General features: G+C 37.3%; 54 protein-coding genes and 5 pseudogenes (1 of these 59 cut by a window edge). 46 read left to right on the top strand and 13 right to left on the bottom strand.

From position 1 onward, the window contains the following. Positions 1-695: 695 nt before the first annotated feature. The 4 genes from AC3A54_RS05170 to AC3A54_RS05185 all read left to right on the top strand — a co-directional run bounded on the left by AC3A54_RS05170 (position 696) and on the right by AC3A54_RS05185 (position 2,575). Complete coding sequence (locus AC3A54_RS05170; RefSeq protein WP_487653588.1) at positions 696-818, top strand: hypothetical protein; 123 nt, start codon at positions 696-698, stop codon at positions 816-818. Further along, a complete protein-coding gene (locus AC3A54_RS05175) occupies positions 815-1,150 on the top strand; it encodes an alpha/beta fold hydrolase (RefSeq protein ID WP_487653589.1) in 336 nt (111 codons plus the stop codon). The genes AC3A54_RS05170 and AC3A54_RS05175 overlap by 4 nt, the downstream gene beginning before the upstream one ends. 94 nt (positions 1,151-1,244) lie before the next feature. Continuing rightward, positions 1,245-1,634, top strand: a complete 390-nt coding sequence (locus AC3A54_RS05180; protein ID WP_487653590.1) for a VOC family protein — start codon at positions 1,245-1,247, stop codon at positions 1,632-1,634. Between the two features lie 119 nt (positions 1,635-1,753). Next, positions 1,754-2,575, top strand: a complete 822-nt coding sequence (locus AC3A54_RS05185; RefSeq protein ID WP_487653591.1) for an STAS domain-containing protein — start codon at positions 1,754-1,756, stop codon at positions 2,573-2,575. 263 nt (positions 2,576-2,838) lie between these two features. On the opposite strand, the gene AC3A54_RS05190 is transcribed toward AC3A54_RS05185, so the two are convergent. After that, positions 2,839-3,384, bottom strand: a complete 546-nt coding sequence (locus AC3A54_RS05190; protein ID WP_487653592.1) for a hypothetical protein — start codon at positions 3,382-3,384, stop codon at positions 2,839-2,841. Positions 3,385-4,069: 685 nt separating this feature from the next. Here AC3A54_RS05190 and AC3A54_RS05195 point away from each other — a divergent pair. After that, positions 4,070-4,201, top strand: coding sequence for a hypothetical protein (locus AC3A54_RS05195; protein WP_487653593.1), 132 nt, complete (start codon positions 4,070-4,072; stop codon positions 4,199-4,201). An 87-nt stretch (positions 4,202-4,288) separates the two neighbouring features. Here the strand turns inward: AC3A54_RS05195 and AC3A54_RS05200 are convergent, their stop codons facing one another. Further along, positions 4,289-4,729 (bottom strand): Rrf2 family transcriptional regulator, encoded by a 441-nt coding sequence (locus AC3A54_RS05200; protein ID WP_487653594.1) that lies wholly within the window; start codon positions 4,727-4,729, stop codon positions 4,289-4,291. 209 nt (positions 4,730-4,938) lie between these two features. On the opposite strand from AC3A54_RS05200, the gene AC3A54_RS05205 reads away from it, so the two are divergent. The 5 genes and pseudogenes from AC3A54_RS05205 (at position 4,939) to AC3A54_RS05225 (ending at position 9,356) form a co-directional block, all read left to right on the top strand. Continuing rightward, entirely contained in the window at positions 4,939-5,808 is an 870-nt protein-coding gene (locus tag AC3A54_RS05205; protein WP_487653595.1) for an SDR family oxidoreductase, read from the top strand. Positions 5,809-6,233: 425 nt separating this feature from the next. Then, a complete protein-coding gene (locus tag AC3A54_RS05210) occupies positions 6,234-7,223 on the top strand; it encodes an aldo/keto reductase (RefSeq protein ID WP_487653596.1) in 990 nt (329 codons plus the stop codon). Between the two features lie 372 nt (positions 7,224-7,595). Continuing rightward, complete coding sequence (locus AC3A54_RS05215) at positions 7,596-8,042, top strand: YfmQ family protein (protein ID WP_487653597.1); 447 nt, start codon at positions 7,596-7,598, stop codon at positions 8,040-8,042. Between the two features lie 228 nt (positions 8,043-8,270). Continuing rightward, a pseudogene (locus AC3A54_RS05220) lies at positions 8,271-8,691 on the top strand (GNAT family N-acetyltransferase). A 224-nt stretch (positions 8,692-8,915) separates the two neighbouring features. Next, the gene (locus AC3A54_RS05225; RefSeq protein WP_487653598.1) at positions 8,916-9,356 is read left to right on the top strand and encodes a cell wall hydrolase; all 441 of its coding nucleotides are present in this window, start codon (positions 8,916-8,918) and stop codon (positions 9,354-9,356) included. Positions 9,357-9,780: 424 nt separating this feature from the next. On the opposite strand, the gene AC3A54_RS05230 is transcribed toward AC3A54_RS05225, so the two are convergent. Beyond that, a complete protein-coding gene (locus tag AC3A54_RS05230) occupies positions 9,781-10,227 on the bottom strand; it encodes a hypothetical protein (RefSeq protein ID WP_487653599.1) in 447 nt (148 codons plus the stop codon). 403 nt (positions 10,228-10,630) lie between these two features. Beyond that, positions 10,631-12,067, bottom strand: coding sequence for a MocR-like pyridoxine biosynthesis transcription factor PdxR (gene pdxR, locus AC3A54_RS05235; RefSeq protein ID WP_487653600.1), 1,437 nt, complete (start codon positions 12,065-12,067; stop codon positions 10,631-10,633). Between the two features lie 155 nt (positions 12,068-12,222). On the opposite strand from pdxR, the pseudogene AC3A54_RS05240 reads away from it, so the two are divergent. Beyond that, positions 12,223-12,606 (top strand): annotated as a pseudogene (locus AC3A54_RS05240) (YybH family protein). Positions 12,607-12,711: 105 nt separating this feature from the next. On the opposite strand, the gene AC3A54_RS05245 reads toward AC3A54_RS05240, so the two are convergent. Both AC3A54_RS05245 and AC3A54_RS05250 read right to left on the bottom strand, forming a co-directional pair. After that, positions 12,712-13,281: a dihydrofolate reductase family protein gene (locus tag AC3A54_RS05245; protein WP_487653601.1), complete on the bottom strand. Its 570-nt coding sequence runs from the start codon at positions 13,279-13,281 to the stop codon at positions 12,712-12,714. Positions 13,282-13,336: 55 nt separating this feature from the next. Further along, positions 13,337-14,062, bottom strand: a complete 726-nt coding sequence (locus tag AC3A54_RS05250) for a MurR/RpiR family transcriptional regulator (RefSeq protein WP_487653602.1) — start codon at positions 14,060-14,062, stop codon at positions 13,337-13,339. A 229-nt stretch (positions 14,063-14,291) separates the two neighbouring features. Here AC3A54_RS05250 and AC3A54_RS05255 point away from each other — a divergent pair, with 229 nt between their 5' ends. Both AC3A54_RS05255 and AC3A54_RS05260 read left to right on the top strand, forming a co-directional pair. Continuing rightward, the gene (locus AC3A54_RS05255) at positions 14,292-15,728 is read left to right on the top strand and encodes a glycoside hydrolase family 1 protein (protein WP_487653603.1); all 1,437 of its coding nucleotides are present in this window, start codon (positions 14,292-14,294) and stop codon (positions 15,726-15,728) included. 885 nt (positions 15,729-16,613) lie between these two features. Continuing rightward, complete coding sequence (locus tag AC3A54_RS05260; protein ID WP_487653604.1) at positions 16,614-17,168, top strand: GNAT family N-acetyltransferase; 555 nt, start codon at positions 16,614-16,616, stop codon at positions 17,166-17,168. 56 nt (positions 17,169-17,224) lie between these two features. On the opposite strand, the gene AC3A54_RS05265 is transcribed toward AC3A54_RS05260, so the two are convergent. Further along, positions 17,225-17,398 (bottom strand): hypothetical protein, encoded by a 174-nt coding sequence (locus AC3A54_RS05265; RefSeq protein ID WP_487653605.1) that lies wholly within the window; start codon positions 17,396-17,398, stop codon positions 17,225-17,227. A gap of 163 nt (positions 17,399-17,561) precedes the next feature. Here AC3A54_RS05265 and AC3A54_RS05270 point away from each other — a divergent pair. Continuing rightward, positions 17,562-17,745, top strand: a pseudogene (locus AC3A54_RS05270) (class I SAM-dependent methyltransferase); the annotation flags it as partial. On the opposite strand, the pseudogene AC3A54_RS05275 reads toward AC3A54_RS05270, so the two are convergent. Beyond that, a pseudogene (locus tag AC3A54_RS05275) lies at positions 17,745-17,876 on the bottom strand (class I SAM-dependent methyltransferase); the annotation flags it as partial. The pseudogenes AC3A54_RS05270 and AC3A54_RS05275 sit on opposite strands and share 1 nt — an antisense overlap. On the opposite strand from AC3A54_RS05275, the pseudogene AC3A54_RS05280 reads away from it, so the two are divergent. From AC3A54_RS05280 to AC3A54_RS05305, 6 genes and pseudogenes are all read left to right on the top strand, one after another. Next, positions 17,876-18,121 (top strand): annotated as a pseudogene (locus AC3A54_RS05280) (class I SAM-dependent methyltransferase); the annotation flags it as partial. The pseudogenes AC3A54_RS05275 and AC3A54_RS05280 sit on opposite strands and share 1 nt — an antisense overlap. Before the next feature lie 127 nt (positions 18,122-18,248). Next, positions 18,249-19,094 (top strand): D-alanyl-D-alanine carboxypeptidase family protein, encoded by an 846-nt coding sequence (locus AC3A54_RS05285; protein WP_487653606.1) that lies wholly within the window; start codon positions 18,249-18,251, stop codon positions 19,092-19,094. A 182-nt stretch (positions 19,095-19,276) separates the two neighbouring features. Further along, the gene (locus AC3A54_RS05290) at positions 19,277-20,101 is read left to right on the top strand and encodes a pentapeptide repeat-containing protein (RefSeq protein WP_487653785.1); all 825 of its coding nucleotides are present in this window, start codon (positions 19,277-19,279) and stop codon (positions 20,099-20,101) included. 195 nt (positions 20,102-20,296) lie between these two features. After that, positions 20,297-20,494: a DUF2281 domain-containing protein gene (locus AC3A54_RS05295; protein ID WP_487653607.1), complete on the top strand. Its 198-nt coding sequence runs from the start codon at positions 20,297-20,299 to the stop codon at positions 20,492-20,494. Next, a complete protein-coding gene (locus AC3A54_RS05300; protein WP_487653608.1) occupies positions 20,469-20,819 on the top strand; it encodes a type II toxin-antitoxin system PemK/MazF family toxin in 351 nt (116 codons plus the stop codon). Before AC3A54_RS05295 ends, AC3A54_RS05300 begins: the two co-directional genes overlap by 26 nt. A gap of 142 nt (positions 20,820-20,961) precedes the next feature. Next, the gene (locus AC3A54_RS05305; RefSeq protein WP_487653609.1) at positions 20,962-21,231 is read left to right on the top strand and encodes a DUF3949 domain-containing protein; all 270 of its coding nucleotides are present in this window, start codon (positions 20,962-20,964) and stop codon (positions 21,229-21,231) included. A 37-nt stretch (positions 21,232-21,268) separates the two neighbouring features. Here AC3A54_RS05305 and AC3A54_RS05310 read toward each other — a convergent pair whose 3' ends face one another. Then, complete coding sequence (locus AC3A54_RS05310) at positions 21,269-22,237, bottom strand: NAD(P)-dependent alcohol dehydrogenase (RefSeq protein ID WP_487653610.1); 969 nt, start codon at positions 22,235-22,237, stop codon at positions 21,269-21,271. A gap of 197 nt (positions 22,238-22,434) precedes the next feature. Here AC3A54_RS05310 and AC3A54_RS05315 point away from each other — a divergent pair, with 197 nt between their 5' ends. The 9 genes from AC3A54_RS05315 to AC3A54_RS05355 all read left to right on the top strand — a co-directional run bounded on the left by AC3A54_RS05315 (position 22,435) and on the right by AC3A54_RS05355 (position 31,690). Continuing rightward, positions 22,435-23,040 (top strand): GNAT family N-acetyltransferase, encoded by a 606-nt coding sequence (locus AC3A54_RS05315; RefSeq protein WP_487653611.1) that lies wholly within the window; start codon positions 22,435-22,437, stop codon positions 23,038-23,040. Between the two features lie 175 nt (positions 23,041-23,215). After that, the gene (locus AC3A54_RS05320; RefSeq protein ID WP_487653612.1) at positions 23,216-24,247 is read left to right on the top strand and encodes a threonine aldolase family protein; all 1,032 of its coding nucleotides are present in this window, start codon (positions 23,216-23,218) and stop codon (positions 24,245-24,247) included. Positions 24,248-24,606: 359 nt separating this feature from the next. Next, the gene (locus AC3A54_RS05325) at positions 24,607-26,679 is read left to right on the top strand and encodes a GAF domain-containing protein (protein WP_487653613.1); all 2,073 of its coding nucleotides are present in this window, start codon (positions 24,607-24,609) and stop codon (positions 26,677-26,679) included. Next, positions 26,660-26,950, top strand: a complete 291-nt coding sequence (locus AC3A54_RS05330; RefSeq protein WP_487653614.1) for a hypothetical protein — start codon at positions 26,660-26,662, stop codon at positions 26,948-26,950. Before AC3A54_RS05325 ends, AC3A54_RS05330 begins: the two co-directional genes overlap by 20 nt. Positions 26,951-27,765: 815 nt before the next feature. Continuing rightward, complete coding sequence (locus AC3A54_RS05335) at positions 27,766-28,254, top strand: hypothetical protein (protein ID WP_487653615.1); 489 nt, start codon at positions 27,766-27,768, stop codon at positions 28,252-28,254. A 264-nt stretch (positions 28,255-28,518) separates the two neighbouring features. Then, positions 28,519-28,905: a GNAT family N-acetyltransferase gene (locus AC3A54_RS05340; RefSeq protein WP_487653786.1), complete on the top strand. Its 387-nt coding sequence runs from the start codon at positions 28,519-28,521 to the stop codon at positions 28,903-28,905. Positions 28,906-29,255: 350 nt separating this feature from the next. Beyond that, the gene (locus AC3A54_RS05345; RefSeq protein WP_487653616.1) at positions 29,256-30,206 is read left to right on the top strand and encodes a DNA/RNA non-specific endonuclease; all 951 of its coding nucleotides are present in this window, start codon (positions 29,256-29,258) and stop codon (positions 30,204-30,206) included. A 313-nt stretch (positions 30,207-30,519) separates the two neighbouring features. Then, positions 30,520-31,293, top strand: a complete 774-nt coding sequence (locus AC3A54_RS05350; RefSeq protein WP_487653617.1) for a Cof-type HAD-IIB family hydrolase — start codon at positions 30,520-30,522, stop codon at positions 31,291-31,293. Between the two features lie 181 nt (positions 31,294-31,474). Continuing rightward, positions 31,475-31,690 (top strand): hypothetical protein, encoded by a 216-nt coding sequence (locus AC3A54_RS05355; RefSeq protein ID WP_487653618.1) that lies wholly within the window; start codon positions 31,475-31,477, stop codon positions 31,688-31,690. 158 nt (positions 31,691-31,848) lie between these two features. Here the strand turns inward: AC3A54_RS05355 and AC3A54_RS05360 are convergent, their stop codons facing one another. The 3 genes from AC3A54_RS05360 to AC3A54_RS05370 form a co-directional block, all read right to left on the bottom strand. After that, entirely contained in the window at positions 31,849-32,301 is a 453-nt protein-coding gene (locus AC3A54_RS05360) for a hypothetical protein (RefSeq protein ID WP_487653619.1), read from the bottom strand. 26 nt (positions 32,302-32,327) lie between these two features. Continuing rightward, positions 32,328-32,603, bottom strand: a complete 276-nt coding sequence (locus AC3A54_RS05365; protein ID WP_487653620.1) for a hypothetical protein — start codon at positions 32,601-32,603, stop codon at positions 32,328-32,330. A gap of 1,153 nt (positions 32,604-33,756) precedes the next feature. Further along, positions 33,757-34,692, bottom strand: a complete 936-nt coding sequence (locus tag AC3A54_RS05370; RefSeq protein WP_487653621.1) for an acetamidase/formamidase family protein — start codon at positions 34,690-34,692, stop codon at positions 33,757-33,759. Between the two features lie 213 nt (positions 34,693-34,905). On the opposite strand from AC3A54_RS05370, the gene AC3A54_RS05375 reads away from it, so the two are divergent. Beyond that, positions 34,906-36,543 carry an Ig domain protein group 2 domain protein gene (locus AC3A54_RS05375; protein WP_487653622.1) on the top strand — a complete coding sequence of 546 codons (1,638 nt, stop codon included), beginning with the start codon at positions 34,906-34,908 and terminating at the stop codon, positions 36,541-36,543. A gap of 125 nt (positions 36,544-36,668) precedes the next feature. Here AC3A54_RS05375 and AC3A54_RS05380 read toward each other — a convergent pair whose 3' ends face one another. After that, complete coding sequence (locus AC3A54_RS05380) at positions 36,669-37,496, bottom strand: GNAT family N-acetyltransferase (protein WP_487653623.1); 828 nt, start codon at positions 37,494-37,496, stop codon at positions 36,669-36,671. 216 nt (positions 37,497-37,712) lie between these two features. Here AC3A54_RS05380 and AC3A54_RS05385 point away from each other — a divergent pair, with 216 nt between their 5' ends. The 16 genes from AC3A54_RS05385 to fdhF all read left to right on the top strand — a co-directional run. Next, the gene (locus AC3A54_RS05385) at positions 37,713-39,557 is read left to right on the top strand and encodes a sigma-54 interaction domain-containing protein (protein WP_487653624.1); all 1,845 of its coding nucleotides are present in this window, start codon (positions 37,713-37,715) and stop codon (positions 39,555-39,557) included. A gap of 233 nt (positions 39,558-39,790) precedes the next feature. Next, a complete protein-coding gene (locus AC3A54_RS05390) occupies positions 39,791-41,239 on the top strand; it encodes an aldehyde dehydrogenase family protein (RefSeq protein ID WP_487653625.1) in 1,449 nt (482 codons plus the stop codon). 71 nt (positions 41,240-41,310) lie between these two features. After that, complete coding sequence (locus AC3A54_RS05395; protein WP_487653626.1) at positions 41,311-42,399, top strand: tartrate dehydrogenase; 1,089 nt, start codon at positions 41,311-41,313, stop codon at positions 42,397-42,399. 69 nt (positions 42,400-42,468) lie between these two features. Next, on the top strand, positions 42,469-43,233 hold the full coding sequence (locus AC3A54_RS05400) for an SDR family NAD(P)-dependent oxidoreductase (protein ID WP_487653627.1): 765 nt from the start codon (positions 42,469-42,471) through the stop codon (positions 43,231-43,233). A gap of 28 nt (positions 43,234-43,261) precedes the next feature. Then, positions 43,262-44,113, top strand: a complete 852-nt coding sequence (locus AC3A54_RS05405; protein WP_487653628.1) for an energy-coupling factor transporter ATPase — start codon at positions 43,262-43,264, stop codon at positions 44,111-44,113. Between the two features lies 1 nt (position 44,114). Beyond that, the gene (locus AC3A54_RS05410; protein ID WP_309863294.1) at positions 44,115-45,011 is read left to right on the top strand and encodes an energy-coupling factor transporter ATPase; all 897 of its coding nucleotides are present in this window, start codon (positions 44,115-44,117) and stop codon (positions 45,009-45,011) included. Continuing rightward, positions 44,995-45,837, top strand: coding sequence for an energy-coupling factor transporter transmembrane component T family protein (locus tag AC3A54_RS05415; RefSeq protein WP_487653629.1), 843 nt, complete (start codon positions 44,995-44,997; stop codon positions 45,835-45,837). The genes AC3A54_RS05410 and AC3A54_RS05415 overlap by 17 nt, the downstream gene beginning before the upstream one ends. Before the next feature lie 34 nt (positions 45,838-45,871). Further along, complete coding sequence (locus tag AC3A54_RS05420) at positions 45,872-46,423, top strand: ECF transporter S component (RefSeq protein WP_309863287.1); 552 nt, start codon at positions 45,872-45,874, stop codon at positions 46,421-46,423. A 3-nt stretch (positions 46,424-46,426) separates the two neighbouring features. Beyond that, positions 46,427-47,389 carry a P1 family peptidase gene (locus tag AC3A54_RS05425; protein ID WP_487653630.1) on the top strand — a complete coding sequence of 321 codons (963 nt, stop codon included), beginning with the start codon at positions 46,427-46,429 and terminating at the stop codon, positions 47,387-47,389. Positions 47,390-47,402: 13 nt separating this feature from the next. Then, a complete protein-coding gene (locus AC3A54_RS05430; RefSeq protein WP_487653631.1) occupies positions 47,403-48,608 on the top strand; it encodes a M20 family metallopeptidase in 1,206 nt (401 codons plus the stop codon). A 195-nt stretch (positions 48,609-48,803) separates the two neighbouring features. Then, positions 48,804-49,583 carry a nitroreductase family protein gene (locus AC3A54_RS05435; RefSeq protein ID WP_487653632.1) on the top strand — a complete coding sequence of 260 codons (780 nt, stop codon included), beginning with the start codon at positions 48,804-48,806 and terminating at the stop codon, positions 49,581-49,583. Positions 49,584-49,747: 164 nt separating this feature from the next. Further along, positions 49,748-52,054 carry an RNA polymerase recycling motor HelD gene (gene helD / locus AC3A54_RS05440; protein ID WP_487653633.1) on the top strand — a complete coding sequence of 769 codons (2,307 nt, stop codon included), beginning with the start codon at positions 49,748-49,750 and terminating at the stop codon, positions 52,052-52,054. A 470-nt stretch (positions 52,055-52,524) separates the two neighbouring features. Next, positions 52,525-52,962, top strand: coding sequence for a hypothetical protein (locus tag AC3A54_RS05445; RefSeq protein ID WP_487653634.1), 438 nt, complete (start codon positions 52,525-52,527; stop codon positions 52,960-52,962). A gap of 79 nt (positions 52,963-53,041) precedes the next feature. Then, positions 53,042-53,752: a hypothetical protein gene (locus AC3A54_RS05450; RefSeq protein ID WP_487653635.1), complete on the top strand. Its 711-nt coding sequence runs from the start codon at positions 53,042-53,044 to the stop codon at positions 53,750-53,752. 398 nt (positions 53,753-54,150) lie between these two features. Continuing rightward, a complete protein-coding gene (locus AC3A54_RS05455; RefSeq protein ID WP_487653636.1) occupies positions 54,151-54,963 on the top strand; it encodes a formate/nitrite transporter family protein in 813 nt (270 codons plus the stop codon). A gap of 48 nt (positions 54,964-55,011) precedes the next feature. Next, positions 55,012-57,671 carry the 5' portion of a formate dehydrogenase subunit alpha gene (gene fdhF, locus AC3A54_RS05460; RefSeq protein WP_487653637.1) on the top strand. It continues 313 nt past the right edge of the window, so only the first 2,660 of its 2,973 coding nucleotides appear in the window; the start codon lies at positions 55,012-55,014; the stop codon falls past the right edge of the window.

The raw sequence follows: 57,671 nt of genomic DNA on the forward strand, positions 1-57,671 counted from the left end.
CTTTTCTGATAAGAAAGAAGGTAAAAGTCGAAGTAGAAGGGTTCTACGTCCACTTTTCTGTTAAGAAAGAAGGTAAAAGTCGATGTAGAAGGGTTCTACGTCCACTTTTCTGATAAGAAAGAAGGTAAAAGTCGAAGTAGAAGGGTTCTACGTCCACTTTTCTGTTAAGAAAGAAGGTAAAAATCGAAGTAGAAGGGTTCTACGTCCACTTTTCTGATAAGAAAGAAGGTAAAAGTCGAAGTAGGAATGTTCTACGTCCACTTTTCTGTTAAGAAAGAAGGTAAAAGTCGAAGTAGAAGGGTTCTACGTCCACTTTTCTGTTAAGAAAAAAGGTAAAAGTCGAAGTAGGAATGTTCTACGTTCACTTTTCTGATAAGAAAGAAGGCAAAAGTCGAAGTAGAAGGGTTCTACGTCCACTTTTCTGTTAAGAAAGAAGATAAAAGTCGAAGTAGGAAAGTTCTACGTCCACTTTTCTGATAAGAAAGAAGGTAAAAGTCTAGGTAGAGGGGTTCTACGTCTACTTTTCTGTTAAGAAAGAAGATAAAAGTCGAAGTAGGAATCTATGTCCACTTTTTTATTAAAGGAGAAGGTAAAAGTCGATGTAGACTTGTTATACGTGTACTTTTTCCATAAGGAAAGTGACAAAAGTCCATGTAGCGAAGCTCAATACTTTGTACTAATAGGAGGAGACCTTAATGAAAAAAACAGGCTGGATCACATTGTTTATTATGATTTATCTATTTACCGCATATGTAGTCATTCAATATTTTAGTTTCCAAAGTAACTACAGCCATTCTATCAATCTACACTCTTTTTGAATAAAACCGCAAAGGCTGTAGCAAGCGAGTTTTCAAATCTAGATGCTGGATATCAGGCAGTAAAAGGTTCATCTTTTGGCCATGTTCCGTTAGTGGTGATTAAAAGTGAGATTGTCGAAAACCTAAATGGGTTTTCAGAAGTAGAATTGGCTGAAACGAAAGAAGCCTTGCACGAGGTAGCAGTGGAAATGTCAAAGTTGTCGACGAATGGAGAGTTTTGGATTGCAGAAAATAGCGGGCATAATATTCATTTGGAAGATCCAGAACTTGTGTTGAAAGCAATAAAAAAAGTTTGCGATTGTCATGTTGGTGCCTACCCCTCAGTACGTTAAGGGCGATGGTGCCTTCTTCATTTTAAAAAAGGTTTTTACTATTTAGAAGAGAATTACTTTATATGGAAAATGTTAATAAGAAAGGATGATGGTAATGAATAGTTCGAAGGTAACCCCTATTAAAAATGAGATGGGAGCTGTATTCGTACACGTGAGTGATTTGAAAAGATCAGTGGAATGGTACAGTAGATTATTAGGATTTGATGTTGAGGATAGGGAAATAACATCTCCAGTTTATAATATACCCATTCGTGGGACAACTGGATTAACCTTGGATGATCACACATTTGATCCGAATTTTAAGCGTCAACCCGGCTCAGGTCCAATCTTTAATTTCATGGTTGAAGATATTGATAGGGCATATAGTTTTATACAAGAAAGTGGCATAGAAATCGTAAGAGAAATTGAAAGAATCGGAGAGCACTTCGCATGGTTTAACTTTGTTGACCCAGACCGTAATGTGCTAATGGCATGTACTTGTTAAACAAATAAACATATATTTTTTTAAAATATATGTTTATTTCTCAAAATAGTGGGTATTAACAAAGTGGGATTATAAATTTTATGAAGCTTTGAATAATTTACATAGGGGAGGAACAATCTTTGAGTACCTTTTATGACACAAGAAATATTTCGGAATATCTTATCAACAACAATGGGGATTTTCAGAAGAAACTTTTATCCGAGGCAGTCAATGTGGCATCTAATATCGAGAGTATTTTAAAAGCTGGAAATATTGATCTATTAAAAAATGCTCAAAGGCTAGCACTTTATGTTGTGGAAAATACTAAAGATGAGCTCATTATTTTTGCTAAAGAAGAGGGTGTCGCTTGGGCAAAACATTCTTTAACTCTTTCTTTTAAACTAGAATGGGTACATGCCATAAGACGTGCTTTATGGCATTTCATAAAACTATATGATGCATTAGATGAAAATTCTAGATATGTTGATGACTTTTACGAAATGGAAAAGAAAGTTAATGACGGGATAGATGAATTTTTAAATACCTTTTTTATTAGCTATTCGGAGTATAAAGATGAATTAATACTTTCCCAAAGGAAATTAGTTGAACATTTATCGGTTCCCATCATACCGGTTAGTGAAACGGTAGCTGTATTGCCATTAATTGGTGCGTTTGATCCGTATCGAATGGAGATTATCGAAGAGAAAGTATTAACAGATATTTCAAGGCTAAGAATACTAACATTGATTATTGACCTTTCCGGAATATCGGACATGGATGAATTAACTATTAATCATTTTCAAAAGGTTTTGATTGGCATTACGTTGATGGGGGCAAAATCAATCATAACTGGATTACGTCCAGAACTTGTTAGAAAAATGGTTCATTTAGGAATTGATCTTCACACTTACACAGAAACAAAAGCAACGTTACAGCAAACATTAAATATGCATCTTGTTTAGAAAGCACAATAGAGGAATTCTAACAATTTATACGATAAATAGTATTAATCTTTATTTCTGCATCAAATACATATGGCTGCTGAGGAATCAGATTTATTTTTAACCCGGAAGCATCTGCTGCACAGCAGTAATTCCAAATAATTTTATAGTAATTGGAGCACGTAAAAAAGACATCCATGAAAGGAATTTCTTTTTTACGTGCTTTATTTTTTGTAGTTTGTATTTGTTCCGTCTCAATAATGAGCTGTTTTTTTGTAATGGTTTTAGTCTACATTCCCCGAATTTGCATGTGACGAAGCCTTAAGATATTCTTGTTTACTTTCAGTTTTCTTAAGTGATTTTAGTAGGTAAATATTGGTGTAATAAACTAACAAATATACTGGAATGGAATAATATACTTTCCATCCATTATATACATAGACGTTTAACAAGACTGCTACATATTCAAAAACTGTATTTAGGAGAGATATGAATAATAGATATAAAACCTTTTTTAAATATGATTTTTGGTTAATCCATTTGTCGTAAATGTAAATAAAGGTATAGGTGGCAGGTCCATAGATAAATATATATAGAATTAAATCGAATAACTCGAATTCCTTTGAATCCATGACATCATAAAAATCAAGTGGAGGGCCAGCAAGGAAATGATCAACCGTTATTCCAATTGAAATATTAAACAAAAATAATATGATGCTTGTTGAATAAGTAAAGCGTTTAGGAAGTAATTTAACAAAAATATAGGAATAAAGAACGCTGATAATGAGTATTAAAATTTCATTTTCATCAAAATTATTTGGTAAGGGCATTGTTTATACGACTCCTTGTTAGCTTATCAAATGTATATGACATGATAAGGGTCAAAACAATAATGGGAATTCCCATATATGCTGATTTATAAAGTGTCCAATTATTTAGCTTTACTATATTAAACTGTTCATTTAAGGTTTCAAGATAATAACAGAGAAATATCCATCCAATTGATAACAACATTTTCAAGAAAAATACCCGATAAATCTTTTGTGAAAAAAATAAAGATAAGGGTAAAAGAAAACTTCGATCAATAATTTTATGTATAAGATTTCCCGACATATCCGTAAATGTAATAATTTTTTGATTAAGTGCGAAAATATCATAAAATAAAGTAACAATAAAAAGGATGAAAAAAAAGTTACCTAGAGTTTGAATTAAGTCCTTTTTACAAGCTCTAAGCCAAAGTATCATTAGGACAGTACATATAAGAATTTTAATAAATAAAAACATACGTCCCTCCTTAACCAAGGATTATAACATGATTATTTCCTAATTTTTTAAGAATTATCCTTTTCGAACATAATGATGAATCCATCAATTGGATGGTTAATTATCAATAAATTTAGGTTTATGATTAAATTAATTAATAGACAAAAAGACTGATGTTCATTCAATGCTGAATGATTAGGAGGTTACGCATCTTGATAAGAAAATGATGAATGATTTGTGAAAGGAGAAATCATGGAAGAAATCAAAAAGAAGTTTAATTCAATTGACGAATACATACTACAATTTCCTCTTGAGGTTCAGGAAAAACTGCAAGCCTTAAGAAAGGTGATAATGGAGAAATTGAAAAAGAAAAAAATATATTGAAGTAAGGTCTTAGATCATTAGTTCAAAGAAATAGTTTAAGCACATAAAAAAACATCCCGAAAAGGAATGTTTTTTTATGTGCTTATTTTAAGTAATGTTTAATTGGTCTTTCTCTTTAATGCCGTTTACAACATCTTCAATTGTTACATTTGCAAGTGTTTTCTCCAAAGCTAGTTGAGCAGCTGAAAACAGTGGAACAATAGTGTTTTGGATGTTCCTGCCAACTGGACACGATGGATTTGGATTATCGTGCACACTAAATAATTCTTTATCTTGTACAACATTTACAGCTTTATAAACGTCAAGTAATGTAATTTCAGATAAATCCTTAGCAAGTTCAGCACCTGCAACCCCAGGGCGAACGGTAATTAACCCCGCATTTTTTAGCATTCCCATTAGTTTTCTAATAACAGCTGGATTTGTATTTACGCTTCCAGCTAAAAATTCAGAAGAGCTTACTCCATCTTTATTAAACTCAATAAGAGATAATATATGAATTCCCACAGCAAAGCGACTGCTGATGGACATCGGTGATCACCTTCCTTCTGTCATTCTCAAGCTTTATGATGTAATTAAAATGATTACAACCTTATTATACCTAAAAATTTGATAAAAATATCAAAATAAATTTCGTTTTAATTGATTGACAAAAACACAAGAAGTAACTATTATAGTTACAGGTAATCAAAATAGTTACAAGATAATTGAATCACATAAATAACTTGGAGGAACAGAATATGAAAATGTTAGTAACAGGCGCCACAGGGAAATTAGGAACGAAAGTTGTTGAAGCATTATTAAAAACTGTACCCGCAAGTAATCTTGCAGTCAGTGTCCGCAATCCAGAGAAAGCGGAAAGGTTTAAATCTCGTGGTGTAGAAGTTCGACGAGGAGATTTTGATCAGCCGGAAACCTTAGATTCTGCTTTTGCAGGTATTGACCGTTTATTAATTATTTCTGCAGATGGGGACAATGAAACAAGAATTCGTCAGCATACAGCTGCAGTAAAAGCGGCAGAGCGTGCTCAAGTGAAATTCATTGCCTATACAAGTCTAGCAAATGCAAGAGAAACTTCGATGTTCCTTGCACCACCACACCGTGCTACTGAAGAAGCCATTTTAAAAAGTGGCATTCCATACTCCTTTTTACGAAACAACTGGTACTTGGAAAATGAAGTTAGCAGCATTCAAGGTGTATTGGCTGGAGCTCCTTGGGTTACATCAGCTGGAGTAGGCAAGGTAGGATGGGCACTTCAACAAGATTATGCTGAGGCAGCGGCAGCTGTTTTGGCTGGAAATGGACATGAAAATACAATCTATGAGCTTTCAGGTAAACTACTATCTCAAGATGAACTAGTTTCTGCACTTGCAACTGTATTAGGTAAAGAAGTAGCGGTACAGCATGTCGATGACGCAACATATGCGGACATCATGAAAGGTGCTGGCGTACCAGAATTTATCATTCCGTTTCTTGTAGTCATCCAGAAAGGGATTCGTGATGGTGCATTAGAGATTGAAAGCAACGATTTCGAAAAACTGCTCGGTCGTTCTGCAACGCCAATTAGCAAGGCATTGATTCAAATTGTTAATGGAATCTCCGAAGCATAAGATTTGGTTAAAATATAAATATAAAACTATTTAAACAAAGAACAGCTCAATGGATTTCCCATGGGCTGTTCTTTTTAAATAGGCTCTGTTAAACATGTCTGTTGATTTCCGATCCAATCAAAAGGGTATATAAACTCAACAATGTTCTTTAACACAGCCTTAATATAAAAGGAGGAAAATGATGGAACAAGAAATCAAAATATGAGATAATATACTTAAGTGAGCAAATAATTCTATTGTTTGACTTTTATATTTTTTGTCTGGACTGGAGTTATTTCCAAGATAAATTGAAAAACTTAATCTAAATTTTTCTCAAGGACTAATCTTATAGGTTAGTCCTTTGTTGTTCTTGCTCTTATTTTTTAGGATGAGGTTAGAGGGGGAACATAATTAAATTGGCTTCACATATGAAGGGAGATATGATAATGAAAAAAAGAGCGATTGGTTTTAATGGTTCATTGGTTTCTGAGATTGGCCTCGGTTGTATGGGAATGTCGTGGCTATACGGCAAGGCAGATCGAAGCGAAAGTATCGCTACAATTCACGAGGCACTTGAGGGAGGCATTACACTTTTTGATACCGGCGACCTTTATGGTGATGGTCATAATGAATTACTTTTACGGGAAGCTTTACAAGGAACACAACGAGACAATGCTTTCATTGCAGTAAAATTTGATGGAAAGTTTCACTCGCCTGATAAAAATTATGTGGTAGTTGATACCCGTCCAAGTACAGTGAAGAATTTTTTAAAGGATACATTAAAGCGCCTAGGTGTAGAGTATATTGATCTTTATCAGCCTGCTCGTGTAGATCCTTATATACCAATAGAGGAAACTGTTGGTGCCATTTCTGATTTGGTAAAGGAGGGCTATGTTCGACACATTGGGCTTTCCGAAGTAGGAGTGGATACTATTCGCCGGGCTCATACTGTACATCCAATTAGTTGGTTGCAAATAGAATATTCTCTTTTTAATAGAGGGATTGAATTAAATATCCTTCCTACCCTACGGGAATTGGGCATTTCCCTCTCGGCTTATGGTGTTCTTTCAAGAGGGCTGCTAAGTGGTAATTGGACAAAAGAGCGTGTAATAGGTTCCGAAGATGTACGTGGGAAAGCACCGCGGTTTACCAGCGGAAATATTGAAAAGAATTTAGCCCTTGTAGAGGCATTGCGTGAAATTGCTAAAGAAAAGCAGGCAACTGTTGCCCAGATGGCCATCGCTTGGGTTTTATCACAGGGGGAGGATGTAATCCCGTTAATTGGTGCGAGAAAGAGGTCACAACTTCACGAGTCACTCGGCGCAGTAAACCTAAAGTTAAGTTTAAACGACCTTACACGTATAGAAAAAACAGTTCCTTCAGAATTAGTCTCAGGTGAATACTACGCTAAACCACGGAAGAAATGGTTTATTTGATGTATTGAAAAAGTGGATGGTCTATTTTTAGGTGAATTGGATGGTTAATAATCTATAAAGTTAGGTTATTATTAAGTTAATTAATAGACAAAAAATGCAAGAGGTGTAGTATGAATATTATGTTTGGGTTGGTTATTTTGATTTTAATTATTTCTGTGGTTTCAACCTTGTTGTTAACGAAAAAACCGGATGAAAACTATAGTAGTTCTACAAAAAGAAATACAACTAATTTAACACTAATTTACGTAGTTATTATTTTTATAGCATTAACTTCACTTGGAATTTATATATGGCTAAATTAGTCGGGACTCGTGGTCATTGACCAGTGCCGACTCTTTTCTACGGCTATTATGATAACGGAGATGATTAATTATGATGTGGACAATTATTTCGATCATTGTCATTAGCTTGCTTAAAATCTTAATGACCTGTCTACCAACTGGTACGGTGGAATGGATTATCAAAAAATTTGATGTTCATTCTAAACTGATTGATCAGGAGGTAACAGTAACCCTTGACGGAAAACTCATAGATGGGGAAGACAAGAAACAGATTATTAATGATTTTAATGAAGCTGTTTTCTTAGATAAGCAGTATATTTTCCCAGGAACAGAGGAGTTTTATTTAAATCCCGAGAACAGTGGACCTCCAATTGTCATTGAATCGCAGAAAGGTAAACATGCCACTAGGCTTTTTGTGTTCCGTTACGAAGATCATGTGGATGTAGTGAAACAGTATAAGAAGAAAGTAGCGGCATATAGTTTATCTTCAGACAGCCTCCAAAAATGTTCTTTTTCAATAGCGAGTGATGTAGTTTAAAGAAGACCGTCCATAAAAGTAACGGGTTCCGTTACCTATCGCGAACATTAATATGTAATTTAAAATGAGTGCCAAATTGTATATGAATTTGACACTCATTTTTTTTGATGTAAAGCCAGATGAAATAAAGTTTTTGAAAAATTGTACTTTAGCAAACGAAGCAGGAGTTTAAGAAGGTGCAGGAAACAAAAATGTAGAAATAATAATAGTATTGTAGGGAGGGGTAGCATGGATTTAAAAATACATAGCGATTTTTCTATTATAAATCTTGATGAAATGAAAAAAAATATATGCTTCTGTCGGTTGGACAAAGCATACAAAAGAGATTATTAAGCAAGTTTATTAAGCAAGTAATGTCATAGCGTTGGTTACAGTAAATGGTCAGCTTATTGGATTTGGTAGGGCGATGACAGATGGTGTTTTTAATGCTGCAATATATGACGTTATAGTCCATCCAGAATTTCAAAAACAAGGGATAGCGAAACAAATTATGAAGTACTTACTTGATAAACTAAATAATGTTTCGTGCGTTCATTTAATCGCTACAACAGGAAACGAGGACTTTTATAAGAAACTTGGATTAAAGAGGGTTAAAACAGGAATGGCTAGGTACCTAAAACATAACCTAGCAAGTGAATATTTAGATTAACAATTTTTCTTGTTGTGCTAACGGGTGCGATGCTTCAATTACAAAGGATCGCCTTTTTCCTTATTGAAGTAAAGGTGCAGTATAGTTGAATAAAAGGTATAAAAAGAATGCAATAGTTTTCATTTTACTTAAAAACTGTATGCTATAAAAACTAAGCATTCTTATTATATAAACAATAACATGAATGTAGGCTTTTTTTCATACTATATTTTTGGGGTGATAAAATGCCAAGAGTAAATTATCGAAGTCATGAAGTAGACGAAATGGCAAGGATGATGAGAGCAGAGGCCGAAGGTGAAGGAAAACAAGGTATGCTATATGTTGGAAATGTAATAGTGAATCGTGCAGTAGCAACCTGTTTAGACTTCAAAGATGTAAGAACGATTCATGATGTAATATTTCAAATTCAAGGAGGAAATTATTCTTTTGAAGCAGTTCAAAAAGGAAATGTTTTTTATCAAAGATCAAGAACATCTGAAAGAAGATTAGCAAAACAAAATTTGAATTATTGGAGAAATCACCCAGCAAAATTTGCACTATGGTATTTTAATCCACATGCTCCATGTCCTCCAACATGGTACGGTCAACCTCATTCTGGTCAATTTAAAGAACATTGTTTTTATGAACCAAAACCTGGAACATGTGCTAGTGTTTATAACGGTTAAGCTTACTTTTTGAATAATATTTTTTAAATATTTAAAATATTTACACAAAATTAAATAAAAACTTTTAGTAATAGTTTTTATCCAAGAAAGCAAGATTGTGAAATATTGTACTTAACGGGTGCAAGAGTTAAAGAAGAGAATCGCTGAGGCGGTTCTTTTTCTTGTTCAACTAACGAAAGCAGAATAGTTAAAAAAGTCGAGAATAAGACGATTGAACAATTATTCAATGACGTATAAAAGTTATAAATTATAATTAAATAATATGCTCAGAGCTACACATATGTAAGATATTGCGAATTAAAAATACCGAAAAATCCATTTCTGAATAATACGGTATTCTGGACAATTATTTGCTTATTACGATTGATACGTGAAATAAGAACTCTACCTCTTTATATAATATATTCTCTATTATTTCAATATTTTAAACTTTTTCATACCATTTTTCAAAAACATAAGTAATTAAGGCTATTGTAACAAAAATTAATAATAAATTTAAACTACTTATTGTAAAGTGAGTCAATTTCCTTGCTTCAACAAATTTAAGTATCACCCAAGCACCAAACGCATCAATAACAATATTTGTTGCAAGGTATAACCAAAAGTTTCTGAATGTAAAATAAAAAACCCATATTGTAGTTATGAAGAATGCGCCGTACGCAAAGCTCACACTTGTTATGTATCCCCAGGGCACTATCGCTACTTTGATTTGCCACAACTTATATGTATATCCTATTTCATAGACGATGGTTACTAATAATGCAGTAAATATTGTTACTGGCATGTACCTTTTGATACCCTCTTTTTTCATAAAAAATAATGTTAACCATGGAATAATTAATAGTAACCATAAAATCAGCTTATTGGACATTATATTCACACCACCTTATACTTCTATATTGCATTATTAACAAAATGTGGTGATTATATGTATGACACGTTTGCTATTTAGTGACCATTAAATCTAATGATTTGTTAATACACAATTTTCTTCTAATATGAAATAAAGTAACTCATTTATTTTTCTTTAAAAACATTTAAAGTGTAGAATAGATTGTGAAATAATGTACTTAAAGTAGCGGGCTGCGTTACTTGAAGAAGAAAATGAAAATAGATATAGGAAATGGCTCAGCATAGTGAACTGAACCATTTTATTTTTATTAACAAATCTCCATACAAAACACGGTACAAATTCGGTTGTATTTACGGGTATTGCAAGAGGCAACGGAACCCGTAACGAAAAAACAAGGTCTATTTACGTATTTTTTTGAAAATTAGTTTGTAACAGCATTAAGAGCATCAGCAAATCGTTTGATTCCTTCATGAATGTTATCTTCTTTTTCCCTCGAAAAGGTAAAGCGGACAAATCCTTTCTCAGAGCCCATGGTTGAGCCAGGCACAAAAATAACTCCTCTTTTGATCGATTCTTCAAGCAATTGATTTTCGTTATATTCTTCTTTTATCCTGCACCATAAATGGATTCCACCTTCAGGAACATGAAACTCGACCTGTCCATTTAAAAAGTACTGTAGGCTGAAAACTATTTGATCTCTACGACTTTCTAATTGCTTAACTAAGTAATTAAGATGGTTTTCAAAGTCTCTAGATTCTAAAAAATCATTGGCTATCCATTGAGAATAACTTGCATGCCCGAAATCGACTTGCTGCTTGGCATCAGATAATCTCTCAATAACTGCTTTTGGTCCTATAATCCAACCAATTCTTAGCCCGGAAGCAATAATTTTGGTTAGGGAGCTAATATACAAAACATTTCCATAACGATCTAATGATTTAAGAGTCTGTATCTTTTCCCCTGAAAAAGAGGTTAAACTGTACGGGTCATCCTCCACAACTGGTATTCCATATTCAGACGATATTTCGAGCACCTTTCTTCTATTGTTTTCTGACATTAAGGTGCCAGTTGGGTTTTGATAGATCGGATTTAAAAAAATCATCCGTATTCTATGTTTTTTATATAAATCGGTTATGTCACGAGGGTTTATTCCTTCCTTACCTACTTTAAAAAAATAGGTTTTGATACCTGCTGATTTAAATACGGGCAGATTGTAATGATACGAAGGATCTTCAATCGCTACTGCGTCACCAGGTTTTAACAAACATTGAACAACTAGATGCAATGCTTGTTGTGCCCCCGAGGTAATTAAAATCGATGACGGGTCTGTTTCTATGCTGCGAAACTGTTCAACATGTTTAGTAAGTGTTTCTCTTAGAATCGGATTTCCTTGAGGATGGTCATAGCCCAAGGTTCCAATAAAGGATCGGTTAGAAGTAATCTCTCTAAAGGAACTCATTGGAAAAAGATCTTGTGATAATTCTCCACTGGCCAAATTGATAAGTTTTTGCTCTGCCGTCTCTTTATGTAATCTTTGTGTTACAGGCAAATTGGGTAAAAACGGACCTGCCTCAATATACCTATTCCAACTAGGAATCCGTTTCTTAGTGATTCCCCAAATATCTTTACTAACTGTCGTTCCACTGCCTCTATTTCTATCAATAAGTCCATTTGATTCTAGAAGGTCATAGGCAGCAACCACTGTGCTTCTATTGACCCCAAGCTCTTTGGCCAACCCTCTTTCAGAAGGTAACGGTTTATCTGGCGGAAAAGAGCCAACTGCGATACCTTGTTCAATATACTCTGCAAGTTGTTTATAAATGGGATTTTTAGATTCTCTATCTGGTTTCCATTCCATTTGTTACATCCTTTGAATGAATTTAAGTTCTACAAAGTATTGTATCCTTTTTATATTTAATATTCATTACATAGGTCTTAGTTATGAGGAGGGGAATAGAAATAATTTAGCGAATTAACTTTATATTCTAAAAAAACACATAGGAGAGGAAACTATTGGAACACGAATTAAAAGAGGTAATCAAAAAGAGTGATCTTGCTATTAAACAGGAAGATTTTGATACACTTATGAATTACTACACCGATGATGCCATTTAGATTGTAAAGCCTGGAATGATTGCTCGAGGAAAAGACGAAATTAGAAAAGCATTTATCGCCATAGCAAAATATTTTAATAACAGTATTGTCCCAACACAGGGGGAAATGATTATTTTAGAAGCAGGGGACACTGTGTTAGTAATTTCCCAAACGCTCCTCGAAGCATATAGCAAAAAGGATTCTGAGTTTTCTATGGAAAGAAAGGCAACCTATGTGTTTAAGAAAAATGCACAAGGCGAATGGCTTTGTGCCATCGATAATTCATATGGTACGGATTTATAAGGCTCTGTTAAACTATAATGTTGATAATCGGTCAATATTAAGGGAAACCCTAATTATTGGGTTCCCCCTTAGTTTAATAGGTGAAACTACTGTCGAGAAGATATTTTAGTTACCATTCCAATGATATATTATTTGCACAACACCAGAGGAGAATGTTCTTGTATTAACCGTTTTTAAATTTATCCTCTGTTTTAAATCAATAAACAATGGTTTTCCTTCTCCCAAAACAACAGGGTGAATAGATAATCTAAATTCATCAACAAGCCCCAAATTTATAAAAGTTGTAATGAGACTTGCTCCACCATATAGCCAGATGTCTTTACCAGACCTATTCTTCATTTTATTTACTTCTTCAAGAATATTATCATTTATAAATATTGCTTGATTATCATTTTCTTTTTGTGTTTTGGAAAAAACATATTTCTTTTTACTATGAACCAATTTCCAAATTTCCTTTTCGGTATCAGAGTCTTCAAATTTTGGAATATATTGTCCCCATAAATCGTAGCTTTTTCTACCATATAAAATAGTATCAATTTGATTTAAGAAATCAGTGAACCCCATATCAGAGTCCATAATGCACCAATCAACTTCTCCATTTTTCCCTTCAATAAAACCATCTAAAGTAACTGCTAAATCTAAAATTATTTTTCTCTGTTTTGCGTTATTTGTCATAACTCTTCGTCCTTTATCATTAATATGGTGGCGGCTAGTTAGATTTATATATAAATCATAGATTCAGTTTATAAATTTCACGGGCAATAGACTCTAAAATATAAACAACAGGTACTTGCGTAGCAATATTCGCTTCTTCTACAAATTCTTCAGTTACATAATAAGGAATATTGATATCCGAGATTTTTGCAATGGTTGAGAGTTTATTATTTGTGATACTAATAATTTTACTACCTTCTTGTTTAAGTTGATTCAAATGAGTGACGGTGAAATTGTTCTCACCTGAGACTGACAGCGCAATGGTTACACTATTATTGCGGAGTTTGGTGTGAATCGGAAAGTGCGGGTCTTTAATATACAACGAAAACTTACCTAAACTTGAGAAATACCTCGCCCCATATTCCGCGAGAATGCCTGAGCTTCCTATACCGATAAAAATAACATTTTCTGCTGTATTAACAAGACTAGCAGCCTGTTTTATTTTTACTTCTATGTCACCTTTTAGCGTCCGCTCAAAAAACTCTACAACTGAATGATGGACACTTTTTATAACCGTCTTTTTATTTCCTTCTAAATGCATTTTGAGCTTCACTTTAAATTCGGAAAAACCCTCACAATTTACTTTTCTACAAAAACGCAAAATGGTTGCAGTTGATACATGTGTTTCATCGGCCAGCTCACGTATTCGCATATAAGCAACCTTATCACCGTTTTGGCAAATATAATTGTATAAAGAAGTTTCTAATTCATTGAAAGAAGCGATAACTTCATTTGAAAACATGTTTTGAAATTCTCCTTAATCTTCATTAAATAACTAACCCCATTTTAGCACAAGAAAACACAGTGTTACATTCATGAAACAAATGACTACTTTCGATATTAATAACTAGATACTCCTTCATTATTTACTATCTAGATAAAGGTAGTTATTATTCCTTTATAGTTAATTATAGAATTTAGCCAACTAACAAATAGTAATGATTATGGAAAAAAATCAGGAGGTTTCTCTTATGAATAAATATCATTTTCCCGAAGGCTTTTTATGGGGCGGTGCGACGGCTGCCAATCAAATGGAAGGCGGATTTGATGAAGGCAATAAGGGATTAAATATTGCCGATGTTCTTCCTGGTGGAAAAGAAAGACTTAACATTCTACAGTCCCCAGGCTTTAATTTTGAAATCGATCGCGAGAAATACAGCTATCCGAACCATGAAGGAATTGACTTCTACCATCGTTACAAGGAAGATATAGCTTTATTTGCAGAAATGGGTTTCAAAGTGTTCCGTATGTCTATTGCGTGGACAAGAATTTTTCCAAATGGAAATGAACTAGAAGCGAATGAAGAAGGCCTAGCATTCTATGACCGTGTCTTTAACGAATTGCAAATACATGGAATTGAGCCTGTTGTGACGATTTCTCACTATGAAATGCCTGTAAATCTGGTAAAGGAATATGGCGGCTGGAGAAATCGTGAAGTAGTTACTTTCTTTGAAAGATATGTAAATGCCATTTTTAATCGCTATAAAAACAAAGTGAAATACTGGATGACATTTAATGAAATTAATAGTGGATTAATTATGCCAATCATGGGGCTTGGTTTCGCTATTCATAAAGAAGAAGACAAATACCAGCCAACTTTCCAGGCATACCATCATCAATTTGTTGCAAGTGCTATTGCTGTAAAGGTATGTCATGAAATCATTTCAGATGCTCAAATTGGCTGTATGATTTTATATGCACCCGTTTATTCGTACGATTCCAATCCGGAAAATGTCATGTATGCCCTTCAAGAAGAACGCTTTTTCAACTATTTTTGTGCGGACGTTCAGGTGCGTGGGGAATACCCTGCATTCATCAAACGCTTTTTCAAAGAGCATAATATTGAATTAGACATTCATGAGGGCGATCTGGAATTAATTAAGGAAGGTACTGTCGATTATATTGGACTTAGTTACTATATGTCCCGTAGCGAGAAAAAAGAGAAGTCAGATCTAGAGAATGCACAAGGAAATCTCATCGGCGGATTGAAGAATCCTTTCCTAAAGGCAAGTGATTGGGGCTGGGAAATCGACCCTGTCGGTTTGCGGATAGGCTTAAATCAATTGTACGATCGCTACCAAGTACCGCTCTTCGTTGTCGAAAATGGATTAGGAGCTTATGACAAGGTGGAAGAGGATGGCTCAATCAATGATGATTATCGAATTGATTATCTTCGTGATCACATTAGAGCAATGGGTGAATCCATTGAAGATGGGGTTGAGCTCATGGGATATACGACCTGGGGATGTATTGATATGGTGAGCATGTCTTCAGGCGAGTACTCTAAACGGTATGGATTCATCTATGTAGACAAACATGATGATGGCAGCGGCACATTAGCACGCAAAAAGAAAAAGTCCTTCTTTTGGTATAAAGACGTTATTGAAACAAATGGAGAAAAACTTTAAAGAATACCGAATGCGTCTCTGTTTAATACAGTGGCGCTTTTTTCTTTTTGAAAAAATGATGCGACTAGTGCCCGTGAAGGAGGGAGAAGAGAAGGAGCGGTAACCTGTCGGTGTGACTAGTACCCGTGCAGGAGGAAAAAGAGAAGGAACGGTAACTAGTCAGTGTGACTAGTGCTCGTGAAGGAGGAAAAGTGAGGAGACCGGTAACTAGTCGGGTTGACTAGTGCCCGTGAAGGAGGGAAAAGAGAAGGAACGGTAACTATTCGGTGTGACTAGTGCCCGTGAAGAAGGAAAAAGAGAAGGAACGGTAACTAGTCGGTGTGACTAGTGCCCGTGAAGGAAGAAAAAGAGAAGGAACGGTAACTAGTCGTGGTGACTAGTGCCCGTGCAGGAGGAAAAAGTGAACCAATGGTAACTAGTCGGTGCGACTAGTACCCGTGTAGGAGGAAAAAGAGAAGGAACGGTAACTAGTCGTGGTGACTAGTACCCGTGCAGGAGGAAAAAGAGAAGGAACGGTAACTAGTCGAGGCGACTAGTGCCCGTGAAGGAGGAAAAAGAGAAGCAGTGGGAACTAGTCGTGGTGACTAGTGCCCGTGAAGAAGGAAAAAGAGAAGCAGTGGGAACTAGTCGCGGTGACTAGTGCCCGTGAAGAAGGAAAAAGAGAAGCAGTGGGAACTAGTCGTGGTGACTAGTCGTGGTGACTAGTACCCGTGTAGGAGGAAAAAGAGAAGGAACGGTAACTAGTCGAGGCGACTAGTACCCGTTAAAGAGAAAAAAGTTTACCAGCGGTAACTAGTCATAGTAGAAGGGATAATTAAGGTAAACCTAGAAATCTAAGTTAATAAAAAAATGATAACTTATCATAGAAACAAGGAGTGCTTTTAGGTGTTAAACATCGAAATAAGAAGACCGAGAAAAGAGGAAACAAATGAGTTATATCAGTTTTTTGAAAAAGTCATAATTGATACATTTACTAAAGAAGGTATTGGAGAGAAATTCGAGGACATTGAGGCTGAAATTGATAGTAAGAAAAAATACTTAGTAAGTGATTTTACTAGCAAGGGTGCAAATCGATATTTTTTGATTGCATGGCATTCCGACAAAATTGTCGGCTCCATCGAATACGGTCCAGCTAGCGACCTCATATGTAAATGTACAAAGGATGCTTTTAACGAGCTCCCCGAAGTGGGGACTGTATTTGTCCTTCCAGAGTATCAAAGAATAGGAATTGGAAGACTATTATTGAATTATATGTATACCACATTACAACATAGAGGAATAGAAGAATTTTGTTTAGATAGCGGGTATGCCCGTGCGCAACAAATCTGGAAAAAGAAATTTGGAGAACCTGATTACTTGTTAAAAGATTATTGGGGCGAAGGGTTTGACCACATGATTTGGAAAATTAAAATCAGCGAAGTGACCCAAAGAATCAACTAATTTTCAATAATAAAAAAAACAACTCCAATTTGAAGTTGTTTTTTTATCTGTTCATTTTATATTGCTAGTTTCATATCTTTTTTATCATTATTCTTCGCTGTGTTTTTAAGTTGCGATTGCAATTCAGCTAAGTCAAGTTGATCCTTTTCTTTGAGTCCATCAATAATAACCGTTGTTGCATAGATACACACTAAAAATAAACCAATGGTAATTAACCAAGCTACTATCATTTTAAATCCCCCTTAGAATTAACTTAAAATTAGTTTAATTGATTTTAAATCAAGTAAATGTGACATACATCACGAAAAAGGGAAATTGATTTTATAGATTGTGAACATTTTTTGTATTTTAAAAGTGAATACAGTGAAAACTGAATTTTTAGGAGGAGAACCCTTGGACGTAAAACAAAAAGAGATCAAACTAGTGATTGGTGCAGGTGAATAAAATAATAATCCTGGTTGGCTTCATACCCAGGAAGGGGAACTCAATTTAGTAGATGAAACTACTTGGAAAACTAGGTTTAGTCCCACTTCTATAACAGCCATTTTAGCTGAACACGTATGGGAACATCTTTCATCCAGGTCCTCCTACTTTTACGATGTTTTGATAACTTTCATCTGGAAAAAATGCATCTGGAACCGCACACCGTATGTATCCAGATGGCTTTAGAAATCTATAACAAAGCTTTGCCGCTTCTACTCCCTCTTCAACCAAAGGACCATCCAGCAGCAAGCCATAAAATTGTTCATAATTATAAAACCATGACGAAAATGTTCCAAACAGCTGGATTTGAAGTTCATTTACTGGAGTATTGTGATGAAAAAGGAGAATTTCATTCCAATGAATGGGACGAAACAAAAGGTGTAATCTTTCGGTCAAAAAAATATGATTCAAGAAATCAAGGGGATAAGCTTACCTTCCCATCCTTAATTATAGACGCAATAAAATACTAAAATGGGGAACAGTCCCTCACTGCTTTAAAGCAGTGAGGGACTGTCCCCATTATTATGTGTAATTCTGTTAATACTGGAACAAAATAAAACGGATAAGAATTGAGGTTCGTTCAACTGGAGGTACATCATGACATACATCAGAAAAATCGTTGTAGCATCATTATTAGTTCTTGTGGTATTGAATGGGATGGTCATCATGAAGGGGAACTCTGCGGAGGTCTACCCACCACAAATTGAAGGGGAGTATGGCGTCACAATAGATGCCAAGACTGGAGAGATTCTTTACGACAAAAATGCTCATTCTAAAGCGTATCCTGCAAGTATGACAAAAGTCTTAACTGCCACTATTTTAGATGAACGAATGAAGGATGGAGACTGGTTAACGGTTAGTCCGCATGCAGCAAATCAAGAATGTCTCTGTTTGGGTCTTCGAGCAGGTGAGAGGATGACGAAACAGGATGCAATGAAAGCTTTGTTATTACTGAGTGCGAATGACGTCGCGGTTGTTATTGCTGAAAACGTCGCAGGAAGTGAGAAAGGTTTCGCAGATCTCATGAACCAAAAAGTGCAACAATGGAATCTCAAAGACACACATTTTGTCACCTCTAACGGTCTTCATCATCCTAACCATTTTACAACGCCCTATGACATGGCGATCATTACCAAAGAAGCGATTAAACACCCGATGGTACTCAAAGTCATGTCGACACAAACCACTGACATTAAAACGAGCAGACAAGAAAAAATCATCCGGAATTTAGTCAATATTGGTGCTATGCCTAACGTAGTCGCGGGTAAACCTGGATTTACAAGTGCCGCTCAACATACACTAGTGGAATATTTAAAAAAGGGAGACAAGGAAATTATCTCGGTAGTCATGAGGTCAAAAAACAAAAGATCAAAATACAATGATATACAAACGATGGCAAACTATTCATTTAATCAAATAGAAAATTTAACTCACTACCAATAATAAAGAAGCGTTTCTGTTCAAAGAGCAGAAACGCTTTTTTGCTTGTTCCTTTGTGTATTTTTTAGGTATGACCCTCTTTTAGGGAGTCATAATATGGTAATATGATTTTATCGTTCATAGAAACATTGATTTAAATAGATAAGAGGTTGTTAAAGGAAGTGTGAGTATTGTCAAAACAAATAATGTCCAAGGATGTTTTAAATAGTTTACTACCTGACTGCGATAACTGTTTTGGTTTATGTTGCGTTGCGTTACCCTATGCCAAATCGGCTGATTTTGCCTTTGACAAGGATGGGGGGACACCTTGTAAAAACTTGCAGCGTGATTATCGTTGCAGCATACATAGTAATTTACGAAACAAGGGATTTAAAGGGTGTACAGTATTTGAGTGCTTTGGTGCGGGTCAGAAAGTATCCCAAGTCACGTTTAATGGCAAGGATTGGCGTGGAAATCCAGAGGTAGCAAAAGAAATGTTTGATGTGTTTCCTCTCATGCAGCAGCTCCATGAAATGCTGATTTACCTAAATGAGGCACTGGGCATAGAAGAAACTCGTCCAATTTATGAGGAATTAAAACAAGCAATAGAGGATACCGAACGCCTAACCAATCTTAGTCCAAACGAAATCTTAGTCCTTGATATACCGAGCCATAGAGCGGTGGTAAATAACTTGTTGCTTCAAACAAGTGAATTTGTGCGAGCAAAAGTGAAAAAAGAAAAAAATCAATCTAGCAAGTTTAAAAAGGGAATCGGTTTAATCGGTGCCAATTTAAGCGGGAGAGATCTTATAGCAAGTAATTTTAGAGGAGCACTTCTAATTGCTACTAATCTAGGAAAAGCTGATATGAGATTTTCTGACTTTATTGGTGCAGATTTGAGGGATGCAGACCTCCGAGGGGCAAATTTACAAGGAAGTATATTCCTGACCCAAGCACAAGTGAATGCGGCGAAAGGTGATCAAGATACTAAGTTACCTACTACCTTAACCGTTCCTAAGCATTGGTTATGAGAGAAGAAAAAAATGAATAACAATATCTGTATGTCAACTTTTAAAAGTTATTGACTGTTTGATTGAAATCATTCAATAAGTCCTTGTTATACAAAGTAATCGTTTGGAAAATATTTAAAAACCTAATCATTTTTTCCTTATGAAAATTAAAGTGATATACTCTAAAGTAAAATATTCATGGAGGTGATACACATCATGAATACAGCAAAAGAACGCTTGCTTAAGATTATTGAAGAAATACCTGACAATGAAGTAATAAAGATTTTAGATTTTGTTGAGTATTTAAAAGCCAAAAAAGAAAAAAATTTAACTAAGGATTTAACAAAGGCTAGCGAAAGTAGTCTCGATTTTTGGGAGAATGAAATAGATGATGAGGTTTGGAATAATGTATAGTCAGTGTGACATTGTTTTAATACCGGTACCATTTAGTGATTTATCCCCTAAAAAACAACGTCCAGTATTAATAATTTCAAAGAACCATTACAATAATTTAACAGAAGATATTGTTGTTGTAGCAATTACATCACAATTAAAAGACCTTGATTATTCTGTAATATTGGATACAGAAGATTTAACTGAAGGAGTACTAAAAGTAACCTCAGCAATAAGGGCAGACAAAGTGTATTCTCTCTCAAAAAATTTAATCGCTAAGAAGTTTGGACATGTAAAACAAGAAGTATTAGAAAATGTACGTTTAAAAATTAATGCCCTTATATAATTAGTCCTTCTAAATTTGGGGAGGCTTTTTTCTTTTGGTTTTAATAGTAATTAAATAATCCTTGAATAAATGAAACTTTTATAATTTTGATACGTAAAATGAAATAAGGAAAATTTTTCTTGCGAAGAGGGGAGAAGAAAAAATGGGTCTATATGCGACTTTAGGAATTATTGGTGCATACTTCTTGTTATCGCTCATTCTCTTACCCGTTCAATATAAGTACGTTAAACATCTAAAAGAAGAGGAGCAGAAACGTAAGGAAATTGGTCTCAGCCAAGGAGAATATTACGATAAAATGAGTTTCGAAAATCAAGAACTGCATTATAATGCACAAGGAAATATTTTATTTATTGGCGCAAACTTATTAGCTACACTTCTGTATAAATGGAATCATAAAAGGTTGAAATACTAAGTGCCTCATTCAAATGGAATGAGGCATTTTTTCTGTTTTATACAGTGATGATCACTTTCCCTTGCGCATGCCCTTCTGCAAAATACTTGAAGGCTTCTTTCACTTCACTTATTTTATAACATCGATCAATCACAGGCTTTACTTTTCCATCTTCAATAAGTTCCTTCAAATAAATCAGGTCTTTTTGGTTAGCTCTTTGTAAAAAGGTACCCATTTTCTTTTTTTCAGTCAGAGAAATCCAAGGACCCAAGGCCATCGCTTGGAACATTTGAGAGCCGGAACCTCCAACATGAACAAAAATACCGTTTGGATTTAAGAGCCGTTTATAATCTGAAATGGAGTGGTGTCCGTTAACACCCACGATCAGGTCATACGTCTTCGTCTTTTTCGTAAAATCCTCTTTAGAGTAGTCAATGGCATCGTCAGCCCCGAGTGATTGTAAAATATCTATGTTTCTAGTACTACAAACCCCAGTCACCTCAGCTCCGAATGCCTTGGCGATCTGAACGGCAAAAGTCCCCACACCACCAGAGGCACCATTGATCAACACCTTTTGGCCCGATTGGATCTTGCCTTTATCCCGTAGCCCCTGTAAAGCAGTGACTCCTGCCATTGGAACAGCTGCAGCTTCCTCAAATGATAGATTCGCTGGTTTTAATGCTAAGGCACTTTCGGGAACAGCGACATATTCCGCAAAGCCACCCCAACCACATCCGGATAGGTCTCCAAATACCTCATCACCTGGTTGAAAAAGCGTAACATCCTTCCCAACGGCTTCCACACGACCTGCGATGTCACCTCCGGGTATACGGTATTTAGGTTTTGTAAGTCCGAAAGCAAAACGGGCTAAGAAGGGCTCTCCCTTTAAAAGTACCATGTTACCAAAATTCAAGGATGCTGCATGAACTTTTACTAGTACTTGATTGTCTTTAGGTACCGGTTTATCTACTTCTATTAATTGAAGCACTTCAGGTGGACCATATTTGTTGGTAACGACCGCTTTCATGTTAAAACCTCCTATTCTATTATAAAACTAATTCTTTATACACATTATCTAGTGCAAATTTCTCAAAAAACTCTAATTTAATCTTATTCCAATTAAGTGACATTCAAGAACAAAATCAATTGTCCTTTTACGAATAAAAGGAAATACATCTTTCATGGAGAAAAATATAAAAGAGTAAACAAAATCGGAGGTGTCATGTGAATTACAAAATTGATGATTTAATTATACGGCCAATTATTGAACCGGATTTGCCCAAGCTATGGGAGTTGATTTATAAAGAGGAAGAACCTGAATGGAAAAAGTGGGACGCTCCTTATTTTGACCATAAACATATGCCTTATGATGAATATTTAAGTCAAAAAGAGGCTATTGTCGAACAAGATGACCGATGGGTTATAGAAGTGGCTGGCGAGATAATCGGCACACTAGGTTATTATTGGGAGCATAAACCTTCTAATTGGCTAGAGATGGGGATAGTTATTTACAATCCAAGATATTGGAGTGGCGGGTATGGTACACAAGCTCTTCGACTTTTAATTAATCACTTATTTAATACCTTACCATTGGTTCGAGTAGGTTATACCACTTGGTCGGGAAATAAACGAATGATTAAGGCGGGGGAAAAGCTGGGGATGACCATGGAAGCAAGGATCAGAAAGGTCCGTTATTATAATGGAACATACTATGATTCTATCAGAATGGGACTTTTACGAGAAGAGTGGGAAGCGAATGAAGTATTTAAATTAGAGACTTTCAATAATAAGAAAAGAGCGGATTCGCTGATAAAATCGCAAATTCGCTGATAAAAACTGAGATTCGCTGATAATTCGTAAACCTCGCATAAAAAATGTAATTTTACACAAAAAATCGATATTTGGATGGGTGTTCTTGCGGAACATTATATTGTGGGATTCGATAATAGATGTGGTAGGATAAGAATATTGAAATAATTCTTGAAAATAAAATGGAGGCAACGAAATGTACAGCTTTAAGAACGACTATAGCGAAGGCGCACATCCTAGAATCTTGAATGCATTACTTGAATCCAACCTCGTCCAAGCGGATGGCTATGGAGAAGACCATTTTACACAACAGGCCATAGAGTTAATGAAAGAAAAAATGGGACGTACGGATGTTGATATCCACCTTCTTTCAGGCGGGACACAAACAAATCTAACTGCTATTTCTGCATTCTTAAGACCACATGAGGCGGCAATGGCCGTTAGTTCCGGACATATCTTAGGACATGAAACGGGTGCGATTGAGGCAACTGGTCACAAAATCATATCTATTGAGGGTGTAGATGGAAAACTGACCCCCGATCATGTGAAGACTGTATTAGAAGGTCATCCAGACGAGCACATGGTAAAGCCAAAGCTGGTTTACATATCGAATTCTACTGAAATCGGGTCTATTTATACGAAAAGCGAACTGGAGCAGTTACGAGATTTCTGCAGTGAGAACAATCTCATTTTATATATGGATGGTGCGAGATTAGGGTCTGCGCTATGCTCTGATGAAAATGACCTGAAATTGAGCGATCTCCCTGGACTTGTTGATGCTTTTTATATTGGCGGAACAAAGAACGGAGCTCTTATAGGAGAGGCGCTAGTCATATGCCGTGATTCTCTCAAAGAGGATTTCCGCTATCATATTAAGCAAAAAGGGGCACTTCTTGCTAAAGGAAGATTGATGGGTATTCAGTTCCTTGAACTATTCCGGGATAATCTGTTTTTTGACTTGGCTATGCATGCAAATAAGCTGGCAGGTAGGCTTAGAGATGAAATAAGTAAGGCAGATGTTCCGTTTTTAATCCATTCTCCATCGAATCAAATTTTCCCTATACTCCCGAATTCAGTCATTGCTGAATTAGAAAAGAAGTATGCTTTTCATGTGTGGGAAAAGGTCGATGAGAAGCATTCTGCCATTCGCTTGGTTACTTCCTGGGCAACACAAGAGGATCAGGTAGATGCGTTTATTGAGGATTTTAAGATGTTAGTTAACTCATAAAAATTTTATTGGCACTATAGAACTGTTAATTAAGAGGACAGTTCTATAGTGTATTTTTTTATTTTGAGGTGATGGAGGAAGGATGAAGGACATTTCGTCGGAAGATGTGAATCGTTTTGTCTTTCATAGCCTAGATGAAGGACATTTCAAAGGCTCAGATAAAAGATTTTGTCTTTCATTCCCAATAAGAGTAGCCCCAAGCCTCCTATTTATTAAATTTATTAATCGCTACCTAGACCTAAATCATGCAAATATTGTAAAATAAAAATATTAAGATAATTTGTCGGAAATTGTACAGAACAAGTTCGGTTGTAAATATACCTAACGAAGGTTCATGCCAATGGAATGGAGCACAAGCGATGTTAAAGGAACAAACGAGGTATTCTCGACTTGCAAACATAACAAAATTAATAAATACCAAGCTCGAATTACGAGATGTATTGGAGCAAGTAACAACAGCCATCTCGGAGGAAATCGTTCAATGTGATGCGGTTGGTATTTATTTGCCACAAGAGGATGGAACCTTTAGAGGATATGTTGGTAAACCAGAGTTCATCAACGACTGGTCATTAGATATGCATGTGATTGATACAGAAATCGATCTACTAGCAAAAGAAGTCATTGAAACTCAAAAATCCATCTACATACCCGATACCTTAAAGGATCATCGCCCGGATCCTAATGCGGTAAAAGCATTCAAAATTAACTCGTTGTTAGTGCTTCCTATTTCTTTTGAACAGGAGTTATATGGTCTCGTTTTCCTGTTTGATGTGGGGATACCCATGAATTTAACAGATTCAGAGATTCAAACCGTGGAGGCCTATGTAAATATGGCAGCCGTGGCCATTCGAAATGCGCTTAATTTAGCTGAAAAAGAAAAGCTGATTTCTGAAAAGCAACTATTACTCGATGTCACGCGCGATCTCTCCATGTGTTTGTCCATGGAAGAAAGCTTGGAGACCTGTTTCCGCTACTTAAAAAGGGTTTTGAATAACGACCATATCGGGGTCCACCTAAGAGGTACGACAGTTGATGGAACAATAAGGCAAGGGAAGGCAAGTAACAGGACTGAGGTAAGCTGGGAAAAGACCTTCGAGAAAATGGGTCCCTGTAGTGATCAAGTACTTGAGACGGTAATGAAAACAAAAAATGCTATCCTAATCCCTGATGCACCGGCTGATGAAAGACTAAACCAAGAGATTTGCCGGCAGTTTTCCATAAGAGGACTGTTTATGATTCCACTTGTTTCAATGAGTGAGGTGCTAGGGATTATCGGTGTGGCTCATACCGGAAATAATCCTCTAGTTTACACAGAATCACAACTCCAACTGGCTCAATCGATCGTAGATGCTACAGCTTCCACATTCTCAAGCCTTCTATATATGAATAAGCTCGAGAACATGGTCGAAGCACAGAATAGAGAACTAGCAATTGCTAATGAAAGAAATCATAATGTATTAGAAAGTATTACAGATGGTTTCATCGTATTAAGCAAAGAATGGAAATATATTTATATCAATAAATATCAACATCTCCCATTAAATAAAACAGCTGAGGATATTTTAGGTAAGGTTATTTGGGAGGAATTCCCTAGATATATGAATACAGACTTCTACAGGGAGTTTCATAGAGTAATGTCAGATCGCTTACCGGCTCATTTTGAAACACGTGCAGTCTATACAGATAAATGGTTTGACGTGGTAGTCTACCCGTATGGTGATGGGATCTGTAGTTTGATTAAGGACATTACTGAGAAAAAGAGATACGAGAGGGAGTTTAAACGATTATCTGGGCTCGATTTAATTGGGCAAATGGCAGCGGGAATCAGTCATGAGATTCGAAACCCAATGACAACCGTCCGAGGCTTCTTGCAGATTTTACAAAAAGAAGATAAATTTGAACGCTATCAGCAGTACTTACATATCATGATTGATGAACTGGACCGTGCGAACAATATCATTTCAGAATTCCTGTCGATGAGTAATACCAGGTCGTCCGATTTACAGAAGTTAAACCTGAATACGATCCTTCATGATATGACCCCATTAATCCAAGTGGATGCATTCAACCAAAATAAATATGTGGAGATTGATACGAAGGACATATCGGATTTATTGTTAAATCGGAATGAAACCCGGCAGCTAATAATTAATCTCTATCGTAATGGGTTGGAGGCTATGATGGAAGGCAAGGTACTCACGATTAAAACCTATATGGAAGATAATTGTGTTGTTTTAGCCATTCAGGATCAAGGCGAAGGGATTAAGCCAGAAGTATTGGAAAAATTGGGTACACCGTTTTTCACGACAAAGGAAAAGGGAACGGGTCTAGGATTAGGGGTTTGCTATGCTATTGCAGCCCGTCATCAGGCAAAGATCGATATTCAGACTGGACCAGAGGGGACTACAATTTTTGTTAGGTACAAAGAGTAAAATTGAAGGGAACTTTCTTTTTTATAAAGGTTTATTGAGTAGTACTATTTGTAAAAAGGCAGTGATAGATGTGGTAATTCAATCAAATATGTCCCCAAAAGCCATTATTCAAGTTTGGGAAAATACAGTAGATACATTTGAAAAATACAACGTTCCAATCTCCAATAAAACATTGGAGAAACTGATAAACGAGTCTGTTCTTCCAGAGTTACTATTGGAATTAAACTCTATTGTAGGAAGTTCAAGTGCGACTTGTATAGTAGGCGGTTGACAAATGCCATCAAAGAAGGAGTAGGCTACTCCTTAAGACCTTAAATAAATGTTAAAAGAGCACCGAAAAACGGTAACGCGTTCCGTTTCCTATCACAAACATTAAAAATGAAAGTTAAAATGAGTGCCAATTTGCATATGAAATTGACACTCATTTTTTATTGGTTTAGTAAAGTGCACCCCAAATTGTAGGGGTACAATGCCTGTTGTGCCCCTATAAATTCACACTCAATTTGATATACAAATGGGTCTTAAAAAAATGTTTATGAAGCACATTATAATTGGATATATATGTTAAGATGAAATAATGTTTGTGAAAAAATGTACTCACACTAACGTAAGCAGGATAGTGGAAGAACAGATACCAATAATCGCTATAATAAAAAGAAAGATATTTACCTTAATTTAGGTATAATGAAATATATAAATAAACAGTACATCGGAGAATTTTAATGAAATTAATAAATACTTTTTTTGAACCTGTTTCTAATCTTTCAAAAAAGCAAAAAATATTGCGGTTGTTTTTCATTCTTATTTTATTTACTGAAATAATCACTCGTATTTTAAATATTGATTCAATGCTTGTTCAAAAAATTATTGATTCTCTAATGGGTTTATGCTTAATTGCATTCGTCTTGGAAATGTTGTTTTTAAAGAAAAAAAAGTAATAATAGCTAGTTCGGTTATTTAGCTAACGGGGGCTTATGTGAAAGATGGGGTTGCTACGGCGAGCCCTTTTTGTTTTTGAACTATCGGTTCAGTTTAGTTCAATAAGAAAATGTTAAAATAAAGAAAAAAGTAGTGGGGATGGACGAAATGAACACCATTTTAGAAAAGTTCTTGGATTTAAAAGAAATACTAAATTCTTTCAATGGACTCGAAAAAAAATATAATTGGTTACTAACTGATTTGGATTGGTATTACCCTGAAAATTACTTAGATTACTTTGAAGATTACCGAATTTGTGAAGAGGGTAATGACCGACTTAATAACTATTGGATTACGGGTGAAAACCTAGCCAGTCTGGCTAATAGCAAAGAAATTTATCTTATATGGGGTGTTTTTTCAGCATTTAATAAAAAAGAGACAATCAATTTAGATGATATTAAAGAAGAACCATATGCTGATGGTAATCCAAATTTTTGGGTTGGAAAGCCTAAAATCCAACATCCAAAGGCAGATGTTGAACTAGTTTTTTGGGACTCCTCATTGATTCTACTTCTTAGTAAAGATGATGCCTTCTCTAAAAATTTTCGAAACACTTTTCAAGGTTGGAAAGATTTAAATTCCTACAATCTGTCATAAACCTTCTTCAGCTAACGGGTGCATTGTCCAAGTAGGATTGACGCTTCTTTTTGTTGAAATTTATTGTATTAACGGGGCGACTATGAAAGAAGATAGTAAGAAATTTTACAAAATTAATTACTCGTATCGTGTAATATTCATCGATTTTAAAGACAGGAAACAACATATAAATCAGTAGAAAAGAATTAAGGGGGTATTTTTGTGAACAAACCCAAATTCAAAATAACTCAGTTTAATCCTTCGTATGCTGAACAGACAGTGGAAATGTGGCGGGATAGTAAAGAACGGGCTATTGGCCAGACAGAAATTCATAGCTTTGAAAATCATTTAAATTTTTTAAATCATATATTACCTGAACAGTATGAAATAGATTTAGCATTAATTGATGACAAAGTAGTTGGAATGATTGCCTATGATGAAAAGGAGATAAGTCAACTTTATATTCAAATTGATTATCAAGGAATCGGTATAGGTCAAACATTACTAGACAAGGCAAAAGAACAATCAAGTGGGAGATTAACATTATATACATTTGAAGTAAATGAAAACGCACAAAGATTTTATAAAAAGAATGGATTTAAAATCATTGGTAGAGGGCACGAAAATGAAGAAAATTTACCTGATATTCAATATGAATGGATATCTAAATAAATAACACAAATAGAGACTGTAAATATATAAAAGTTTAAGGAAAAGCGATTGTTTAACCGATATAAGTCGGTTCTTTTGCTGGTATTGAAACACCCACCCAAGATTGTGAAGTTATGCACTTAAATTAACGGGTAGCATTACTTCAACACTAGGGTAATGCCATTTTCTTATTCAAATAACGAAGCAGTTTAATGGTATAAGGAATTTTACCATTTGTTGGAGTTAAGATTAAAATTATTTCACCCTTAGCTTGGAATCCTTTTTAAATTATAATTTATACGTTTTTTGAAGTATTTTAGTAGTATAATAGATTGGTATTTCTACAGATATTTACAAAAAGGGGATCATTCATGAAGAAGTTAACCTACTTATTTATGGCGTTTTTATTAGTATTCCTTACGGCTTGTTCATCAAATGAAACAAATGGCAAAGAGGAACAGGGTGTAGCTGAGGCTAAAGCAAAGGCAGAAAAAACGACTAGTGAAAGCGCAGTCAGTCCAAGCGTTCCTGCCACTAGCACACCAACGATAACAAGTGTTAATGGTGACTTTGACTACAGTAAATATACACTAATTGTAGTAGATGGTGGAGATATGTCAGGATATAGAAAGCCGAATGTCAGAGTTGATGTCGGGTTTGGCGACAGGGAATATTGGGCTTTTACAAATGAATATGGACAGCTAATTCGAGTTGAGGCGAAAAATATAACACTTCAAAATCCGAACACTGAACATGTTTTGTCATCAGGTAGATATTACTCAGATGAAGCAAATGTTCCTGGTACAGAGAGCCCAACCTTGGATAAGGGGCATGTGATTGCTGACTCACTTGGGGGAGTATCTAACGCATATAACATTTCACCTCAGGACAGCATTCTCAATAGGCACGGCGATCAAGCTTATATGGAAAAAGTGATTCGAGATGCAGGAGGTTGTACTGATTTCGTAGCAGTGATTCAATATTCAAATACTCAGACTCAAATTCCTAACCATTATAAATTCACATACAAAATTCAGGGCAGATCCATTACAGATGAATTTGACAATGTAAACCCAGATGAAGTGAACAAAAATTTAGGGAAAACGACAGGTACGAGCAGTACGCCACCGAAAACAGACAATGTACCTGCAAACGAAACGGAAAATAGAAACGAAGATGTTAGTAAAGTGGATACCAATCATAACGGAATTGTTACGATCGCTGAAGCAAAAGCTGCTGGCTTTAAGATGCCAATTACGCGCGATTCATGGCTCTATAAATATATGGATGATCGAGATGGTGATGGCTTAGTAGGTGAATAAATGGGGTTATGACTCCCATGCGATTATGGACTATTTAAAAGTAGCGGGGCAGGATGATTCGATAAGGATTAATAAATAAACTGTATTGTCCCTGAAGTAAGGGATGGTTTTTCGTGGAGCTTTAGAAGCTAATTCGTTTCATTAATAAATTAGAAGAAAGTAATAGGTGCAAGAATTAAAGATTGGAGCTGCCATATCGGTGGCTTTTTCTTTTTCGACTAACGGGCAGGATAGCTGAAGAAGGATTCTTTGTTCGGAGGTCGAATATCAGAAAGGTATTTACTTTTATGGAACGATATTAAGGGAGATCTTTATGAGTTACAAAATTGTTTTTTTCGATGTTGATGGGACTATTACAAATCACAAAGATGGCAGTATTCCTATATCTACAATTGAAGCTATAAGAACTTTGAAATGTAGAGGGCTAAAAGTTGTGGCTGCAACAGGAAGGCCTCTTTCAATGTGTAATGAGCTGCAAGAATTAGGTATAGAAACATTTATAACAGCAAATGGTGGATACGTGAAGCACATTCAGGAAGTTATACATAAAGTACCAATGAATAAAAGTATTATTGAAGAAGTTATGGAATTTGCAAAATTAGAGAATAACGGTTTGTCATTCTACACGGAAGGATTCAGTATGAATGGAGTAACAGAGGAGGAAATCTTAACAGCTTTAAAGGAAACTTTGTCTCTAGACGAGTATCCTGAAACTAATCCCCTAATTCATAATGAAGATATATTTTTATTGTGTTTGTTTGCAAATGATGGAACAGTTGAGAAGTATAAACTAAAGTTTCCGCATCTAACGTTCAAAAGATGGCATCCTTATGTGTTAAATGTTTTGCACGAGGAAGTTTCAAAGTCTTTAGCTATAATGAAAACACTAGATTTCTTTGGTATCGATAAATCGGAGGCTATCGCATTTGGTGACGGCGAAAATGATATTGATATGTTGGAATTAGTAGGGCTAGGTATAGCAATGGGGAATGGCAACGAAAAATTGAAAACTATTGCAGATTTTGTTACTAAACCATCAAGTGAAGATGGAATTGATTACGCATTAAAAAAGTATGGAATTATTTAAACTGTAAATACCTCGTTCGGGCAGCGATTCTTTCAACAAAGAATATCGCTGTTTTTCTTATTGAACAAACGGGCAGGTTAGTTTTTAAAAAAACCAATAATTGGACAAATCAAAAGACAGATTATAAAAATTTTCTCGGTATAATGGATTATATAAATTAGAGGTAAATAGGAGAATTTTTATGAAGTTAACTACTTTTTTTGAACCTGTTTCTAATCTTTCTAAAAAGCAAAAAATATTACGATTGTTTTTCTTTCTTATTTTATTTACTGATATTATCACTCGTATTTTAAAAATTGATTCAATTTTCATTCAAAATATTATTGATTCAGTATTGGGATTATGCCTAATTGCTTTCATCTTTGAAATGTTGTTATTAACTAGTTTGAGTTATTAAGCGAACGGGGGCTTTAGTTGAAAAAGTGCTGGTATATGGTAAAAAGCAAACTCGCCTATTCTTAGGCGAGTTTGCTTTTTTATATTCCATTTTTGATGGCAACTATTTTTAAGAATAGCACATCAAAACGGACCCTTTACTGTCAAAGGTAGGAGCTTTTACTTTTTGCTAGCTTCTTTTTCTATGTCTTTCGCTATTTTGATCCGTAATTCATCATACAAAGCGTCATGTTCAGTAACTTGTTGAAGGATAATAAGGGATTCTTTTTCTTCTCTCCATTCCTTCTCCGTGTAATGATTATATAGCTTTCGGGCGTCGTCACAATGCTTGCCGTTAACTCCCTGCCAAGAAGCGTAAAAGTAATTCTCACATTTATCGATGTACTCTCCTGCTTTAGCGATTCTGCCGTCGTGTATAATTTTTACACAGCCTTTAAGTCCCCATCCCAAAAGGAAAATCAAAGGAATAACGATAAAAATGAAATAGCGGATATTTTCATTCCTTTGCTTTTTCGCTTTCTCATTCAGGAATTCTTGAAGGAAGTCTCGTTCTCTGTACGGTACTTCATGTTTCCTTTCAAACTCAGTCTTAATCTTTTTTCTAAATATCATGATGACTTCCTTTGCTAGTACGTTCCTTATTTTTTCTCTAATTTCTCTTTTATTTGGTCGTATAGATAATCTTCCTCGGTTACATCACCCAATTCAATGAGTTGAACTTTCTCTTTTGCCCATTCTTTTTCAGTGTAATTGTTAACTAGCTTTCTAGCGTCATCACAATCTTTCCCGTTAACCCATTGCCAGAAGGCATAAGGATTCTCGCATTTATCGTTAAACTCTCCTGCTTTTTCCACTTTTGCTTCATGTGTAGCGTTGCCTATGCTATCTACAATCTTTAACAGTATAACTCCCACACAACAATAGCCATAAGTTTGAAAATGCTCCTTACCATTTCCTGGCGTTCCTTCTGTCGTTGTTCCCGCTCCGATTGGGTTTTAGGCAAAAGTTTCTTTTGTCTAGTTGCCATTCTGTCATCCTCTAAATTTATTCCAAAAGAAAGTATAGCATACAACCTGATGGTAGCGGGGGAATTTAGACAGGAAAAAAATGATGGAAACGGCGGAAAACGATTTGGTGTTAAAGTGTATCTACACTAAGGTGTGAATATGATAAACAACCCTTAATAACAGAAGAATGGAACTCTGTTTTTGAACAAAATTATGTTTTATCTTGTGAAACGTTTCCTCAAGAAGTCAAGGATCTATTTAATTCTCTTGGCATAGACCCTCGAAAACAAGGCGAAGTAAAAGAATACAAAGGAATGAAGATGGATCTCATATTTATGGTGGTTTTTATTTTATTGTAGGAAAGATTATAAGCGGAGCCGATTTTTGGGTACATACTGAGGAAGGTTCATCAAATTTTGAAACAATTAACGGTATCCAAATAGCTATTACTGATAAACTGGCAATGATCCCAGATGAGGATTTACAAAAACCTGTGATCCAATTAGAATTCCAGTTAAAAGTGCCTTGGTTATTGAACTCCCTCAGTAAGATACGATTATCTCTCAAATACTCACTTATTCGCAGGATTTCAAAACACTTAAAAGATTAAAGTGGAATGTATTGAATGAGTTTTAGACCATTTGGCTACATGAAGACATATTTAAATAGAGGAGGTAGTTATATCTCTAACAATTTCCATATAATGTACGCATTCTCCACGCCACCCTTGGAGGTTTTCACTCCCATGTCTAACGGGGGCGTTTGTTCAACAAGCTGCCAAAAATGGATATTAAAAAACGGCTCAGTATGTGAACTGAGCCGTTTTATTTTTTATTTGCAAAAACAGATACAAAAGGCAGTACAAATTAGGCTACACTTTCGATTGCATTTTCGAGTTTTGTGACAGGTAACGGAACCCGTTAGAAAAACGGTGCCCTTTTTTTACTAGATTTAAGTTGTTTTATCTGAGATTTTTCTTACAAAATCGGATGATTATTAGAATTTTTTATAAAAAATCCCAATAGGAGAACCCCTTATTGAATTCTCGTCACCTTTTGCATTATCTAATAGAGCCGTGAGGCAAAACGGCGTGCACACCTTTCGAACCGTTCACCACTTGTGTAATACGCAGGTCAACCGCGACACTAGCCAAGGCCATAGCCTCTACTTTTTCAATACCATAAAACTCTTGGATAAGCTCAACCATATCATTCAAGGCAGTAGCTGCGGCCACATTCAAATCTTCGTCAAAACCAAAGGTAATCCAGCCTGTTGGAGTCTTTGCTCGAGGCATGGTTAACTCCAAATCATCTCTCACAATCAATGTCACATCGACTAAATCCATCGGACACTCGATCGCGGTGCCGGAAACCTCACCATCCCCCTGAAGGGCATGGCCATCCCCAATCGAAAATAATGCGCCATCTACGCCAATCGGCAAATACAGTGTGCTACCTTTGACTAATTCCTTGCAATCAATGTTTCCGCCGCAATAACGGGGAGGGGAGGTGACATGTACGCCTGGTTCGGAAGGAGCGACACCCATTAATCCAATGAAGGGCTGCAATCCAACATAAAATGGTTTACCGCCGATTTGGGCAGTCCCAGTCATTGTAGTTGCATTTAACTCCCAGTCCACCTGAATTCTTGGGGTTTCTGATAAGCCAACACTATCATTCTGCCAATTTTTGAATCCGCCAGCCCAATTGCGTCCATACCAACCTGGTACGACATCATTCAATTTCACCTCTAACACCATTCCAGGCTTTGCCCCACGAATAGCGATTGGACCCATCATTGGATGTCTTCGATCTTCTTCATTAACCGCTGATTGAAAAATGACTCTTTCTTCATTCTTAGAACTAGAATATCCCCATTCAATATCAGGAGTTTTTACTTGTAAGGTGTCACCAGAATCAATCGTTAAAATTGGTTGGTAGTCCTTGCTGAAGGATCCGTGTAGATTTGCGGATTTTAAGTCTAGTTTATGTATCATGGTGTTCACTCCTTTAATAGCTTAAATGACTAAAGAATGCTTCTGTACTATTTTATAATAACTAAAAACTTTTTGAAAAAACATAATTTTGCCCATTTTTCTATCAAGTAGTATTATTCATATTGGGAAAATTTTAAATTTTACGTATTTTTAACACTCTATCAATAGTAGTGTGGTAATTTTATGAGGACTACACAAAAAGGAGTGAAAAAAATGACACGTCAACGCTTTTCTATCTTTGCAATAATCCTTTTACTTTTCTCTTCAACGCTCTTTACTGAACCACCTTTTGCTTCAGCGGAGAATGCACTTGATCCTGCTCCACAGCTGCAGCCTGTTGGGACGGCAAATGGAAAGAAAATCTTATTTGATAATACACATGGGCAAACTGCTGGGGCAGCCGATTGGGTTTTGAATGGGGGATTCTCTGATTTTGCTAATGCCTTAGCAAACAAAGGCTATTATGCAAAAGAACTGCGAAAAACAACTCCAATTACCTATGAGGACTTGCAAGGCTATAATGTATTTATTATTGGAGAAGCCAATATACCTTACAAAAGTTCTGAACAGGCTGCCATGATCCAATATGTGCAGAATGGAGGAAGTATCTTTTTTATTGGAGACCATTATAACGCGGACCGCAACAAAAACCGCTGGGATGCATCAGAGGTCTTTAATGGGTATCGACGTGGTGCCTATTCCAATCCTGCAAAAGGAATGACCACAGAGGAGGCTTCGTCTGCAGCCATGCAGGGGGTAACAGGATCAGACTGGCTTTCAACCAACTTTGGAATCCGATTCCGATATAACGCGATTGGCGATGTAACAGCTAATGATATTGTAGCACCAAGTCAAGCATTCGGAATTACTATTGGTGTATCAACTGTTGCCATGCATGCGGGTTCTACATTAGCCATTACGGATTCAAACAAGGCAAAAGGTATTGTCTATCTTCCTTCAACAACTACGGCCTGGGGCAATGCTGTTGATCAAGGCGTGTATAATGGTGGGGGTAGAGCGGAGGGCCCTTATGCTGCGGTATCCAAGCTTGGATTAGGAAAAGCAGCTTTTATCGGTGATTCCTCACCAGTAGAGGATGCGACGCCTAAGTACCTTCGTGAGGAAACAGGTACAACGAAGACAACCTACGATGGGTTTAAGGAACAGAATGATGGTACTTTGTTGGTGAATATCATTGATTGGTTAGCCAAACAGGAAAGCTATACAGCATTGTCTCAAGTGAGTGGATTGCAGCTCGATCAGCCAACTTCCTTACTATCAATGGAAAATCCACAAACATCTACTGAGCCGGTTTCGGAACCGTGGGCAGCACCAGCAGCGGGCTATAAATGGTATGATACATCAACCTTTAAATCCGGGTCATACGGCTATGGCTCTGGCGGAACTGTTGGGACAACAGTATTAAATGAAAAGTTTGAGTCTGGAACTAAAACGGCATACTCTTCAGGAAATGTCACACTTGCAAGTGGTTCTTGGTACTTTAATAATGCTCTTATCGGTAATTTATCAACGGATAAGAAAACAGGGCTGCAGTCAGCACGTGTTCAAGCATCTGGATCCTTAACCATGAATTTTGACGTAAGTGGAGCAAAAAGTATAAAAATTTCCCATGCCAATTTTGGTAGCGATACAGGTGCAAGCTGGCAGCTGCAAATGTCCACAAATGGTGGCTCGACATGGACAAATATTGGGAGCTCAAATACAAGTACGTCTACACTAACTGTTATAACCTTCACGCTTAGTCAAACGGCTCCCGCCCGATTCCGAATTGTCGTTTCAGGGACATCAGGGAAAAGACTTAATTTCGATGATATTGAGATTAGTAATTAATACTCAGCTGGATTTAGCTAGATAGTATTAAGTCAGTAGAATATGAGTCAAATTTGAAATCAAAAGGAAACCTATTCATTAAAAAATTGAATGGGTTTCCTCATTTTTTATTTCGTAAACAGGTATTAGATCGTATATTTATAGTAATCCTGTGAGTGGTAGCTTCTAAAGCCACATGATTCATATAGCTTTAATGCATGAGCATTTTTAGCTTCGACCTCGAGAAAAACGGATAGCCCTTTTTGAACTTCTGTTTTAACAACCTTTGTTAGTGCCTTTCTACCAATTCCTTTTCCCTGTAGTTCGGGAAACACAGCAAAGCCATAAATCCATGCTTCTCTATCGGCTTCAGCAACGCGGATTTTTCCGGCTGTTTTTCCATCCGCTTCAATAATAAAGTTTTGATCACTACTGTTTTCCCTAATCTGTTGATTGAACCGTCGTGCTTCGTCCTCATTAAATCCAAAGGCCGAGACTTCAAGCTGTATTTCTGCTTCGAAATCCTCTGTTGTGGTAGAAGGCCTTAGAGTAACAGAAGGGTCCTCGGAAAGCTGCACCTTGTGCCACTTCATTTGATATTCTGCTACATAAAAGGCACAAGGAACATCAGTTAAAAACTCCTTCGCTGATAGGGAGGAGCTTGGAGCATTTAATAAAATCTTCTTGATATTTCGCCTCTTAGCTTCCTCAATTCCTTGTTCAAGTAATCTAGTGAAAATTCCTCTTCTGCGATAATCTGGGTGCACCATTCCGCAAAGCTCTACTTTATTGCCAAAATCATAACTACCAACGAAACCGACAAGTTTATCATTCTCATAATGAAAAAAGTCTTCTTTTTCCTGTCCTGATCTATTTTCAAGCATGTCATAATTAAGTTTCAGGTGAAATCCTCCATCTTTCTCGCAAACCGCCTGAAGTTCTTTTATGCTAGCTAATTCTTCCTGTGTTAACATCGCATTCACCTCTATTTTTATAATCCCTTATGTTAATTCTTTTAGTCCTTGCTATTTTCCTTCTTTTATAAACTAGACAAGAATCATTAAGTAAAACTGAAAAAGAACTTGAAAGTTTACAGATAGGAAAATTAAATTTAATATAAAAAAGAGAATATTTAAAAAATACAAAAAAATAGTCTATCTTATTTACTTTCTATATTCAGGAGTGATTCGATGATAGCTCTTTTTAAGATGAATGATTTATATGAAGACAAAATAAAAAAATTATTACAAGATTTGGGATACCAAACGGCTAGTTTTTATTCCATTAACTCCATACTAGATCAAATTATGAATCCAATGGTTATAATAACACCTGCCATTTTTCAGAAAGAGTTAGAGGGTCTTTCATTTCCGATTATTCCTATCCCAATAACTATTAAAGAAATAAAAAAGGCTATTAAGGTAATGGTTGAATTCCCAGAACAAAGAGAGTATTCATTTATAACCTCAAATGAAGAAATCGAGTGGTTGAGAAAAGAATACGTGGAACATGTTGCAAATGATCAGATTCAAATCTCCTTTTTGACAGAAAAACAATCTACTACAATTAAGCAAAATCATGTTTATTTAGCCCCAATTTGGATGAAAGGCTTAATATCTAACCCACTTATTAAAAATTTACATTTTATAATGCCTTCTTTCACTTCAGTTATTCCATTTTTACAGCTAGCAGGATCATTAACGAACTTAATTGAGGAAATGGTAAAAGAAAGGTATCAAGTAGATGCGATCGTCAATTCAACGCATGATGGAGTTGTTGCAATTGATAGAGCCGGAAAAATTAGATTGGTTAATGATCATGCAAAAACGATCTTAGGTGTTGATGAGGATATGAAGGGGCGAAACATCACAGAGTTCATCCCACAATCCGATATGTTACGAGTTTTGAAAGCTGGGAAGATTGAAAGGGGAGATATTGCAACTGTAGGAGGTCGCCAAATTGTTATTAATCGATCTCCTGTCATCGTCAAAGGAAAAATTGTCGGAGCCGTATCAAATTTCAAAGAAATTACAGATATTCAAAAAGTAGAATTACAACTACGAAAAAAACTTCATCAAAATGGGCTAGAGGCAAAGTATAGACTCAGTGATGTAATTGGGGAAACACAAGAAATAATCGAGGCAAAAGAGCTTGCAAGAAAATTTGCTGAAACAGAATCTACAGTTTTAATCACTGGTGAGTCTGGAACTGGTAAAGAATTATTTGCTCAAGGTATTCACTCAGCAAGTCATCGATCGTTTGGTCCATTTGTAGCTGTGAATTGTGCAGTCCTGCCAGAAAATCTTCTAGAAAGTGAAATATTTGGATATGAGAAAGGCACATTTACAGGCGCTTTAAAAGATGGAAAGCCGGGTTTATTTGAACTTGCACATGGTGGTACACTGTTTTTGGATGAAATTGGTGAGATTCCTTTACGAATTCAAGCTCTATTATTAAGGGTACTTCAAGAAAGAACGATTAGGCGTGTTGGTGGTGAGCGGATCATACCGGTGGATGTTCGGATCATTACAGCAACAAATCGAAATTTAGAGGAGGAAGTGGAAGAGAAACAATTCCGTTCTGACTTATATTATCGTTTGAATGTACTAGCTCTAGAATTGCCGCCTCTTCGCGAGCGCTTAGCGGATATTCCTAAATTAGTAGAGACCTTTCTAAATGAATTTAATGAAAAAAGAAAAAATAAATTCTTTAACGTTGAAAAGGAATTAATTGGTTTATTCCAGAAGTACGATTGGCCTGGGAATATTCGTGAATTAAGGAATACAATTGAACGGATGGTGGTCCTTGAAGAGAGTAATAGTTTAAGGCTTCAGGGAGCAAAATTTCTTTCTGAAAAAATAAAGAGAAGGAAGTTATCAGGAGAAGCTACAAATAAACAAAGTATTAAAAATAAGGAAAAAGAACTCATCCTCACGACATTAGAAAAATATGAAAATAATAAAAAGTTAGCAGCACAATCACTCGGAATAGACCGATCCACCCTTTGGAGAAAAATCAAAGAATATAATATATGATGTTTCAAAAAGCAACTCTATGTTGCAGTTTAAAACATCGCTTTTAAAAACAGGGGTATTTATCCTTGTTTTTTATTTAATAATTCTAACTTTTCTAAATTTTCAATCTTGGCATGAAACTTGCAAAAACTTAGTTAGATAGATTTAAAACCTCTCTTTTTATTTGAATAGAGGGTTGAGACATTTTCGAGATTTTTTAAAGAATCATAACCATACCAAAATGGAGGTTAATAATGAATAGAATGTATATTTATGGAAAATGGGTAACGTCCGTCTCTGGGGAGATTATTTTATCTTATAATCCTGCCAATCATGAAGTTATTGGCACAGTTCCCAGGGGTGGTAAGGAAGATATTGATTTAGCTGTAGAAGCCGCGAAGAATGTATTTGAATCAAGTGAATGGCAATCATTAAAACCAAGTATAAGAGGAAATGCTCTTTATGAAGTTGCACGAAAAGTTCGTGAAAGATTTGAGGAGCTTGCCATGATTGAGACATTGGACACAGGGAAGCCTCTTTCACAAGCTAGAAGTGATGTCGAAAGTAGTGCACGCTATTTTGAGTATTATGCTGGTATGGCAGACAAAATGTTTGGTGAAACAATTCCAGTAGCGCCAAATGTTATTGACTACACGGTTCGGGAACCTATGGGGGTTTGTGCGCAAATTATCCCTTGGAATTATCCACTTCAAATCACCTCAAGGGGTGTGGCGGCTGCCATAGCGGTTGGAAATACAGTCGTAGTGAAACCGGCTGAAGATACTCCATTGTCGGCAATAAAGTTAGCGGAAATATTTTCTGAGATAGAAGTCCTCAAAGGTGCTCTTCAAATTGTAACAGGATATGGTTCTGAAGCAGGAGCAGCACTGGTGAATCATCCAGATGTCAATCATATCACTTTTACAGGTTCAGTTAGCACTGGTACGAGTGTTATGATATCTGCGGCTAAAAATATAGTTCCTGTAACACTGGAGCTGGGAGGGAAATCACCACAAATTGTTTTTCCTGACTGTGATCTAAATGAAACGGTTACATGGGTTACCCGTGCGATTATTCAAAACGCGGGTCAAACTTGTTCAGCCGGCTCCAGGTTGTTAGTTCACTCCAAAATTAAAGATGAAATGATTGAGAAATTGGCAGAGAGAATGAAAGGGATAAAAATTGGCTCCGGGATCAATGACAGTGAGTTGGGTCCAATTATTTCAAGGAGGCAGTTTGAGCGAATACTAGCTATGGTCGAGAGAGCAAAAGAGCTAGGTGCACGTGTCATTATTGGTGGAAAGCAAGCAAAGGTAGAAGAGTTGGGTGAAGGTTATTATTTTGAACCAACTATTATTGAAAACGTTTCTCCATCTAGTGAAATAGCTCAAGAAGAAGTTTTTGGCCCCGTATTAACCGTATTTGAATTTGAAACCGAAGAGGAAGCTATTAATTTAGCAAATGGAACTTCTTATGGTCTCGTAACAGGAATTTGGACAAATGATCTATCACGGGCACATAGAATAGCCAGTAAAGTGAAAAGCGGTCAGGTTTTTATCAATGATTATGGTGCAGCTGGTGGGGTCGAGCTTCCTTTTGGTGGCTATAAAAAAAGCGGAATTGGCCGTGAAAAAGGAGTAGAAGCTTTACAAAATTATACTCAATTAAAAAATATCGCGATAAAAATAAAAAGTGATGATTAAATAAGAATCCTTTAAAAAGCTTAATCAATTAGGTTATTTTTAAAAGAATTTAAATGAAAGGAGTGATAGATTTGCAGCACTTTTCAGTTGCTTTAATTCCGGGGGATGGAATTGGCCCAGAAGTGATGAATGAGGCCATTAAGATATTAAAAAAAGCGGAAGAGATACACGGCGGTATTACTTTCTCTTGTGAATCTTTTGATTGGGGGTGTGAGTTTTATCTTCAAAATGGAAGAATGATGCCTGAGAATGGGTTAGAAATTTTAAAAGATTTTGACGTAATTCTATTTGGGGCTGTTGGTGCAAAATCTGTTCCGGATCACATATCGGTCTGGGAGTTGATTTTGCCCATTCGCCGGAAATTTCAACAGTATGTGAATTTGCGGCCAATTAAGCTCCTTCAAGGTATAGAAAGCCCATTGAGGTATAAAACCCATGAAGATCTTGACTTCGTTGTCGTTAGGGAAAATACCGAAGGGGAGTATTCCAATATGGGCGGACGCGTTCATGAGGGAACCCCATATGAACTAGCTGTGCAAAATAACATATTTACAAGGTACGGTTCTGAAAGAATTTTAAACTATGCTTTTTCATTGGCAGAGAAAAGGTCGAAGAAGAACCTTACAGTGGCAACAAAATCAAATGCGATCAACTTTACCATGCCCTTTTGGGATGAGATGGTGAGAGAAATAGGCAATAATTATCCTGATGTAAAAACACAACTCTACCATGTTGATGCACTTGCTGCTTATTTTATTTCCAGACCTGAAGCCTTGGATGTGGTTGTGGGAAGTAATTTGTTTGGAGATATTCTAACAGATTTAGGTGCAGCTATCGTTGGAGGGTTAGGGTTGGCTCCGTCTGGCAACATCAATCCGGAGCGTATTTACCCCTCTATGTTTGAACCGATACATGGTTCTGCTCCAGATATTGCAGGAAAAGGGATTGCCAATCCAATCGCCTCTATTTGGAGCGTTAGTATTATGATGGACCATCTTGCACTCCCTGATGTAGGGAAGTTAATTCTAGATTCTATTGAAGGGGTATTAGTAGATGGAAAAATAAGAACACCTGACCTAGGCGGCACTGCCAATACCGTTGAAATGGGCGATGCAATTGTTTCAAAAATGGTTCAATTAAGCCTTAGCGCTAAACTCTAAAAGGGATCATGAAATAAGAACATTTTAGAGTTAAAGATAGAATTTTGATTAAATGGAGGTGTCCAATCTATGAATATATTAAGCGGAAAGACGGCACTTGTAACCGGAGCAGGATCGGGAATGGGGAAAGCTATTGCTTTATTATTCGCAAATGAAGGGGCTAATGTAACGTTTGCTGATTTAAATTATGAGTCTGCAAAAACAGCAGCAAGTTCAACGGGTCTAGAACGAGTGCAAGCCATTCATGCAGATGTAACGAGTGATTCGGATGTTGCAAACCTTGTGAATCAAACATTGGAAGCCTATGGCGGATTGGATATTGTCATTAACTGTGCGGGTGTTCCACAATCCTTCACATCTATTGAAGAATTAACCTTGGAACAATGGGATTTAATTATGAACGTAAATACAAAATCCATTTTTTTAACTTCTAAATATGCTGTTCCAGTCATGAAGCAACAAAAGAGTGGAAGTATTGTTAATATTGCTTCCATTGCTGGTATTAGAGCGAGACCAGGATTAAACGCGTACTGTGCATCAAAAGGGGCTGCAATCATGCTGACAAAAGCACTAGCACTTGAATTAGCTCCTTTTAAAATTAGAGTAAATGCCATCAATCCTGGCCCGGCTGATACACCTATGATTGGTAAATTCCTTGTAGGGGATGAGGCTCAAAAAGAGGAGGGAATGAAAAAGATCTTTCAAGACAGTGTTCCATTGGGGTCGTTAATTCTACCAGAGGATATTGCCCAAGGTGCCTTATATTTAGCCTCTGATTTATCTAAGATTGTGACTGGAGAGGTTCTAAATATTGATGGAGGACGTGGGATTTAACAAAAATCTATTGAGAGAGGAGTATAAAATGGAACCAATTATTCGTTTAGATAATGTATCGTTTGCCTACAAAATAAATGAAAAAACGAAAGTATCCGTTCTGAAGAATATCTCCTTTTCCATTTTCCCTGGAGAATATGTAGCAATCATTGGCCACAATGGTTCAGGGAAATCTACCTTATCCAAACACTTGAACGGGATCTTAACCCCGGATCATGGGGATGTCTGGGTTCACGGGCATAACACGAGAGAGATGAAAAAGAAACGGGATATTCGTCGAGCTGTTGGCACCGTCTTTCAGCATCCAGATAACCAAATTGTTGCGACAATCGTTGAGGAAGATGTAGCCTTTGGACTAGAAAACATTGGTGTAGCAAGAGAAGAAATGAAAAAAAGAGTGGATGAAGCTTTAAACGTTGTCAAAATGTCGGAGTTTCGCCACAGACCGCCACACCATCTATCAGGGGGACAAAAGCAGAGGGTCGCGATTGCCGGTGTGTTAGCAATGCAGCCAGATTGCATCGTTTTTGATGAAGCAACAAGTATGCTTGACAGCTTTGGCCGAAAAGAAGTTCTTCAGGTGATGAGAAAGATGAACGATATAGGGATGACCATTATTACGGTAACCCACCATATGTCCGAAGCAGCGGAAGCGGACCGGATTATCGTCATCGAGGGTGGGCAAATCGTCATGGACGGTCCCCCGCGTGAAATTTTTAAACATAAGCAGGAATTAGTGAATCTGCAATTAGAAGTGCCTTCTGTTAGCCAAATGGCTGAAGTGATTCACAGTCAACTTACTAATTTTTCAAGGGACTTAATCAAAGAGGAGGAGTTTGTTGCGGAGGTAGAAAAATTATCCAAAGAGGAGGTGGTATAAAATGCCGGAGAGACCGATCATCGAAATAGAGAATCTATCACATACGTATATGAAAGGTACCCCGATGGAGCATGTTGCTTTAAAAGGCGCCAATCTGTATGTAGAAGAAGGGGAATGCATTGCCATTATTGGCCATACTGGGTCGGGAAAGTCGACCTTAATTCAACACTTCAATGGTCTGATGCGTCCGGAATCCGGAAAAGTAATCATTGATGGGGAAGACTTATCAAAGAAAAAGGTAGATTTAAAAACGCTGAGACAGAAAGTGGGACTGGTTTTTCAAAACCCGGAGGATCAAATTTTTGAAAAAATCATTGGCGATGATATTGCCTATGGCCCCTTCAAATTAGGTCTTCCACTAAAGGAGGTGAGAGAGCGTGTTAAGTGGGCGATGGATGTTGTAGGTTTAGATTTTGAGGAAATGACGGACCGACAAACCTTTGCTTTAAGCGGGGGACAGAAACGGAAAGTAGCCTTAGCAGGGATTCTAGCTTTAAAACCAAAAATTTTAGTACTTGATGAACCGACAGCGGGTCTAGATCCAAGGTCGAGGAAGGAATTGCTTGAAAAAATTAAACGGTTAAACAAGGAAGAAAAATTAACCGTCGTTTTTGTGTCACACAATATGGAGGAGGTCGCAATGCTAGCTGACCGTGTCTATGTGATGGCAGGCGGAACCGATGTGTTATCAGGCACCCCGAAAGAAATTTTTACGGATAAAGAAAAACTGCAGCGACATCAAATCGGGACCCCCGAAACGGTACAGATCCTTTATCGATTAACCGATCTTGGATACCAAGTAAATACGGATGCCTTTTCCATTATTGAAGCAGCGGACGAAATAATGAAGGTACTTACCGGCAGGAAGGAGGGTTCGACACATGTCCAGCGAATTTGAAATATCCCGTAGTATAACAATCGGTCAATACGTCCCAACGGGCTCGTTTATTCATCGATTAGACCCAAGAATAAAGCTTCTTTCTTTTGTCATTCTCGTGTTAGCAATTGCCTTTAATACGAGTTATATCGGAAATGCCATTGGTCTAGTCTTATCTCTTTATTTATTCTGGGCATCCAAAATTCCTATCAGCTATGGACTATCTGGTGTGAAACCAGCGATTCCTTTTATTATCATCCTAGCGATTTTGCAGTTGCTTTTTCAAGGACAGCTCTTTTCAGATGGTAGAGTGTATATTGATTATGGTTTTATTTTAATCACCAGTGAAAGTATTCGTTTGGTGGTTGTTTCAGCAGTTCGATTTGTTGAAATTATCTTCTTAAGCAGTGTTCTTACCTTATCTACTTCCACCACAGAATTAACACACTCCATACAAAGCTTATTGAGTCCGTTAAAAAAAATTCATTTCCCGGTTCACGAAATCTCTCTAATAACAACAATTGCGATTCGATTTGTCCCAACCTTCGCTATCGAGATGGAAAAAATGATGAAAGCACAAGCCTCAAGGGGAGCTGACTTTGGTACCGGCGACTGGTGGAGAATCATTCAAAGAACAAAAGAAATGTTTCCAATTATTATTCCTTTATTTAATATCGCATTGTCAAGGGCTGAGGACCTAATTCTTGCCATGGAATCTCGCTGTTATACACCAGGGGGTGACAGGAGTTCCTTCTCCGTGTATAAAGCCCTAACAAAGGATTATCTAATATTATTGGTTGGGTTGCTATTCTCACTACTACTACTTTTTTACCCGTTTCCTTTTTAATTAAAAAAACTAAAAACAAAAGGAGAGATTTTGAATGAAAAAGTCATTAACGGTTCGTGATATTGTCATTGCTGGTGTGCTGGGTGCGATAGCCATTCTTTTAGGGGTAACACGGTTGGGGTATATACCTGTTCCAACAGCAGCAGGGAATGCGACCATCATGCACATTCCTGCAATTATTGGAGGAATTATGCAGGGGCCGGTGGTAGGCTTAATTGTTGGAGCCATTTTTGGGATTTCTTCGTTTCTTAACGCAACGGTTCCTCTCTTTAAAGATCCATTGGTTTCCATTTTGCCTCGTTTATTGATCGGCGTAGTAGCCTGGCTTGTGTATGTTGGACTCCGCCGCAGAAGTGAATACGTTGCTGTTGGAGCAGCTGCCTTTATCGGGACATTGTCGAATACGGTATTTGTGTTAACAATGGCTGTCATCCGCAATTATTTAACCGCAGGAGTTGCTTGGACCGTCGGAATAACAAACGGAATTCCTGAAGCTATTGTAGGTACGATTGTGACTTTAGCAGTTGTATTAGCTTGGAAACAGATAGGGAAATCTCAAAAATCAAAGATATCTAAGGATGTATAAGGAATGTATGACCAAATCACGGATGTACCAGGTGTAAAAGTAGGCAATAAAGAAAATCAACAGGCATTGACGGGTTGTACAGCCATCCTTTTTGATGGTGGTGCAGTTGCGGGAGTGGACGTAAGAGGTTCCGCTCCCGGAACCAGGGAAACGGACCTTTTGAATCCAGTTAATTTGGTCGATAAAGTGCATGGCATCTGTTTAAGCGGAGGCAGTGCGTTTGGTTTGGATGCCGCTTCCGGTGTGATGCAATTTTTGGAGGAAGAAGATATCGGTTTAGATGCGGGTGTTGCTAAGGTTCCCATTGTTCCAGCAGCGGTCTTGTTTGATCTTCCTCACGGAGATCCAAAGGTTCGACCAGATAAACAAATGGGTTATGAAGCAGCAAAAGCGGCAACAACTGAGAAGTTTAACACGGGAAATTATGGAGCGGGCTGTGGAGCGACGGTTGGTAAATTAGCCGGTCTCGACTTGTGTATGAAGGGTGGTCTCGGAAGTGCATCGCTTCGCTTAAATAATGGTGTTGTGATTGGAGCGATTGTTGCGGTCAATCCAGTCGGAGATGTCCGTGAACCTTCCACGGGGGAAATTTTAGCAGGGCCGTATAAGGAGGGGAGTATTCTTGATAGTATCAAGCTCCTCGAACAAAACTATAGCCCCACCATTCCAGCTGGGTCGAATACCACCATTGGAGTGGTTGCAGTAAATGCAGAATTAACGAAGGCAGAGGCAACAAAGGTAGCACAGATGGCACAAGATGGATATGCAAGAACGATTTTTCCAGCTCATACCTTGTTTGATGGAGACGCGATTTTTGCTGTTGCCACAGGAGGGGAAAGGATTCCTGTAGATGTGATTGGAGGCCTGGCAGCAAAGGTCATGGAGAGGGCAATTCTTAATGCGGTTCAATCCGCTGAAAGTGTTGGAGGAATTATCGCTCACAAAGATGTAGCTAAAAATCAATAAAACGGAGGGGTTCATGTTGGCTGTATATAATTATGTGGATGATCAGGAAGTTGTAAATTTGACTCAAGCTCTTGTTCGGATTCCAAGTGTTTACCGCCCACACGACCCTATGGGAAATGAAAGCAGAGCGGCACAATATGTTTATGAATACCTAAAGGGTTTAGGGCTTGAGGTATATATCGAAGAAGTTGTCAAGGGGCGTCCAAATGTCATTGGCATTCTTGATTCCGGCAGACCTGGAAAAACGATTCTCTTTGAGGGACATACCGATGTAGTGACAGAGGGGGACTGGGATGCCTGGAGCTATGATCCCTTTGGGGCCGTAATTGAAGGCGGAAGAATGTTTGGCAGAGGAACGAACGATACAAAAGGAAATCTATCAGCAGCGATTGCAGCGGTCCATGCTATTAAAAAAAGTAATGTGAAATGGAATGGAAAGATTATTTTGTGTGTCCCTTGCGATGAGGAAGGCATGATGATTGGCATTAAGCATTTTATAAAACGGGGCTGGGCACAGGGGGTGGACGGTGCCATCATCTGTGAACCGGAAGAAAATCAAATCTGCATCACTCAAAAAGGGGCGATGAGAGCGGTCATTCGTACTTATGGAAAAATGGCTCATGGTGCCATGCCGCTAGCCGGAATCAATCCCAATACGAGAATGGCGCAGGTTATTTGTGAACTTATGGCACTCGAGGAACAAGAGAAGCAGCGACTCGGTCAACACCAATATTTAGGTTTTCCAAGTATTACCCCGACAATTATTTTAGGGCCGGAAAAAGGTGAGCCGCAAATCAATGTCATTCCTGATCATTGTTATAGTGCCATGGATATACGCACAGTACCTGGACAGAACCACGACCAGTTGCGGGCTGATATGGAGAAAATTTTAGCTCGACTGGGTTCCAAGGATCCAGATTTTAAAGCTACACTAGAGGTGATTGAAAGTCGGCCTTGGACAGAAACGAGTTTGGAGGATCCGATTGTGAGGGCTAGTGTGGAATCATTCCGTTCAGTTGCCGGAAAGGAACCGATTTATAATGGCGTACCAGGGGCCACAGACGGAACCTTCTTACACCTGGCTGGTATTCCTATTGTCACAACAGGAGCGGGTGACCGTCATATCCCCCATCAAATCAATGAATATATTGATGTAGCAGAATTAGTGGAAGCATCGAGGATTTATGCCCAGACGGCGATGCTGTTTTTGAATGAGTAACAGTAACACAATAGATTGAAAAAGTCTCTTCCTATCATTAGGAGGAGGCTTTTTATTTCTAGAGCTAGAAAAGAAGGAGTCATGTCCAACTCTATATTCAAGTATGTCAACATGAAGCTTCAGTACAAGGGAAATTATCTTATAGATTTGAAAATGAGTGTTTGCTATAGTTATATAAAAAAAGGAGTGACCACTATGGAATTTAACGATGTAATACACGGGCACAGATCTATCCGAGAATATGAAGATAGGGAAGTAAGTCAAGAACTCTTGGATCAAATATTAGATGCCGGCATTCGTGCCTCTTCAAGTGGCAATATGCAATCTTATTCCATTGTTGTCACAAAAGACAAAGAACTTAAGAAAAAATTATACACCGCACATATGGACCAATCGATGGTAGTGGATGCACCGATCCTATTAACCTTTTGTGCTGATTTTAATCGAATGAGAAAATGGCTATCGCTGAATGATGCACCTGTACAATTTGATAATTTCATGAGCTTTATGATTGGTGCCATTGATGCGACGTTGGCAGCACAAAACTGTGCTTTAGCAGCAGAAAGTGCAGGTCTGGGCATTTGCTACATGGGCTCAACGCTAGCCAATTGCGATCAAATTGGGGAACTGCTAAACTTACCATCCAATGTCGTACCCGTTGTGGGTTATTCATTAGGGTATCCTGCAGAAAACCCTGCTCCACGTGACCGACTGCCAAGACATGGACTTGTTCACTATGACCAATACCGTGATTACTCGAATGAAGAAATTCTAGAAATCTATAAAGAGAGAGATGAAAAGGGCTGGAAACGTTACATGGACGTCCCTAGGCTGAAGGAAATGACAGAACGTTTAGGATTAAAGAATCTCGCTCAAATTTATACCATTGCCAAATATACGAAAGAATCACATCATGAATATTCACAGACCGTTCTGAAATACCTAGAGAGCCAGAATTTCATGAAAAATGAGTAATACATATTAACCTATAGAGTGGGATTGATGTAACCAATCCCACCCTAGGAGTTCACCATTAACTTATTTGTTCTATGTTTTATGACTTGACTAGAAATGAGGATTTAGTTTATTCTAAACATTCATGCTTCCCGAATTGTAGTGAGAGGTGGCCAGTGAATCGAATGAGTGCCAAAGATCAAGTGACTGTCCGTGACCATAAAGACTATCAAGCAGAAATAGAGCGCCTAGAGTTTACAAAAGAATACATACGAACGGTTTTAGACATTTCGAAGGGGAATAAAGAATTTTTCGTTGAAAATATGAAACAATCTTTTGCCGAACTGAATTCGCGTGATAGCAGTACGAGTTACACGGATCTTCTTGCGAATGCCAGTTTTCTGGAATTAGCTGCAAGTGAACTGAAAAGGTTAGAAAGCGTAATTGGCAAGCCTTATTTTTCAAGGATTGACTTTACAAGTCACTCTACGAACAAGGAAGAAGTTTTATACATAGGCAAAGTATCCTTGTTTGATCGCGTGACACAGCAGCCCATTATCGTGGATTGGAGGTCTCCGATTGCTAATGTCTACTATGACGGACGGCTGGGAGAGGTGTCCTATGATGCATTTGGGGAGGAACAATCAGGTTACCTATCCTTAAAGAGGCAGTATGACATCGTCGAGGGACTATTAAAAGACATTAGAGACATTGATCTTACCACCCACGATGAACTTTTACAGAAATCCTTGTCTGGAAAAGCAGACAATCGATTAACAGAAATCGTGGCAACGATTCAAAATGAGCAAAATGAAGTGATTCGAGCATCTCTGAAGCACCCGATTATCGTACAAGGTGCCGCAGGAAGCGGAAAAACAACCATCGCACTCCATAGAATATCCTACTTTCTCTATTCCTTTGGATTTCAATTTCCTCCAGAAAAATTAATGATTCTCGCACCAAACCGACTGTTTATTGATTATATATCAGCCGTCTTACCTGAATTAGGGGTCAACAAGATCAATCAAACCACCTATATCGATTTTATGAGGAGTTGCTTGGGCCAGAAAATTAAGCTGTTTTCCCCGAACTCTAAGCTGATGAAGCTTCTTGAAAATAACGAAAAAAATAAACCGATTCAATGGGTTTCTACCTATAAAGGTTCACTCGAATTTAAGGAAGTAATCGAGCTATATGTAAAAGAATTGCAATATAGACTTGCCCCACAAGAAGATTTTGGCGTGGAAAATTCCGTTCTGATGAAGGGACTTAAACTAAAAAAACTTTTTCTAAAAGAATATACGTACTTACCAATCTATAAAAGGATTGGAAAGATAAAGAACCTATTAGAAGAAGATTTGAAAAAGAAGAAATCGCTGATGTTATCGAATCTTAATAAAAAATATGAAGAGGCACTAGAGAAAGCCCTTTATAACACGAAGCTGAGTCCTGAAAAAAGAAAGCAGAAAGTTGTTTCCTTAATGGAAATGAAGGAAAAACGAAAAAAGAGGGTGGAGCAGGAGGCAAAGTTCGCAGTAAAAAAATATTTGGATGCGTTTGTTATGAAAGATATTTTCACCTTGTATAAGGAACTAATGTCTTCTCCTGAAAAGATTAAAGAGCATTCGACTACTCTTTCAGAACAAGAATGTAAGCTTCTGAGTAAATATTGTCAGCGAATCTTTAATCGTGGTGCCTACGAGCTGGAAGATTTAGCTCCACTATTTCTCATGAAGGCAAAACTGGAAGGCATCGATGAAAAATATAAAATGCGTAGTATTTTCATTGATGAAGCGCAGGATTACAGCTATTTTCAATTTGCCGCATTAAAAGAAGGATTTGAGACCGATTTGTTCACCATTGTGGGAGATTTAGCACAAGGAATCCATTCCTATCGCGGCTTAAATAGCTGGGAACCCTTATTAGAAGAAATTTTCCCGAATGCGAATTATCAAGCCTTACAAAAAAGCTACAGAACAACCGTCGAAATTATGAATCTGGCAAACGATATCTTGATGTTGATTGACCAAGACTTGCCAAAGGTTGTACCAGTTATTCGACATGGTGACAAACCACGCTTTCAAAGGATTGATCCTGCGAATCTAGAGCAGGTGAGGCTGCAGTTAGAACAAGATATTTCTTCATTTAAAAAGGAAGAGCTACACTCGATCGCGATGATTGGCCGTACCGAAAGAGATTGTCAAAAAATTCATCAGCTTTTTGAAGAAAGTCATCTTCCGATTCAATTGTTAGAGGAAAAAGAAGAAATGAAGAAGGGACATATCGTAATTTTACCTTCTTATCTATCAAAAGGGTTAGAGTTTGATGCTGTTTTGCTCGTATGCTTGGTAGAGCCATATTCACAAGTTGAACTGGACATCAAATTGTTGTACGTATCGATGACCAGGCCGATGCATCGGTTGTATTTATATGGGAAAGACCAGGCGGACTTTTTATTAAATAGAGCGGATACTGTGAATTTCAATGCTTAAAAGACGTGGGAATGGTTTCCTACGTCCTTCTTTTTGCTTTTCCCAAATATTTATGTTCCCATAGAAATGAATCCGTTCATGATGCGGACAGAGTCATTCTTTTTTACAATTTTGTGAAAACGTATGCAATAATGTTTGGTAAACCAGTGAAAATGATATAATTGTTATAATCCTTTCCACAAATCCACAAAAATCTCCAGGATTCTTCATCGTCTGCTAAATTCAATCACAACCAATTTTCAAATTATCCCATTTATAAACTGTAATTTTCTATTTTAAAGGTGATGCAAAGAAATTAGAAAATGATAATCACAAACGAACAAAATCCCTTATAGAATATATCCTCAAAAATATCAATTTCGAAACTCTCTATTTAGTTTATAAAATTCTCTTTGTGAACCCCTTATCGTCCACTCTATTTAACTAATTCCAGTGATTTAAGTAAAAAATATATATTTGAGGTGTTTCATATGGCATCAATTATGCAAAATCGCTCATGTCCAAAATGTGGAGGAATAGCCATTGAAGATGATTATTATAAGATAGGCGAGCTTTACATCTATTGTTATTGCTGCGGATACTATTTTATCCGTAAGCAGGAATTTTATGAAAAAGAGGAAAATAGGGTTCATTACAAGGAAGAAGAAGGTGGTGGATTCGGGATCTTTCTTTTGGCAAAAAAGGATGGAACGCAATCATTATTTCCTTTAGAAGCGCCGCTAACTGATGAAAAACTCGGTGAATATAAAGAAAAGTTAGATAATGACGAGGTTGATATTGAAAATAGCTACTTAGTATCATATATTGAGGGAATATTTACTATTTTGTTTGGGGATGTCCTAGAAAAATATCGAATCTCATATGAGGAATACCAAAAGAAAGGATATATTAATATTATCACTTTATAAAATAGAAAATTAATGCCATGTTACACTGTGCTAGGACATATTATTTCACAATGGTAAATATAAACGGAGGTTTTATTTAATGAAAGAAAAGTTAGATAAAATTCTTATAGAGATAATAGACACGAAGAAGAGGCTAGGAAATTTGGAAACTGGCCAGAATGACATAACTAATGTAATGGCGGTAGTAAAATCAGGCTTGATGGATAATACAAAAGAAATCTCAGAATTAAAATCAGGCTTGATGGATAATACAAAAGAAATCTCAGAATTAAAATCAGGACTAATGGAAAATACAAAAGAAATCTCAGAATTAAAATCAGGACTAATGGAAAATACAAAAGAAATCTCAGAGTTAAAATCAGGGTTGATGGAAAATACAAAGGAAATTTCAGAGTTAAAATCAGGCCTAATGGAAAATACAAAAGAAATCTCAGAGTTAAAGTCAGGCCTTTTGGAAAATACAAATGAAATATCAGAACTAAAATTTGGCCAAGATGAATTAATCTTAGATACGACAAAAGTAAAATCAGATTTAAAGGAATTAACCACGGACATGACTGAAGTAAAGTCTAGCCAAAAGGAACTGTCTGGGCGTATGGAAAACCTAGAAACGGGGCAGTCAGAAATAAAAGATCTGATAAAACACACAACTACGTTAATGACAGAGAATTTCACTTACATTAGTAGAGATATGAAATCACTAGCCACTGACTTTAATTCTGATGTTGAACTTTTATTTAAAGAAGTGGCTGATGTAAAGCGAAAAGTGAATAAACTCGAACAAAGATAAGGTAGGAAGGATTTTTTAAAAATGAAACAGGCATGGGTCGGAAGTAACAACTCATGCCTGTTTTAATATGTAAACAAAAAGTTCCTAAAATGTTCACAAATCAATGAATCCATGTTACTATTAGAAAGGTTTATAGAGGATGGAAAGTTCATTGATGTAAGTTAATAATAAATTGACTGTATATCCTGTTCTTCCATTGTGTCTGTAGCGGGATGGATTGCTAGTATAAAAAATGCTCAGTTATCAGCCCATTGTAAAACGGTCCATGCATGGCATGGGAACCGATTTATGGTGGGCTTTTTTGCGTTTTCTCACAAAATGCAGAAGGCAAAGAGACCGGCAATTGTCCCATTGTTTAAACAAAAGGTTTTTATATTCAACAAATTGGAGGAAAAAATATGGCGTTTCATAGTTCTCAGCGCATCGCGGAATTAGCGGTGGATGCTGGTGCAAAAAAGGCAACGATGAACCCTTTTCATGCACTTTTATTAGGATTTCTAGGAGGAGCATTTATTTCCTTTGGTTTCTTATTAGACATTCGTGTCATTGCCAATTTACCGCAGCAATGGGGTTCCTTTAGCTCGCTTTTAGGAGGAGCGGTTTTCCCAGTCGGTCTCATGTTAATCATTATTGCAGGTGGCGAATTGTTAACAGGAAATATGATGGCTCTTCCGATTGCTGTTCTAGCAAAGCGTGCGACACTAGCACAACTAGGTAAGAATTGGCTGCTAGTATTAATTAGTAACTTTATTGGTGCGATCTTTGTCGCGTATTTCTTTGGTCACATCGTTGGCTTAACGGAAACAGGTCCATTTTTAACCAAAACTGTCGCTATAGCAGAGACGAAGATTGATGAAACATTTATGAAGACCTTAATTTCTGCTATTGGCTGTAACTGGCTCGTTTGTTTAGGCGTTTGGCTTGCCTATGGCGCAGATGATATCGGTGGAAAAATACTTGCAATTTGGTTTCCTATTATGGCGTTTGTCGCAATCGGTTTTCAGCACGTGGTGGCAAACATGTTTGTCATCCCGGCAGCGATTTTTGCGGGGCAGGTCACATGGGCGGATTATATCTCTAACTTTATTCCGGTCGTGATTGGAAACGCAATTGGCGGCGGTGTGTTTGTAGCCTTGATTTATTGGACTGTACACAAGGATTCCCTACAATCATCAGCTAAAGCAAGATCAACTATCAAGAAAGCTAGTTGATTTGGAAGTTTAATAGATTTCTTTGTTTTTTACCAAGGAGGACTTACAGTGAGCGAAAAAGTGAATGTTCTTATCAACGGAACAGCACATGAAGTGGAAAAAGGAACACGTATTTTAGATTATTTACTAAAACAGGAAATGGAGCATCCACACATATGCTATTCTGAGGTTCTTGGACCGGTACAGAGCTGTGATACGTGTATGTGTGAAGTCAACGGCAGCATTATGCGTGCCTGTTCCACTGTGGTCGAGGATGGCATGGACATATTGACTTCTTCTGAGCTTGCAAAAGAAGCCCAAGAGGAAGCCATGGACCGTATTCTTGAAAACCATCTATTATATTGCACCGTATGTGACAATAACAATGGAAATTGTCGTGTACATAATACGGCAGAAATGATGGGAGTAGAACACCAAACACGCCCACATCGCTCAAAGGGCTATGAAGTAGACATGTCTCACCCGTTTTATCGCTACGACCCTGATCAATGTATTTTGTGTGGCCGCTGTGTAGAAACATGTCAGGATCTTCAAGTGAATGAAACGCTAACCATCAACTGGGAAACGGGTCAGCCCCGTGTCTTATGGGACGGAGGAAAAAGCATTAACGAATCCTCTTGCGTATCCTGCGGTCAATGTGTGACCGTTTGTCCTTGTAACGCATTAATGGAAAAATCGATGCTTGGAAATGCAGGATTTATGACAAGTATTTCCGATGACTTGCTTACACCAATGATTGACATTGTTAAAGCAGTAGAGCCTGATTATCAAACCATCATGGCCGTGTCAGAAATAGAAGCAGCCATGCGTGAAGAGCGAATCGAGAAGACAAAAACTGTTTGTACTTTCTGCGGGGTAGGTTGTTCATTTGAAGTATGGACAAAAGACCGTGAAATTCTTAAAATTGAACCATCTGAAAATGCTCCTGTTAACAGTGTTTCCACCTGTGTTAAAGGGAAATTCGGATGGGATTTTGTTAATTCACAAGAACGAATTACCACACCATTAATTCGAAAAGGTGATGTGTTTGTGGAAGCAAGCTGGGACGAGGCTCTTTCACTTGTTGCAGAAAAGCTCGGTGGTATCAAAGATAACTATGGCAGCGATGCGATTGGTTTTATTTCGTCATCTAAAATTACGAACGAGGAAAACTACCTGATTCAAAAGGTGGCTCGTCAAGTATTCGGAACCAATAATGTAGACAACTGCTCTCGTTATTGCCAATCACCAGCTTCATGGGGATTACAGCAAACCGGAGGCATCGGAGGCGACTCTGGAACGATTCAGGATATTGCTGGTGCAGGACTAGTTATGCTCGTAGGTTGCGCACCTGCAGAAGGACATCCTGTTCTTGCCACTCGTATTAAACGTGCGCAAAAACTTCATGGACAAAAATTAATCACCGTGGACGTGCGCAGACATGAAATGGGTGACCGTGCAGACCTGTTCGTTCGTCCAAAACAAGGAACGGACTATGTATGGCTTTCCGCTATTACGAAGTATATCATTGACCAAGGCTGGCACGATGTGAAATTTATCACAGATCATGTCAATCACTATGATGAATTTTTGAAAATGATGGAGCCTTATAGTTTAGAAGAGGCAGAGAAGATAACGGGTATTACGAAAGAAACATTAGTCCAAATGGCTGAAATGATCCGTGATGCAGATGGAACAGTCATTTGTTGGGGAATGGGTGTCACGCAAAATATCGCAGGCTCACATACATCAGTTGCGATTGCCAACCTGCTTCTTGCAACAGGCAACATGATGCGTCCGAATGCTGGTGCTTATCCGTTACGTGGACATAACAATGTGCAAGGTGCAGCTGACATGGGAACAATGCCAAATATCTTCCCTGGCTATCAATCAGTAACTAATGTAGAAATCCGTGAAAAATTTGAGAAGGCGTATGGTGTGAGTATCTCTCCAAATCCTGGTCTTGATAATATTGAAATGCTCGGAGCTGTCGATAGAGGCGAGATGAAGGCGATGTACATCGCTGGGGAGGATATGGCATGGGTCGATGCGGATTCAAATCATACTCAGGCGATGCTTGCGAAGTTAGATTTCCTTGTCGTACAAGAAATCTTCTTAACAACAACCGCTCAATTTGCCGATGTTATTTTACCTGGCGCTCCTTCGCTTGAAAAAGATGGAACGTTCACCAATACCGAGCGTCGAGTGCAGCGTTTATACCAAGCATTACAGCCGCTAGGTGATAGTAAACCAGACTGGTGGATTCTTACCCAGCTCGCGAAAAAGATGGGCTTTGATTGGGATTATACCCATCCAAGTGAGATTTTTGCCGAAATGGCAAGCTTAACACCGTTCTTTAGCCAGTGTAACTATGATGTTCTTGAAGGATGGAACAGCTTCCACTGGGGATCTCTTGATGGATCAAACACGCCGCTTCTTTTCCAAGACGGCTTTAATTTCCCTGATAAAAAAGCTCGCTTCGGTTTGTTTGATTATGTGCCGCCTATGGAGTTTCCGCAGGAATTCGATCTCGCGTTGGATAATGGACGTCTGTTGGAGCACTTCCATGAAGGAAACTTAACACAGAAATCAGAGGGACTGAACTACAAATTTCCGAAAGTGTTTGTAGAATTATCACCGGAACTTGCGAAGGAACGTGGTGTAAAAGACGGTTCACTTGTACGTCTTGTATCACCGTACGGAGCGATTAGACTGCCTGTTCTTGTAAC

It is taken from the genome of Neobacillus sp. Soil_C_43 (assembly GCF_057656715.1).

What these genes read in the sequence shown, in the direction of transcription:
- AC3A54_RS05350 (WP_487653617.1), top strand. Translation starts at nt 30,520, where the DNA reads ATGAGTTACAAAATTGTTTTTTTCGATGTTGATGGGACTATTACAAAT.
- AC3A54_RS05210 (WP_487653596.1), top strand. Translation starts at nt 6,234, where the DNA reads ATGAAAAAAAGAGCGATTGGTTTTAATGGTTCATTGGTTTCTGAGATT.
- AC3A54_RS05405 (WP_487653628.1), top strand. Translation starts at nt 43,262, where the DNA reads ATGGAACCAATTATTCGTTTAGATAATGTATCGTTTGCCTACAAAATA.
- AC3A54_RS05420 (WP_309863287.1), top strand. Translation starts at nt 45,872, where the DNA reads ATGAAAAAGTCATTAACGGTTCGTGATATTGTCATTGCTGGTGTGCTG.
- AC3A54_RS05295 (WP_487653607.1), top strand. Translation starts at nt 20,297, where the DNA reads ATGAATACAGCAAAAGAACGCTTGCTTAAGATTATTGAAGAAATACCT.
- AC3A54_RS05430 (WP_487653631.1), top strand. Translation starts at nt 47,403, where the DNA reads ATGTTGGCTGTATATAATTATGTGGATGATCAGGAAGTTGTAAATTTG.
- AC3A54_RS05415 (WP_487653629.1), top strand. Translation starts at nt 44,995, where the DNA reads ATGTCCAGCGAATTTGAAATATCCCGTAGTATAACAATCGGTCAATAC.
- AC3A54_RS05370 (WP_487653621.1), bottom strand. Translation starts at nt 34,692, where the DNA reads ATGATACATAAACTAGACTTAAAATCCGCAAATCTACACGGATCCTTC.
- AC3A54_RS05375 (WP_487653622.1), top strand. Translation starts at nt 34,906, where the DNA reads ATGACACGTCAACGCTTTTCTATCTTTGCAATAATCCTTTTACTTTTC.
- AC3A54_RS05380 (WP_487653623.1), bottom strand. Translation starts at nt 37,496, where the DNA reads ATGTTAACACAGGAAGAATTAGCTAGCATAAAAGAACTTCAGGCGGTT.
- AC3A54_RS05400 (WP_487653627.1), top strand. Translation starts at nt 42,469, where the DNA reads ATGAATATATTAAGCGGAAAGACGGCACTTGTAACCGGAGCAGGATCG.
- AC3A54_RS05390 (WP_487653625.1), top strand. Translation starts at nt 39,791, where the DNA reads ATGAATAGAATGTATATTTATGGAAAATGGGTAACGTCCGTCTCTGGG.
- AC3A54_RS05305 (WP_487653609.1), top strand. Translation starts at nt 20,962, where the DNA reads ATGGGTCTATATGCGACTTTAGGAATTATTGGTGCATACTTCTTGTTA.
- AC3A54_RS05310 (WP_487653610.1), bottom strand. Translation starts at nt 22,237, where the DNA reads ATGAAAGCGGTCGTTACCAACAAATATGGTCCACCTGAAGTGCTTCAA.
- AC3A54_RS05190 (WP_487653592.1), bottom strand. Translation starts at nt 3,384, where the DNA reads ATGCCCTTACCAAATAATTTTGATGAAAATGAAATTTTAATACTCATT.
- AC3A54_RS05215 (WP_487653597.1), top strand. Translation starts at nt 7,596, where the DNA reads ATGATGTGGACAATTATTTCGATCATTGTCATTAGCTTGCTTAAAATC.
- AC3A54_RS05450 (WP_487653635.1), top strand. Translation starts at nt 53,042, where the DNA reads ATGAAAGAAAAGTTAGATAAAATTCTTATAGAGATAATAGACACGAAG.
- AC3A54_RS05225 (WP_487653598.1), top strand. Translation starts at nt 8,916, where the DNA reads ATGCCAAGAGTAAATTATCGAAGTCATGAAGTAGACGAAATGGCAAGG.
- AC3A54_RS05245 (WP_487653601.1), bottom strand. Translation starts at nt 13,281, where the DNA reads ATGACAAATAACGCAAAACAGAGAAAAATAATTTTAGATTTAGCAGTT.
- AC3A54_RS05205 (WP_487653595.1), top strand. Translation starts at nt 4,939, where the DNA reads ATGAAAATGTTAGTAACAGGCGCCACAGGGAAATTAGGAACGAAAGTT.
- AC3A54_RS05290 (WP_487653785.1), top strand. Translation starts at nt 19,277, where the DNA reads ATGTCCAAGGATGTTTTAAATAGTTTACTACCTGACTGCGATAACTGT.
- AC3A54_RS05360 (WP_487653619.1), bottom strand. Translation starts at nt 32,301, where the DNA reads ATGATATTTAGAAAAAAGATTAAGACTGAGTTTGAAAGGAAACATGAA.
- AC3A54_RS05255 (WP_487653603.1), top strand. Translation starts at nt 14,292, where the DNA reads ATGAATAAATATCATTTTCCCGAAGGCTTTTTATGGGGCGGTGCGACG.
- helD (WP_487653633.1), top strand. Translation starts at nt 49,748, where the DNA reads ATGAGTGCCAAAGATCAAGTGACTGTCCGTGACCATAAAGACTATCAA.
- AC3A54_RS05265 (WP_487653605.1), bottom strand. Translation starts at nt 17,398, where the DNA reads ATGATAGTAGCTTGGTTAATTACCATTGGTTTATTTTTAGTGTGTATC.
- AC3A54_RS05300 (WP_487653608.1), top strand. Translation starts at nt 20,469, where the DNA reads ATGATGAGGTTTGGAATAATGTATAGTCAGTGTGACATTGTTTTAATA.
- AC3A54_RS05325 (WP_487653613.1), top strand. Translation starts at nt 24,607, where the DNA reads ATGTTAAAGGAACAAACGAGGTATTCTCGACTTGCAAACATAACAAAA.
- AC3A54_RS05200 (WP_487653594.1), bottom strand. Translation starts at nt 4,729, where the DNA reads ATGTCCATCAGCAGTCGCTTTGCTGTGGGAATTCATATATTATCTCTT.
- AC3A54_RS05435 (WP_487653632.1), top strand. Translation starts at nt 48,804, where the DNA reads ATGGAATTTAACGATGTAATACACGGGCACAGATCTATCCGAGAATAT.
- AC3A54_RS05340 (WP_487653786.1), top strand. Translation starts at nt 28,519, where the DNA reads ATGTGGCGGGATAGTAAAGAACGGGCTATTGGCCAGACAGAAATTCAT.
- AC3A54_RS05230 (WP_487653599.1), bottom strand. Translation starts at nt 10,227, where the DNA reads ATGTCCAATAAGCTGATTTTATGGTTACTATTAATTATTCCATGGTTA.
- AC3A54_RS05285 (WP_487653606.1), top strand. Translation starts at nt 18,249, where the DNA reads ATGACATACATCAGAAAAATCGTTGTAGCATCATTATTAGTTCTTGTG.
- AC3A54_RS05320 (WP_487653612.1), top strand. Translation starts at nt 23,216, where the DNA reads ATGTACAGCTTTAAGAACGACTATAGCGAAGGCGCACATCCTAGAATC.
- AC3A54_RS05385 (WP_487653624.1), top strand. Translation starts at nt 37,713, where the DNA reads ATGATAGCTCTTTTTAAGATGAATGATTTATATGAAGACAAAATAAAA.
- AC3A54_RS05410 (WP_309863294.1), top strand. Translation starts at nt 44,115, where the DNA reads ATGCCGGAGAGACCGATCATCGAAATAGAGAATCTATCACATACGTAT.
- AC3A54_RS05345 (WP_487653616.1), top strand. Translation starts at nt 29,256, where the DNA reads ATGAAGAAGTTAACCTACTTATTTATGGCGTTTTTATTAGTATTCCTT.
- AC3A54_RS05170 (WP_487653588.1), top strand. Translation starts at nt 696, where the DNA reads ATGAAAAAAACAGGCTGGATCACATTGTTTATTATGATTTATCTATTT.
- AC3A54_RS05355 (WP_487653618.1), top strand. Translation starts at nt 31,475, where the DNA reads ATGAAGTTAACTACTTTTTTTGAACCTGTTTCTAATCTTTCTAAAAAG.
- AC3A54_RS05180 (WP_487653590.1), top strand. Translation starts at nt 1,245, where the DNA reads ATGAATAGTTCGAAGGTAACCCCTATTAAAAATGAGATGGGAGCTGTA.
- AC3A54_RS05445 (WP_487653634.1), top strand. Translation starts at nt 52,525, where the DNA reads ATGGCATCAATTATGCAAAATCGCTCATGTCCAAAATGTGGAGGAATA.
- pdxR (WP_487653600.1), bottom strand. Translation starts at nt 12,067, where the DNA reads ATGGAATGGAAACCAGATAGAGAATCTAAAAATCCCATTTATAAACAA.
- AC3A54_RS05425 (WP_487653630.1), top strand. Translation starts at nt 46,427, where the DNA reads ATGTATGACCAAATCACGGATGTACCAGGTGTAAAAGTAGGCAATAAA.
- AC3A54_RS05250 (WP_487653602.1), bottom strand. Translation starts at nt 14,062, where the DNA reads ATGTTTTCAAATGAAGTTATCGCTTCTTTCAATGAATTAGAAACTTCT.
- AC3A54_RS05455 (WP_487653636.1), top strand. Translation starts at nt 54,151, where the DNA reads ATGGCGTTTCATAGTTCTCAGCGCATCGCGGAATTAGCGGTGGATGCT.
- AC3A54_RS05195 (WP_487653593.1), top strand. Translation starts at nt 4,070, where the DNA reads ATGGAAGAAATCAAAAAGAAGTTTAATTCAATTGACGAATACATACTA.
- AC3A54_RS05335 (WP_487653615.1), top strand. Translation starts at nt 27,766, where the DNA reads ATGAACACCATTTTAGAAAAGTTCTTGGATTTAAAAGAAATACTAAAT.